General features: G+C 73.6%; 48 protein-coding genes. 6 read left to right on the top strand and 42 right to left on the bottom strand.

Annotation, left to right across the window (positions count from 1 at the left end; genetic code table 11):
• Positions 1–1,399: 1,399 nt before the first annotated feature.
• Entirely contained in the window at positions 1,400–1,828 is a 429-nt protein-coding gene (locus tag CK505_RS14685; protein ID WP_176475373.1) for a DUF4157 domain-containing protein, read from the top strand.
• Positions 1,829–1,912: 84 nt separating this feature from the next.
• Here the strand turns inward: CK505_RS14685 and CK505_RS14690 are convergent, their stop codons facing one another.
• The 6 genes from CK505_RS14690 to CK505_RS14715 all read right to left on the bottom strand — a co-directional run bounded on the left by CK505_RS14690 (position 1,913) and on the right by CK505_RS14715 (position 5,724).
• Entirely contained in the window at positions 1,913–2,365 is a 453-nt protein-coding gene (locus CK505_RS14690) for a (deoxy)nucleoside triphosphate pyrophosphohydrolase (protein ID WP_255250968.1), read from the bottom strand.
• Positions 2,366–2,369: 4 nt separating this feature from the next.
• The gene (locus CK505_RS14695; RefSeq protein WP_255250969.1) at positions 2,370–3,284 is read right to left on the bottom strand and encodes an RNA methyltransferase; all 915 of its coding nucleotides are present in this window, start codon (positions 3,282–3,284) and stop codon (positions 2,370–2,372) included.
• A gap of 14 nt (positions 3,285–3,298) precedes the next feature.
• Positions 3,299–3,688: a 50S ribosomal protein L20 gene (gene rplT / locus CK505_RS14700; protein WP_031282709.1), complete on the bottom strand. Its 390-nt coding sequence runs from the start codon at positions 3,686–3,688 to the stop codon at positions 3,299–3,301.
• Positions 3,689–3,782: 94 nt separating this feature from the next.
• Positions 3,783–3,977 carry a 50S ribosomal protein L35 gene (rpmI, locus tag CK505_RS14705; RefSeq protein ID WP_017832891.1) on the bottom strand — a complete coding sequence of 65 codons (195 nt, stop codon included), beginning with the start codon at positions 3,975–3,977 and terminating at the stop codon, positions 3,783–3,785.
• Positions 3,978–4,133: 156 nt separating this feature from the next.
• Positions 4,134–5,090: a translation initiation factor IF-3 gene (gene infC / locus CK505_RS14710; protein WP_095651560.1), complete on the bottom strand. Its 957-nt coding sequence runs from the start codon at positions 5,088–5,090 to the stop codon at positions 4,134–4,136.
• Between the two features lie 337 nt (positions 5,091–5,427).
• Positions 5,428–5,724 (bottom strand): DUF503 domain-containing protein, encoded by a 297-nt coding sequence (locus CK505_RS14715; RefSeq protein WP_095651561.1) that lies wholly within the window; start codon positions 5,722–5,724, stop codon positions 5,428–5,430.
• Between the two features lie 105 nt (positions 5,725–5,829).
• Here CK505_RS14715 and CK505_RS14720 point away from each other — a divergent pair, with 105 nt between their 5' ends.
• A complete protein-coding gene (locus CK505_RS14720) occupies positions 5,830–6,240 on the top strand; it encodes a DUF1844 domain-containing protein (RefSeq protein WP_095651562.1) in 411 nt (136 codons plus the stop codon).
• A gap of 45 nt (positions 6,241–6,285) precedes the next feature.
• Here CK505_RS14720 and CK505_RS14725 read toward each other — a convergent pair whose 3' ends face one another.
• The 7 genes from CK505_RS14725 to CK505_RS14750 all read right to left on the bottom strand — a co-directional run bounded on the left by CK505_RS14725 (position 6,286) and on the right by CK505_RS14750 (position 11,268).
• Complete coding sequence (locus tag CK505_RS14725) at positions 6,286–7,140, bottom strand: SseB family protein (protein WP_035929647.1); 855 nt, start codon at positions 7,138–7,140, stop codon at positions 6,286–6,288.
• Positions 7,137–7,889, bottom strand: coding sequence for a bifunctional 1-(5-phosphoribosyl)-5-((5-phosphoribosylamino)methylideneamino)imidazole-4-carboxamide isomerase/phosphoribosylanthranilate isomerase PriA (priA, locus tag CK505_RS14730; RefSeq protein ID WP_017832896.1), 753 nt, complete (start codon positions 7,887–7,889; stop codon positions 7,137–7,139). The genes CK505_RS14725 and priA overlap by 4 nt, the downstream gene beginning before the upstream one ends.
• 60 nt (positions 7,890–7,949) lie before the next feature.
• Positions 7,950–8,111 (bottom strand): hypothetical protein, encoded by a 162-nt coding sequence (locus CK505_RS18550; protein ID WP_017832897.1) that lies wholly within the window; start codon positions 8,109–8,111, stop codon positions 7,950–7,952.
• A complete protein-coding gene (gene hisH / locus CK505_RS14735) occupies positions 8,108–8,875 on the bottom strand; it encodes an imidazole glycerol phosphate synthase subunit HisH (protein WP_095651563.1) in 768 nt (255 codons plus the stop codon). Before hisH ends, CK505_RS18550 begins: the two co-directional genes overlap by 4 nt.
• The gene (gene hisB, locus CK505_RS14740) at positions 8,872–9,501 is read right to left on the bottom strand and encodes an imidazoleglycerol-phosphate dehydratase HisB (RefSeq protein ID WP_017832899.1); all 630 of its coding nucleotides are present in this window, start codon (positions 9,499–9,501) and stop codon (positions 8,872–8,874) included. The genes hisH and hisB overlap by 4 nt, the downstream gene beginning before the upstream one ends.
• A gap of 144 nt (positions 9,502–9,645) precedes the next feature.
• Positions 9,646–10,749: a histidinol-phosphate transaminase gene (locus CK505_RS14745; protein ID WP_095651564.1), complete on the bottom strand. Its 1,104-nt coding sequence runs from the start codon at positions 10,747–10,749 to the stop codon at positions 9,646–9,648.
• A gap of 90 nt (positions 10,750–10,839) precedes the next feature.
• Positions 10,840–11,268 (bottom strand): hypothetical protein, encoded by a 429-nt coding sequence (locus tag CK505_RS14750; protein ID WP_095651565.1) that lies wholly within the window; start codon positions 11,266–11,268, stop codon positions 10,840–10,842.
• Positions 11,269–11,612: 344 nt separating this feature from the next.
• Here CK505_RS14750 and lexA point away from each other — a divergent pair, with 344 nt between their 5' ends.
• The gene (gene lexA, locus CK505_RS14755) at positions 11,613–12,392 is read left to right on the top strand and encodes a transcriptional repressor LexA (protein WP_035929659.1); all 780 of its coding nucleotides are present in this window, start codon (positions 11,613–11,615) and stop codon (positions 12,390–12,392) included.
• 151 nt (positions 12,393–12,543) lie between these two features.
• Here the strand turns inward: lexA and CK505_RS14760 are convergent, their stop codons facing one another.
• Positions 12,544–14,622 carry an ATP-dependent DNA helicase gene (locus CK505_RS14760; RefSeq protein WP_303621208.1) on the bottom strand — a complete coding sequence of 693 codons (2,079 nt, stop codon included), beginning with the start codon at positions 14,620–14,622 and terminating at the stop codon, positions 12,544–12,546.
• A 4-nt stretch (positions 14,623–14,626) separates the two neighbouring features.
• Positions 14,627–16,255: a GTPase HflX gene (gene hflX, locus CK505_RS14765; RefSeq protein ID WP_017832904.1), complete on the bottom strand. Its 1,629-nt coding sequence runs from the start codon at positions 16,253–16,255 to the stop codon at positions 14,627–14,629.
• Positions 16,256–16,395: 140 nt separating this feature from the next.
• Here hflX and CK505_RS14770 point away from each other — a divergent pair, with 140 nt between their 5' ends.
• On the top strand, positions 16,396–17,058 hold the full coding sequence (locus CK505_RS14770; protein ID WP_176475374.1) for a class I SAM-dependent methyltransferase: 663 nt from the start codon (positions 16,396–16,398) through the stop codon (positions 17,056–17,058).
• A 58-nt stretch (positions 17,059–17,116) separates the two neighbouring features.
• Here the strand turns inward: CK505_RS14770 and dapF are convergent, their stop codons facing one another.
• From dapF to rpsO, 17 genes are all read right to left on the bottom strand, one after another.
• Positions 17,117–18,100 carry a diaminopimelate epimerase gene (gene dapF / locus CK505_RS14775; RefSeq protein ID WP_095651566.1) on the bottom strand — a complete coding sequence of 328 codons (984 nt, stop codon included), beginning with the start codon at positions 18,098–18,100 and terminating at the stop codon, positions 17,117–17,119.
• Between the two features lie 50 nt (positions 18,101–18,150).
• On the bottom strand, positions 18,151–19,071 hold the full coding sequence (miaA, locus tag CK505_RS14780) for a tRNA (adenosine(37)-N6)-dimethylallyltransferase MiaA (protein ID WP_017832907.1): 921 nt from the start codon (positions 19,069–19,071) through the stop codon (positions 18,151–18,153).
• Positions 19,068–20,597, bottom strand: coding sequence for a tRNA (N6-isopentenyl adenosine(37)-C2)-methylthiotransferase MiaB (miaB, locus tag CK505_RS14785; protein ID WP_095651578.1), 1,530 nt, complete (start codon positions 20,595–20,597; stop codon positions 19,068–19,070). Before miaB ends, miaA begins: the two co-directional genes overlap by 4 nt.
• A 29-nt stretch (positions 20,598–20,626) precedes the next feature.
• The gene (locus CK505_RS14790) at positions 20,627–21,142 is read right to left on the bottom strand and encodes a regulatory protein RecX (RefSeq protein WP_237740429.1); all 516 of its coding nucleotides are present in this window, start codon (positions 21,140–21,142) and stop codon (positions 20,627–20,629) included.
• Between the two features lie 125 nt (positions 21,143–21,267).
• Entirely contained in the window at positions 21,268–22,380 is a 1,113-nt protein-coding gene (gene recA / locus CK505_RS14795; protein WP_017832910.1) for a recombinase RecA, read from the bottom strand.
• Between the two features lie 234 nt (positions 22,381–22,614).
• On the bottom strand, positions 22,615–22,836 hold the full coding sequence (locus tag CK505_RS14800; protein ID WP_017832911.1) for a DUF3046 domain-containing protein: 222 nt from the start codon (positions 22,834–22,836) through the stop codon (positions 22,615–22,617).
• A 154-nt stretch (positions 22,837–22,990) separates the two neighbouring features.
• Complete coding sequence (locus CK505_RS14805; protein ID WP_017832912.1) at positions 22,991–23,422, bottom strand: helix-turn-helix domain-containing protein; 432 nt, start codon at positions 23,420–23,422, stop codon at positions 22,991–22,993.
• 163 nt (positions 23,423–23,585) lie between these two features.
• On the bottom strand, positions 23,586–24,080 hold the full coding sequence (locus CK505_RS14810; RefSeq protein ID WP_095651567.1) for a CinA family protein: 495 nt from the start codon (positions 24,078–24,080) through the stop codon (positions 23,586–23,588).
• Positions 24,077–24,682: a CDP-diacylglycerol--glycerol-3-phosphate 3-phosphatidyltransferase gene (gene pgsA / locus CK505_RS14815; protein WP_017832914.1), complete on the bottom strand. Its 606-nt coding sequence runs from the start codon at positions 24,680–24,682 to the stop codon at positions 24,077–24,079. The genes CK505_RS14810 and pgsA overlap by 4 nt, the downstream gene beginning before the upstream one ends.
• Before the next feature lie 37 nt (positions 24,683–24,719).
• Complete coding sequence (locus tag CK505_RS14820) at positions 24,720–27,719, bottom strand: DNA translocase FtsK (protein ID WP_095651568.1); 3,000 nt, start codon at positions 27,717–27,719, stop codon at positions 24,720–24,722.
• Positions 27,720–27,792: 73 nt separating this feature from the next.
• Positions 27,793–29,484: a ribonuclease J gene (locus tag CK505_RS14825; protein WP_017832917.1), complete on the bottom strand. Its 1,692-nt coding sequence runs from the start codon at positions 29,482–29,484 to the stop codon at positions 27,793–27,795.
• 13 nt (positions 29,485–29,497) lie between these two features.
• Positions 29,498–30,454: a 4-hydroxy-tetrahydrodipicolinate synthase gene (dapA, locus tag CK505_RS14830; RefSeq protein WP_017832918.1), complete on the bottom strand. Its 957-nt coding sequence runs from the start codon at positions 30,452–30,454 to the stop codon at positions 29,498–29,500.
• Positions 30,455–30,521: 67 nt separating this feature from the next.
• Positions 30,522–31,154: a hypothetical protein gene (locus CK505_RS14835; protein WP_176475375.1), complete on the bottom strand. Its 633-nt coding sequence runs from the start codon at positions 31,152–31,154 to the stop codon at positions 30,522–30,524.
• A 5-nt stretch (positions 31,155–31,159) separates the two neighbouring features.
• The gene (dapB, locus tag CK505_RS14840; protein ID WP_017832920.1) at positions 31,160–31,963 is read right to left on the bottom strand and encodes a 4-hydroxy-tetrahydrodipicolinate reductase; all 804 of its coding nucleotides are present in this window, start codon (positions 31,961–31,963) and stop codon (positions 31,160–31,162) included.
• A 62-nt stretch (positions 31,964–32,025) separates the two neighbouring features.
• Positions 32,026–33,450, bottom strand: coding sequence for a pitrilysin family protein (locus tag CK505_RS14845; RefSeq protein ID WP_017832921.1), 1,425 nt, complete (start codon positions 33,448–33,450; stop codon positions 32,026–32,028).
• Between the two features lie 54 nt (positions 33,451–33,504).
• Positions 33,505–35,769, bottom strand: a complete 2,265-nt coding sequence (locus tag CK505_RS14850; protein WP_017832922.1) for a polyribonucleotide nucleotidyltransferase — start codon at positions 35,767–35,769, stop codon at positions 33,505–33,507.
• A 262-nt stretch (positions 35,770–36,031) separates the two neighbouring features.
• Positions 36,032–36,301, bottom strand: a complete 270-nt coding sequence (gene rpsO, locus CK505_RS14855) for a 30S ribosomal protein S15 (protein ID WP_017832923.1) — start codon at positions 36,299–36,301, stop codon at positions 36,032–36,034.
• A gap of 298 nt (positions 36,302–36,599) precedes the next feature.
• On the opposite strand from rpsO, the gene CK505_RS14860 reads away from it, so the two are divergent.
• Positions 36,600–37,469, top strand: coding sequence for an aldo/keto reductase (locus tag CK505_RS14860; RefSeq protein ID WP_176475376.1), 870 nt, complete (start codon positions 36,600–36,602; stop codon positions 37,467–37,469).
• A gap of 22 nt (positions 37,470–37,491) precedes the next feature.
• Here CK505_RS14860 and CK505_RS14865 read toward each other — a convergent pair whose 3' ends face one another.
• The 10 genes from CK505_RS14865 to rimP all read right to left on the bottom strand — a co-directional run bounded on the left by CK505_RS14865 (position 37,492) and on the right by rimP (position 47,179).
• Positions 37,492–38,493 carry a bifunctional riboflavin kinase/FAD synthetase gene (locus CK505_RS14865; protein WP_017832925.1) on the bottom strand — a complete coding sequence of 334 codons (1,002 nt, stop codon included), beginning with the start codon at positions 38,491–38,493 and terminating at the stop codon, positions 37,492–37,494.
• A gap of 30 nt (positions 38,494–38,523) precedes the next feature.
• Entirely contained in the window at positions 38,524–39,183 is a 660-nt protein-coding gene (locus CK505_RS14870) for a GNAT family N-acetyltransferase (protein WP_095651569.1), read from the bottom strand.
• 100 nt (positions 39,184–39,283) lie between these two features.
• Positions 39,284–39,766 (bottom strand): hypothetical protein, encoded by a 483-nt coding sequence (locus CK505_RS14875; protein ID WP_081994572.1) that lies wholly within the window; start codon positions 39,764–39,766, stop codon positions 39,284–39,286.
• Positions 39,767–39,821: 55 nt separating this feature from the next.
• Positions 39,822–40,193, bottom strand: coding sequence for a hypothetical protein (locus tag CK505_RS14880; protein ID WP_017832928.1), 372 nt, complete (start codon positions 40,191–40,193; stop codon positions 39,822–39,824).
• Positions 40,193–41,245 (bottom strand): tRNA pseudouridine(55) synthase TruB, encoded by a 1,053-nt coding sequence (truB, locus tag CK505_RS14885; RefSeq protein WP_095651570.1) that lies wholly within the window; start codon positions 41,243–41,245, stop codon positions 40,193–40,195. Before truB ends, CK505_RS14880 begins: the two co-directional genes overlap by 1 nt.
• 20 nt (positions 41,246–41,265) lie before the next feature.
• Positions 41,266–41,715, bottom strand: a complete 450-nt coding sequence (gene rbfA / locus CK505_RS14890; RefSeq protein WP_017832930.1) for a 30S ribosome-binding factor RbfA — start codon at positions 41,713–41,715, stop codon at positions 41,266–41,268.
• A gap of 158 nt (positions 41,716–41,873) precedes the next feature.
• Positions 41,874–44,741 (bottom strand): translation initiation factor IF-2, encoded by a 2,868-nt coding sequence (infB, locus tag CK505_RS14895; protein WP_095651571.1) that lies wholly within the window; start codon positions 44,739–44,741, stop codon positions 41,874–41,876.
• A gap of 204 nt (positions 44,742–44,945) precedes the next feature.
• Positions 44,946–45,296 carry a YlxR family protein gene (locus CK505_RS14900; protein ID WP_255250970.1) on the bottom strand — a complete coding sequence of 117 codons (351 nt, stop codon included), beginning with the start codon at positions 45,294–45,296 and terminating at the stop codon, positions 44,946–44,948.
• Between the two features lie 195 nt (positions 45,297–45,491).
• A complete protein-coding gene (gene nusA / locus CK505_RS14905; RefSeq protein WP_017832933.1) occupies positions 45,492–46,472 on the bottom strand; it encodes a transcription termination factor NusA in 981 nt (326 codons plus the stop codon).
• 191 nt (positions 46,473–46,663) lie between these two features.
• A complete protein-coding gene (gene rimP / locus CK505_RS14910; protein WP_095651572.1) occupies positions 46,664–47,179 on the bottom strand; it encodes a ribosome maturation factor RimP in 516 nt (171 codons plus the stop codon).
• A gap of 100 nt (positions 47,180–47,279) precedes the next feature.
• Between rimP and CK505_RS14915 the strand changes: the two genes are divergently transcribed.
• Positions 47,280–47,673 (top strand): hypothetical protein (locus CK505_RS14915; RefSeq protein ID WP_217987560.1); only part of this gene is annotated, 394 nt, incomplete at its 3' end.

Consider the following 47,673-nt stretch of genomic DNA (forward strand, 5'->3'; position numbering starts at 1 on the left):
CCGCCGGCACTGTCTCCACGGCCAGGGTGAACGAGCGCGGACCACGCTCGACGGCGAGCACGTGGACATCGGACAGGTCGAAGAGCGCGCACGCGGGCGCGCAGATAGCATGAGACACGTCGAGGCCTTCATGGATCAGGTTGCTTGGTCGCTACCCATCCTGGAGGCCTCGACCTCTACCCAGCCCTCACAACACACCCCTCGAGAAGCCCGCGCGCCCCCGGCTACCCATGCTCATCTGTGAAGGGCCAGATTAGCCCCCTCAGCGATAAACGGTTGCACCACCAAGCTATTAGCGTGTCTACTCGCAACCGGCCCTCTCGTTGGGCTCTGGACTCAAGGGCCCGAGGTCAGTCTCGAGCCGGTGCCAGCCCGTCCATTTCTTCTCCTCCCCGCGGTCAGCCTCACAGGCGTCCAGCCGGGGATGAAGGTAGCCAAAGGACTCGCCCATCGGCTCGTGTCTCCTTAATGGGCCGGGACAGGAGTGTAGGAGCCGCGCATGTTTTACTCCCCGCCAGCCCTACCACGGCGGCGAACTCATCGGCGCCGGTTGTCAGCTGCTCTGTCTGGTCCACGACGTTGGCGACCTACTTGCGCATGACCCGACCGCTCGCACAGCCCCTGTTCGGCATCGGAGACGGTCGTACATCGTCGTTGGGCTGACTGTAAACGCCTGGTGGATGCCGTCGCCAACTACGCCGAGCTTGTAAGCGCTCCAGCAGAACCCTTCGGTGGTCGTAACCACGAAGTCCTGGCTCAGTACAGGCTAGATGTTCCCAATGTGGAAGACGATCCGTAGCCTACCCTCGGCGGCTCGGTAGAACCCTGCGACCTGCGGACCTACATTGGCCACGTTGACTCGGAGGTTGCTGGCGAGCACCGTGTCGGTGGAGACGGCATGCTCAGTGTCGGCGAACAATTGATGTACCGAGGAACGGGGGAAGCCTCGACATGAGCGGACCCCGGGGCATCGGGCCCCGCTTCCGTGGCGGAGGCGATGGGTAGTGAAAACCCATAGCACGGAGCACCTCGCCTTCTTCTCCAGAGGAATTTCGTGCCTTAGGTCTTCGTCTTCCTGGCTCGGTTGATCACCGCCGAGTGAATCGGCAACTCCCTCCTTATATGCCTAAAGGAGTTCAGTCAGCGGTGACCCACCGTGGTTACCCCAGGAATATACAACGTGTCATTTACGCGACTGACGCGGACGCTACGGACGATCCCTGTAGCTAGCATCTACGCTTTGTATCCGGGTTGGGGACGGAGGCAATCGTCGCAGTCCAAGCCGCGTTCCCCGTTATGCCACTGACGGCGACCTATTTGATCGGGTTGTGCCGGGTAATAGTCGGTGTCGTGGTTCTTTACTTGGGCAGGCTTCCTTGAACAGACCTACGCTGGACCCATGACCCTTAAACTGAGCCGCGCGGCGCGCTCACGGCGGCTCTGGAACATAACAAATTTGTCTACTCCACTGGGCTTGCTCGTCGCCACCGTCACGGGCACCCGCGTAGTCCGCGGGCCCGAGGGGCTGATTCTCGGGTTCGGCTACAGGCCCCGGCTGCCGCGGGCCGGGGCGTTCACCGTGGGCAACGTGGTCCTGTTCCGCGCCGGGATCGACGACGTCGCGGCCCGCCCCCGGCTCGTGGCCCACGAGTCCCGCCACGCGACCCAGTGGGCGCAGTGGCTGGGCCTGCCCTTCCTGCCGGCCTACCTCCTGGCCGCGGGGTGGTCGGTGCTGCGCTGCGGGCACCCGGCGCACCGCAACCCCTTCGAGGTCGGGGCCGGTCTCGCCGACGGCGGCTACGTCCCAGGGCCCCGGCACCACGGCTGACCGGCGCCCGCTGCTCCCTGACCCGCCACGGCCCGGTCGGCCGCCGGAGGACGTGGTCGTGCCGGTCGGCCGGCACGGACCGGGTCAGCCCCGCAGGTGGTCCAGCAGGGCGTGCACGATCGGCAGGTCGGCCGGGATCCAGGGGAGCTCGAGCGCGGCGGCGGGGTCGGCGAGCGGGAGCCACCGCACGGCCAGGTGGTCCTCCCCCACCACGGGCCGGGGGTCGCCGCCGGCGGCGACGGCCGTCCAGACCCGCATCGCCGCGGTGTCCTTGAGCGGCCAGCCCTGCGCGTGCGGTCCGCGCACCTCCGCGAGCAGCCGGACGTCCACGCCGAGCTCTTCGGCGCACTCCCGCACCAGGGCCTGCTCGCAGCTCTCGTCCGGCTCCTGCTTGCCGCCGGGGAACTCCCACAGGCCCCGCAGGGCCTCGGGGTAGGCCCGCTGCGCGGCGAGGAAGGCCATGGGGCGGCGGGCGTCGTCGAGGAGGGCGGCGCCGACCACCTGGGTGCGGTACGCGGCGGGCAGCGGTGCGGTCACGGGCTCAGTGCCCGTCCCCGGCGCCGGGGCGCCGCTGGGCCCGGGCCGAGGCGTAGAGGCACACGGTGGCGGCGGTGCCCACGTTGAGGGACTCGGCCCGGCCGTGCACCGGCACGGCGACGCGGTGGTCGGCCAGCGCCTTCTCCTCCTTGGACAGTCCCCGGGCCTCGTTGCCGAAGAGCCACACGGTGGGGCGGGCCAGGTCGTAGGGGGTGTCGACCCCGTCCGCGCCGGCGGCCCGGGCGGCGGAGGCGTCCTGGAGGCGGTCGAGGTCGACGTCCCCGTGGCCGTCGGCGGCCAGCACGCCGCACCCAGCGGCGCGGGCGGCCCCGAGCAGCGCGGGCAGGTCGGCGCCCACGACGACGGGGAGGTGGAAGAGGGAGCCGGCGGTCGAGCGCACGGTCTTGGGGTTGTAGACGTCCACGCTGCCGGCGGTGATCACCACCGCGTCCGCGCCGGCGGCGTCCGCCGCGCGCAGCACGGTGCCGGCGTTGCCGGGGTCCTGGACCCGGGCCAGCACGGCCACGAGCCGCGGCCGGGCGGCGAGCACGGCCCCGAGGTCCGCGTCGAGGGGGCGGCACACGACGACGACGCCCTGCGGGGTCACCGCGTCGCTCATCGCGGCGAGGACCTCCCGCGTCACGAGGCGCACGAACACGGAGCGGTCCTCGGCCACGCGCTCGAGGAGCGCGGCGATGTCCGGGTGGCGGCCCAGGGCGTCCTCGGTGACGTAGACGGCGTCCACGCACGGGGACTCCGGGTGCCGGGCGAGGGCCTCGCGGGCGTTCTGCGGGCCCTCGGCGAGGAACAGCCCGCGCTTGGAACGCGCGGAGCGCCCGGCCAGTCCCGCGACGTCCCTGACCCGATCGGCTCGGGGGTTGGACATCGGCTGGGCGGCCAGGCGCTCCGTGAGGTTCACTGCTCCGACTGTGCTCAGGCGGCGGCTTCGCGCGGCGCGGAGGTGTCCTCCGGCAGGGCGTTCTTCGCGATCTCGACCAGACCGGCGAACGCCTGCTGGTCGTTCACGGCCAGCTCGGCGAGCATCCGGCGGTCGACCTCCACCTCGGCGGCCTTGAGGCCCTGGATGAAGCGGTTGTAGGTCAGGCCGTTGGCGCGGGCCGCGGCGTTGATGCGCTGGATCCAAAGCCGGCGGAAGTCGCCCTTGCGCTTCCGGCGGTCGTTGTAGCTGTAGACGAACGAGTGGGTGACCTGCTCCTTCGCCTTGCGGTACAGGCGCGAGCGCTGGCCGCGGTAGCCGGAGGCCTGCTCGAGGATTTCCCGGCGCTTCTTGTGGGCGTTGACCGCCCGCTTCACACGTGCCACGTGTGTACTCCTTCACTTCGGTCCCGGCCGCTCGGCCGGGAGGTCAAATCTGTGCGGGGCGGGGAGTCGGACTCCCCGGGGGATGCGGTGGGGACTACTTGCCCAGCATCTTCTTGATGACCTTGGCGTCGCCGGGGGCCACGATCTGGTCGGAGGCCAGGCGGCGGGTCAGCCGCGAGGACTTGTGCTCCAGGTAGTGGCGGCGGTTGGCCTGCTGGCGCTTCACCTTGCCGGTACCGGTGAGCTTGAAGCGCTTCTTCGCCCCGCTGTGGGTCTTCATCTTCGGCATGTGGCCGCTCTCCTTGCGTTTCTTCCGGTGGTGGCCACCGGAGGGCACGGCGACGTCCGCCGCACCTCCACGGTGCCCCTGGGCGCAACCGGGACCGGCTGCGCGCCGCGGGGCGCTGTCAGTTCTGCTCCGCTCGCGCGGAAGGTCGTGCGCCGCTCAGGCCTGGGGCCCGGGCTTGGCGCCCGGCTTGGGGCCGGGCCGGGGGGCTTTCGGCGCCGCGGCCGGGGCCTTGGGCGCCGGGGCCTTCGGGGCCGGCGGCTTCGGGGCGGCCTTCGGCGCCGGGGCCTCGACGACCTCGGGCGCATCCGCGACCTCGGGCTCCGGGGTCTCGACGGCCTCGGGCTCGGGGGCGGCGGCCTGCGCCGTCTCCGGGACCTCGGGGGCCGGTGCCGGCTCCTGGACCTCGGGCTCCGGGGCCGGCTGCTGCACCGGCTCCTCGGCCTGCCCGGCCCGTTCGCGCAGCTCGGCCGGGAACGCGTCCCCGATCGACTGGGTCACGGGCGCCGCGGAGGACGTGTCGATCTTGTCCTTCGCCTTGCGCTCGTTCTCGGCCTTCGCCTCGTCGCGCTGCTTCTGGCGGCGCGCCTCGGCCTTGGCCTCGGCCTTGTTCTTCAGCGGGCCCACGACCATCACCATGTTGCGGCCGTCAACCCGGGGGCTCGACTCGACCGCGCCGACCTCCGCGACGTCGTTCGCGAAGCGCTCGAGCAGGCGGACGCCCATCTCGGGGCGCTGCTGCTCGCGGCCGCGGAACTGGATCATGGCCTTGACCTTGTCGCCAGCCCCGAGGAACCGCTTGGCGTGGCCGACCTTGGTCTCGTAGTCGTGGGTGTCGATCTTGAGCCGGAACCGGACCTCCTTGAGGACCGTGTTCGTCTGGTTCTTGCGCGACTCCCGGGCCTTGACCGCGGCCTCGTACTTGTACTTGCCGAAGTCCATGAGCTTGGCCACCGGCGGCTTGGCGTTGGGCGCCACCTCGACCAGATCGAGATCCGATTCGCGGGCCAGCCTCAGTGCGTCCTCGACGCGGACGATGCCGACCTGCTCGCCTGCGGGTCCGACGAGACGGACTTCGGGGACTCGGATTCTGTCATTGATACGTGGATCGCTAATGCCGTGCTCCTGATGTTCTGCGTGGTCGCCCGGAGGTTTCCGGGGACCTCATGGTTCGGTCCGGTCCGCAACGACAAAAAGCCCCCGCTGCGGTCGGCAAGCGGAGGCTCATCGGTGCGCCACCCGGGGGTGGCGCGCTGCGTGACGGAGCGGACGCGGGAACTCCCGGCCGTGCCGTCGTGCGGACGATGTCGTCGCGGACCCGGCGGCCGTGATCAGGTCGTCCGAGCGGATCGGGGACCGTGGCCGGCGCGGGTGGGAGTCTCCTCCACTTGCACACTGCCGACCAGTCTAGCCCATGGGCCGCCGGTTCGGGAAACGGCGGGCGTGCGCGCTGTCACTCGTCCTCGGTGCTGTGCAGGGCCCGGCGGGCCGAGAGCAGCTCCGTCTCCGGGCGGGCGGCGACGAAGCGCTCGACGTCGTCGAGGACCTCGACGAGGCGGGCGGCGTCGGCCGCGACCACGGCGGTGCCCACCAGGGCCCGGCGGTGGAGCTCCAGGTGGCCGACCTCGGCCGCGGTCACGGGGAACCTGCGGCGCAGCTCTGCGACGAGGGGCCGCACCACGGAGCGCTTGCCCTTGAGGGAGTGCACGTCCGCCAGGAGCACGTCGAACTCGATCCACCCGATCCACACGGCGTCCCCGCCTCCTCCCGGCCGTCCCCCGGCCTCCCCAGCAGGATAGTGCCGGCGGGGCCGGGACGGTCCGGGCGGCGGACAGCGGTGTGGCAGAGTTGGGACATGACTTCCGAGAACACCTTCCGCTTCGACGACGACGCCGCACGGTCCGGCCAGGAGATCCCGCAGGAGACGGTCAGCGCCGTCGACGAGCAGATGCGCGACATCGCGGAGGTCCCCGCCATCGAGGTCATCACGACCGCGGCCGTGCACCTCATGAGCGCCGCCGCCGTGAAGTGCGGTCTCGCCGCCGGCGAGGACGCGGAGGAGCTCAAGGACCTCGACGAGGCGCGCAAGCTCATCATCGCGCTGGCCGGCTTCGTCACCGCCGCGGCCCCGGAGATCGGCTCGCAGCACGCCGCTCCGCTGCGCGACGGCCTGCGCACCCTGCAGCTCGCGTTCCGGGAGGCCTCGCGCTACCCGGACGCCCCCGGCCAGGGACCCGGCGAGCGGTTCACGGGTCCCGTCACCTGAAGGACCGTCACCACGCGTGCCGCGGGCTGATCCGGGTTCCCCGGGTCAGCCCGCCGTCGTGAGACGCAGCTGCATCGAGTCCACGTCCTCCGCGAGGGCCGGCTCGACGCTCAGCCGGGCCTGGAAGCGGGCGACGACGTCGTCCAGCTGCGCCCGGTCGAGCCCGGCGCGCAGGGACAGCACCACGGCCAGCTCGGGGCCCGCCCCGCCGCCCCGGACGACCGCCCCGTCCGCGGCGCGCACGGCCACCCCGTCGCCGGGGGCCGTCCCCACGCCGAGCACCCCGGGCAGGTCCTCGGCGCAGCGCCGCACGGCCGCCCCGACCGCCGGGCTGCGGTAGGAGGGCGTCCAGGTCCTGCCCTGGGCCAGCGCCCAGAGGGCCGGGCGGCGCACGACGAACGGGAGCTCCGTGCCCGGGTCGAGCACGAGCAGCTGGGTGCCGTCCTTGACCGCGGCCACGGCCGCCCGGCGGACGTCCGTGGCCACCGGCCGCGCCCGGTCGTGCCAGTGCGCGAGCGCCGCGGTGGACGTGAAGACCGGCAGCACCTGCCGGCCGTCCGCCGCCCGCAGGGACACGAGGGCCATGTCGGCCTCCTTGTCGGCCACCAGACCGGCCTCGGTCACGGTCGAGGCCGAGACCTCGGCCACGACGGGCACGAACACCCGGGTCCCGGCCAGCGCGGCGACCACCGCGGACTCGTCCCCCCTCCCCGCGCGCAGGTCCTCGAGGGCCTGCAGCACGGCCGGGGCGGCGGCGCCGTCGTCGTCGGGGAAGCGGTGGGTGTGGCTGGTGCCCTCCCCCAGGTCGCGCCCGGCCCAGGCCTGGCCGCCGGTGTCCTCCGTGCCGCCCGCGCCCGCGAGCTGGGCGGCGATGTGCGCCGGCAGGGGCCGCTCGGTCACCGCGCTCCCGGCCGGCCCGCCACGTCGAGGGCCTCCTCGAGGGTGAAGCGGCCCGCGTAGAGGGCCTTGCCCACGATCGCGCCCTCGACGCCGGAGGGCACCAGGGTGCGCAGGGCGGCGAGGTCCTCGAGGGAGGAGATCCCCCCGGAGGCGACCACGGGCTTGTCGGTGCGGGTCGCGACCTCCTGCAGCAGCTCCAGGTTGGGGCCCTTGAGGGTGCCGTCCTTGGTGACGTCGGTGACCACGTAGCGGGCGCAGCCGTGCTCCTCGAGGCGGTCCAGGACCTCCCAGAGGTCCCCGCCCTCCTCGGTCCAGCCGCGGGCGGCGAGCACGGTGCCCCGCACGTCGAGGCCCACCGCGATGACGTCGCCGTGCTCGGCGATCACCTTCTGCGTCCACTCGGGGTTCTCGAGGGCCGCGGTGCCCAGGTTGATCCGCGCGGGGTCCAGGGACAGCGCCCGCTCCAGCGAGGCGTCGTCGCGGATGCCGCCGGACATCTCGACCTTCAGCTCCAGCTCGGCGGCCACGCGGCGGAGGACGTCGATGTTGTCGCCGCGGCCGAAGGCGGCGTCGAGGTCCACGAGATGGATCCACTCGGCGCCGGCCTCCTGCCACGCGAGGGCGGCCTCGAGCGGGTCGCCGTAGCCGGTCTCGGAGCCGGCCTCGCCCTGGACCAGGCGCACGGCCTGGCCGTCCGCGACGTCGACGGCGGGCAGCAGCTGGAGGCGGGGGGTCTCGCTCAGGGACATGGGTTCTCTTCTCTCGGTGCTCGGGTGCGGGTGTGCGGGCGTTCGGGGTGGGCCCGGGGCTCAGCGGCCCTGGAACCAGGCGTACCAGCCGTAGCCGACGAGGGCCGCCGCGACGGCGGCCAGGAGGACGACCGTCCACAGCGGCTTGCGCTGCTGGTGGAACGAGATGGCGCCGCCGGCGACGAACGCCCCGAGCACCATGACGACGACGGCCGCGCTCACGCGGCGCCGTCCTGGCTCTCCAGGGTCGGCCGGCCGGCCAGGGTGTCCCCGCCGAGGGGGTCGCCGGCCTTGAGGTGGTCGAGGCGTCCCGTGCGCGGCAGGGTGCCGAGCCAGTTGCGCAGCAGCTGGATGCCCGCCTCGGAGGACTTCTCGGGGTGGAACTGCGTGGCGCACAGGGCCCCGTTCTCCACAGCGGCGATGAAGCGCCCGCCGTGGTCGGACCAGGTGACCTGCGGCGGCCGCATCTTCTGGATGCTCTGCGGGAAGTCCCACTCCTGCACCCCGTAGGAGTGCACGAAATAGAAGCGCTGGTCCTCGATGCCCCGGAACAGGACGCTGCCCTCGGGCGGGTCGACCGTGTTCCAGCCCATGTGCGGGACGACGTCGGCCTTCAGCCGTTCGACGACGCCGGGCCACTCGCCCATGCCCTCGGTCTCCTGGCCGTGCTCCACCCCGGAGTCGAAGAGGACCTGCAGGCCCACGCAGATGCCCAGCACGGGCCGTCCGCCGGCGAGGCGGCGGCCGATCAGGCGCAGCGCGTCCACGGAGCGCAGACCGTCCATGACGGCGGCGAACGCGCCGACGCCGGGGACCACGAGGCCGTCGGCGTCGAGCACCGCCTCGGGGTCGGCGCTGAGCACCACGTCCGCGCCGGCGGCCTCGAGGGCGCGCACGGCCGAGCGCACGTTGCCGGCGCCGTAGTCGAGGACCGTGACGGTGGGCCGGCCGGTGCCGTCCGTCGCGGTGGTGCCGTCGGTGCTCACAGGGCCCCCTTCGTGGACGGGATGCCGCGGACCCGGGGATCGGGCTCCACGGCCTGGCGCAGCGCGCGGGCCAGGGCCTTGAACTGGGCCTCGGCGATGTGGTGCGGGTCCCGGCCGGCCAGCAGCGTGACGTGCAGGCAGATCCCGGCGTGGTGGGCCAGGGACTCGAAGACGTGCTGGACCATGGAGCCGGTGAAGTGCCCGCCGATGAGGTGGTACTGCTGGCCCTCCGGCTCGCCGGTGTGCACCGCGTAGGGCCGGCCGGAGATGTCGACCACGGCGTTGGCCAGGGCCTCGTCCAGCGGGACGGTGGCCTCGCCGAACCGGCGGATCCCGGCCTTCTCGCCCAGCGCCTGGCGCAGGGCGTCCCCGAGGACGATCGCGGTGTCCTCGACGGTGTGGTGGACGTCGATGTGGGTGTCCCCGGTCGCCCGGATCCGCATGTCGATCAGGGAGTGCTTCGACAGCGCGGTGAGCATGTGGTCGTAGAAGGGCACCGAGGTGTCGATGTCGTTCTCGCCGGTGCCGTCGAGGTCGATCTCGACGGACACCGTGGACTCGCTCGTGCGCCGCTCCAGGGCGGCGCGGCGGGGCGCACGGGTGCCGGTGGTGGTCTGGTCGCTCATTCGGTGGGAACTCCTCGCGGGCGCGGCACGGCCGTCGGTGGGCCGCGGATGGTCCGGGCCGGGACGCACGGCGGCGCCCCGGGCCCGGTGGTGGTGGTCTGCCTCCATGCTATCCGGGTCGGGAGGACCCGGCCCCGGGGCCCCTCAGCCGCCGGAGACGATCCGCTCCATGCTGGTCAGGAACGCGGTGGTCTCCTCCTCGGTGCCGGCGGTGACGCGCAGGTGGCCGGGGATCCCGACGTCCCGCACGAGCACCCCGTCCTCGAGCAGCTCCCCCCACACGGCCCGGGAGTCCTCCATGCCGCCGAAGAACACGAAGTTGGAGTCCGACTCGGCCGGCTCCAGCCCGATCCGCTTGAGCTCGTCGACGATCCGGTCGCGCTGGACCTTGATGTCCTCCACGTTGGCCAGCAGCGACTCCGAGTGGCGCAGGGCCGCCAGGGCCGTGGCCTGGGTGACGGCGGAGAGGTGGTACGGCAGCCGGACCAGGCGCACGGCGTCGGCGACCTCCGGCGCCGCCGCGAAGTAGCCGAGGCGGGCGCCGGCGAGCGCGAACGCCTTGCTCATGGTGCGGGAGACGATCAGCCGGGGCCGGCCCTCGAGCAGCGTGAGCGCGGTGGGGGTGCCGCCGTGGGAGAACTCCGCGTACGCCTCGTCGACCACCACGACGGTGCGGAACTCCTCCCCCGCCTCGTACACGGCGGTGACCACGTCCGAGCCCAGCGCGGTGCCGGTCGGGTTGTTGGGCGAGCAGAGGAAGACCACGTCGGGGCGGTGCCGGCGCACCTGCTCGGCCGCGGACTCCGCGGACAGGCCGAAGTCCGCCGCCCGCTCCCCGGCGACGAAGCCGGTGTGCGTGCCGGAGGCCAGCAGCGGGTACATCGAGTAGGTGGGGACGAAGCTGAGCAGGGTGCGGCCCGGGCCGCCGAAGGCCTGCAGGATCTGCTGCAGGATCTCGTTGGACCCGTTGGCCGCCCACAGGTTCCCGGGCCCGAGCCCGTGGCCGAGGTACGCGGCGAGCTCCTCGCGCAGGGCGGTGAACTCGCGGTCCGGGTACCGGTTGAGGGTCCAGGCCGCCTCGGTGACCTCCCGGACGATCGCCGCGTGCACGTCCGCCGGGACCGGATGAGTGTTCTCGTTGGTGTTGAGCGCCACGGCGACGTCGAGCTGCGGGGCGCCGTACGGCGTCTTGCCGCGCAGGTCGTCGCGGAGCGGGAGGGCGTTGAGTCGGTCCAGGTTCTGCGTCACCCGGACAGTTTAGTGCTCCGCCCGGGGCGTACAGATCGGGGTGTACAGAGCGGGGCGTACAGAGCGGGGCGTGCTGATCGGGCGGGCGGCTCAGGCGGCCGGGACCTCGAGGAGCTGGCCGGCCACGAGCACGGAGCTGTCCAGGTCGTTGAGCTCCACGATCTCGTCCATGACCTCCCGCGGGTCCCGGTCCGGATCGGCCGCCACGGCGAGCTCCCACAGGCTCTGCCCGGGGAACACGGTGGTCTGCTCGGTCCCGGAGCCCGGGACGGGTGCGCTCGTGGCCGTGGCCGTCGAGGGGACGAGGAAGATCACGGCGAGCACCACCAGGGCGGCGGAGCCGGCCAGGACGGGCAGCCCCAGGAACACCAGGCGGCCGCGGCGGGTCAGGGTCAGCGGGGTGCGGGACGCGGAGCGGGCGGGACGGGCCCGCCGGAGCGCACGGCCGAGCCCCCGGGCGGATCCTGCGGACTCGCGGCGGCGGGCGACGACGGCGGTAAGGGTGGCACTGGCACTCATGACATGAACTCCTTGACGTTCCCGCACGGAGCGGGCGATCTCGAACACCGGTCCGGTCGACGACCCTCGCGGGCCTCCATTCGATCGAACATACTTTCGAATACCGATGACCCATGTCTAGCACGTGTCTGCGAATGCTGTCGACAGCGGGTCGTACATATGTTTGAACACACACGGCGTGTCGCCTAGGCTGAGGACAGGTCCGGGCCCCCGGCCGGCGCGCGCTGCGGATCCCCTGCGCCTGCCGACCGGGACCCATCGAACCACCCGGGTCCGACATCGGAACCGGGACCGCGCAGACCGGCTGCGGCACCTGCAGCCGGACGGGAAAGGACGACGCTCCCATGGCCCAGCCCCCCACCCCCGAGGAGCCCCGCGCCCGGGGCGCCCGCCCCGGGGCACGCTCGCGCAGCCGCGGGCTCACCGTGCGCCAGCGCACCATCCTCGAGGCCATCCAGCGCTCCATCGCCGAGCACGGCTATCCGCCGTCCATGCGGGAGATCGGGGACCTCGTGGGCCTGGCCTCGCTCTCCAGCGTCACCCACCAGCTCGCCCAGCTCGAGAAGCTGGGCTACCTGCGCCGCGACCCCAAGCGCCCGCGGGCCATGGAGGTGCTCACTCCCCTGCAGCTGCGCGGGACCGCCGGGGCGGAGTCCGCCGAGCCGTCGCAGGAGGCCCCGGCGGCACCGGCGAGCCGGACCGCTCGTCCCGCCGCCCAGAACGCCGTGGCCGAGCTGTCCACCTCGGCGGACGTGACGATGGTCCCCCTGGTGGGCCACATCGCCGCCGGCGGGCCGATCACGGCCGAGCAGTCCGTGGAGGACGTCCTCGCGCTGCCCCGCCAGCTGGTCGGGCACGGCGAGCTGTTCATGCTGCGCGTCAAGGGCGACTCGATGATCGACGCCGCGATCTGCGACGGCGACTGGGTGGTGGTGCGCCGGCAGAGCGCCGCCGACAACGGTGACATCGTGGCCGCCCTGCTCGACGACGAGGCCACGGTCAAGACCTTCCGCCAGCGGGACGGCCACACCTGGCTGCTGCCGCAGAACACGCGCTACGAGCCGATCCTCGGCGACCACGCCACCGTGATGGGCAAGGTCGTCTCGGTGCTGCGCAGCCTCTGAGCCGCCGCACGCCCCGGCACCCGGGCCCTCCGCCGCCGGTGGGGGGGCCCGTTGCCGTCCGGGCCGGCCGCCGTCCGGACACCTCCTGCTGTCCGCACCCCGTGCGGGCCCGGCGCGGTCCGGGGAGACCCCGGGCGTCCGCCGGACGTGCTCAGCCCACGGAGAGCCGCTGCAGGGCGCCGAGCACCACCTGGCGGTCCGTGGTGGTCCACAGCGGCGGCAGGGACCCGCGGAGGAAGCCGCCGTAGCGGGCGGTCGCGATCCGGGAGTCCAGGATCGCCACGACGCCCCGGTCCCCGCCCGCGCGGATGAGCCGCCCGGCCCCCTGGGCGAGCCGCACGGCCGCGTGCGTCGCGGACACGGACATGAACCCGTTGCCGCCGGCCCGTTCCGCGGCGCGGCTGCGGGCGCTCGCCAGCGGGTCGTCCGGGCGCGGGAAGGGGATCCGGTCGATCATCACGAGCCGGCACGAGGCCCCCGGGACGTCGACGCCCTGCCACAGGCTCATCGTGCCGAACAGGCTCGTGGCCGGGTCGTCGGTGAACTCCTGGACGAGTCCCGCGAGCGAGGACTCCCCCTGGCACAGGATCGGCAGGTCGGTGCGCCCGCGGAGCGCCTCGGCCGCCTCCTCCGCCGCCCGGCGGGAGGAGAAGAGCCCGAGGGCCCCGCCCCTGGAGGCCTCCAGCAGGGCCAGCATCTCGTCCAGCTGGGCCTCCGTGAGCCGGCGGCCGGGCTTCTCCAGGTGCTTGGCGAGGTAGAGGATGCCCTGCTTCGGGTAGTCGAACGGGCTGCCGACGTCCACGCCCTCCCAGCGCGGGGCGCCCTCGCCCCGCAGGCCGAGGGCGCCGGCGGCGGAGTCGAAGGACGAGCCGACGGACAGGGTGGCGGAGGTGAGGACCACGGTGCGCCCGTCGAAGAGCCCCTCCCGCAGGGTGCCGGCCACGCTGAGCGGGGCCACGTGCAGGGTCGCCGGGTCGGTGTCCTCCGCGGGCACGTAGCCGCGGCCCGGCTCCCAGCCGCCCTGGCGCGAGATCCACAGCACCTCGCGGTGCTCCTCGGCGGCGAGGATCCGCTCGGCCAGGTCGAGGACGTCGCTCACCCGGGAGCGGGCCATCTGCCGGCCGGCGTCCCCGTCCTTCTCCCCGGGACCGGCCTTGGACTCGGTCATCACGGTGCGGGCGGCGTCCCGGATCTGGGCCACGGCCGCCGCCTGGGCGTCCCCGAGGCCGCGGTGCAGCAGCTCGGCGGGAGCGCCCATCAGGGCGGCCTCGAGGTTGGCGGCCCCGGCGGTGAGCGAGTCGGGGCTCGCGGAGGTGTGCTTGCGCGCGGACGCGGCGGCCGAGCGGACCATCGCCGCGGAGAGCTGTCCGGTGACGGCGCCCGTCACCCGGTCCTGGAGCTCGTGGGCCTCGTCGATGACCACGACGTCGTGCTCGGGCAGCACCGTGATGCCCTCGAACGCGTTGATCGCGAGCAGGGCGTGGTTGGTGATGACGATGTCGGCCTCACCGGCCCGCTGCTTGGCGAGCTCCGCGAAGCAGTCCTCGACCAGGGGACAGCTGCGGCCCAGGCACTCCTTGGCCGTGACCGACACCTGGCGCCAGGCGCGGTCGCTGACCCCGGGGAGCACCTCGTCCCGGTCGCCGGTCCCGGTCTCGCGGGCCCACTCGCGCAGGCGCTGGACCTCCTGCCCCAGCCGCCCGTGGTTCTCGGCGGCCTCGGGCTGCGGCGGGCCGGGGTGCGGGGCGGCGTCGGGCAGCGCGAAGAGCGCGCCGGGCTCGTCGTCGGACGGGTAGCCGCCCTCGATCTTGTGCAGGCACGCGTAGTTGCTGCGGCCCTTGAGCAGGGCCACGTCCACGTCCCGCTCGAGCTCGCCCTCGAGGGCGGCCAGCAGGCGCGGCACGTCCCGGCCGACGATCTGCGACTGCAGCGCGAGCGTCGCGGTGGCCACGACCACCGGCTTGTCCGCGCGCTGGGCGTGCTCCACGAGCGGGGCCAGGTACGCGAGGGACTTGCCGGTGCCGGTCCCCGCCTGGACCAGCAGGTGCCGGCCCCGGTCCAGGGCCTCGGCCACCTTGGCGGTCATCAGCCGCTGCCCGTCCCGGACCTGCCCGCCCATCGCGGTCACGGCGGTGTCCAGCAGGGCCAGGGAGTCCTTGGCCCCGGGCAGGGTCTCCGGGCGCACGCCCGAGACGTCGTGCCCGGACTCGTCCACGAATGCGGCGGCCACGCGCTCAGGCGCTCTCGGCGCCGAAGCCGGGAGCGCGCTCGGGGGCGAACTCCGCGAGCTCGGCCGCGAGGTCCTCGCGGACCTTCACGAGCAGGTGGGTGCCCTCGGGCAGGTGCTCGGTGCGCAGGATCTCCGCGTCCCAGTCGTGCAGCCGGCTGACCACGTCGCCGCGCTGGTAGGGGACGAGCAGGTCCAGCACCGTCTCGGGCCGCGGGATGGACTCGCTGATCCGCTGCCGGAGCTCCTCGATGCCCTCCCCGGTGCGGGCCGAGACCACCACCACGTTGCGCTCGCGCTGCTTGATCCGCTCGACCACGAACGGGTCGGCGGCGTCCACCTTGTTCAGGGCGATGATCTCGGGGATGTTCTGCGCGTCGATGTCCGTGAAGACCTGGCGCACGGCGCGGATCTGGCCCTCCGGGTCCGGGTGGGAGGCGTCCACCACGTGCAGGATGAGGTCGGAGTCGGCGACCTCCTCCAGGGTGGAGCGGAACGCCTCGACGAGCTGCGTGGGCAGCGACCGGACGAAGCCGACCGTGTCCGAGAGCGTGTAGCCGATGCCGTCCGGTGTCTGCGCGCGGCGGACCGTGGGGTCCAGGGTGGCGAACAGGGCGTTCTCCACGAGCACGCCCGCGTCCGTGAGCCGGTTCAGCAGCGAGGACTTGCCCGCGTTGGTGTAGCCGGCGATCGCCACCGAGGGCACGGAGTGGCGGCGGCGGTTGAGCCGCTTGGTCTCGCGCGCCGGCTTCATCGCGGCGATCTCACGCCGCAGCTTGGCCATGCGGGTGCGGATGCGCCGGCGGTCCAGCTCGATCTTGGTCTCACCGGGGCCGCGGGAGCCGATGCCCTCACCGGCGGCGGCGCGACCGCCGGCCTGGCGGGACAGGGACTCGCCCCAGCCGCGCAGGCGCGGGAGCAGGTACTCGAGCTGGGCGAGCTCGACCTGGGCCTTGCCCTCCTTGGACTTGGCGTGCTGGGCGAAGATGTCGAGGATCAGACCCGTGCGGTCGATGACCTTGACCTTCACGACGTCCTCCAGGCCGCGCCGCTGGGAGGGGGCGAGCTCGGAGTCGACGACGACGGTGTCCGCGCCGGTCGCGGCGACGATGTCCCGCAGCTCCTTGGCCTTGCCCGAGCCCAGGTACGTGGCCGGGTCCGGCTTGAGCCGGCGCTGGACGATGCCGTCCAGCACCTCGGAGCCCGCGGTCTCGGCGAGCGCGGCCAGTTCGCGCAGGGAGTTCTCGGCCTCCGCGAGCGTGCCCTCCGTCCACAGCCCGGCCAGCACCACGCGCTCCAGGCGCAGCTGGCGGTACTCGAGCTCGGTGACGTCCTCGAGCTCGGTGGACAGGCCCGCGACGCGGCGCAGCGCGCGGCGCTCCTCGAGGTCCTGCTGGTCGCCGTCGTGGACGGTGTGCCCGTCCTCGGCGTCGGCCAGCTCCCGGGCCCGGCCGGAGAACCGGCCCGGCGCGGTGGAGTCGTCCTCGGGGGCGGTGTCCTGCCCGGCGGCCTGCTCCCGGGCACGGGCCCGGGACAGCACGCGCTCGACGACGTCCTCCAGGTCCTGCCGGCTCAGGCCGTTCTCGGGCTCCGCGGCGTCGCGGGGCTCGGCAGGGGTTTCACGGGGGTGGGTCATGGTTCCTTTCGGACGGGATGCTGATCAGTACATTCTAGTGGCGGAGCCGGACATCCCGGCGTCGGAGCCGGGCGTCCCGGCGGGGTCCGCCCCGGTTCCCGGTGCGTGCGCGGCGGGCGCTGTCGGTAGCATGGGGCGCTATGGCACCGCCTCCCGACTCCCCCGATCCCGTGGCCGGCCCGGCGACCCCCAACCCGGGGACCGAGCACTACTTCTCCGAGGACCCCTCGGTCCCCGAGGTGCGGCGGTCCGTGGCCGTGCGGCTGCGGGGGCGGGAGGTCTCGCTGCAGACCTCCAACGGGGTGTTCAGTCCGCGGGGTCTCGACAAGGGAACGTCCGTGCTGCTGGAAAATGTTCCCGACCCCGCCGGGGCGGAGCTCCTGGACATCGGTTGCGGGTGGGGCCCGATCGCGCTGAGCCTGGCCGGGGCCGCCCCGGGGGCCCGGGTCACGGCCGTGGACGTCAACGAGCGCTCGCTCGGGCTCACCCGGGACAACGCGGCGGCCCTGGGCCTGACCGGCGTGGAGGCGATGCTGCCGGAGCAGGTGCCCGCGGAGCGGCGCTTCGACACCATCTGGTCCAATCCGCCCATCCGGATCGGCAAGCAGCAGCTGCACGAGCTGCTCCTCCAGTGGCTGCCGCGGCTGGCCGAGGGCGGCACGGCGTGGCTGGTGGTGCAGAAGAACCTCGGGGCGGACTCGCTGCAGAAGTGGCTCGGCACCGCGCTGGGCGCCGCCTTCCGGGTCTCCCGGCACACGACCGACAAGGGGTTCCGGGTCCTGCTCGTCGAACGGCGGGACTGAGCGACCGGCACCGGGCCGCCCCCACAAACCTCGGGCCTCAGGCCTCAGGCCTCAGGCCTCAGACGAAGGTGCCGTCGGCCACCAGCACGGCCGGTCCGGCCAGCACCACGTGCTCGGCGCCGTCGGGCGCCGGGACGAACGTCACGGAGACGATCCCGCCGGGCACCTGCACGAGCCACTGGTCGGGGGCCGTGGCGCCGCCCCAGAAGCGCGTCGCGGCCGCCGCGGCGCACGCGCCCGTCCCGCAGGACTGCGTCTCGCCCACGCCGCGCTCGTGCACGCGCATCCGCACCCGGCCCACGCCGTCGTCGTCGCCGTCGGCGGGGACCACGAACTCGACGTTGGTCCCGTCCACGGGCTCCGGGCGCACAACGGGAGCAGTGTGCAGCCCGAGCTGGTCGAGCTTCTCCCCCTCCGCGAGCGCCACGACGGTGTGCGGGTTGCCCATGCCGATCGACAGCGCGGGGCGGGGCACCTTCAGCCCCTCGGCGGTCACGACGGCGTCCGAGCCGCGGGACCGGGCCGCGTCCCCGTCGAGGAAGGTCCACGGCCCCATGTCCACGGCGTAGCCGGAGTCGGTGCGGGCCACGGTCTTCACCCCGGCGCGGGTGCCGATGCGCAGCACGTCCCCCTCGGGGACCGCGGCGAGACCCCGCTGGAGCAGGTAGTGGACGAAGACCCGCACCCCGTTGCCGCACATCTCGGCGACGGAGCCGTCGTTGTTGCGGTAGTCCATGAACCACTCGGCGTCCGGCGCCGCCTCGAGGACGGCCCGCCCCTCGGGGATCGCCTCGGAGCGCACGGCGCGGATCAGCCCGTCCCCCCCGATGCCGCGGTGGCGGTCGCACACCAGGGTCACCAGCTCGGCGTCCAGGGCCAGCTCCGCGTGCGGATCGGTCAGCAGCACGAAGTCGTTGCCCGTGCCGTGGCCCTTGGCGAAGTCGCGGCCCCGGAGCTCCCCCCAGGGGCCGGCGCCGGGGGTGGTGTCCGGGGCGGGGCGGGTGTCCTCGTGCTGGGCGGTGGGGCTCTGGGCGGAAGTCACCCGGCCATGATACGCGGACCCGGCCGCCGGTCCGCGGCCGGGTCCGCGGTTCAGCCCCCGGCCGCGACCCGTTCGACGACGTCCGCGGCGCGCTCCGCGAGGCCGGGCGCGGACGGGTCCAGCCAGTGCACCCGGGGGTCCGCACGGAACCAGGTCCGCTGGCGGCGGGCGAAGCGGCGGGTGGCCACCACGGTGGCCTCGACCGCCTCCGCCACGGTGGCGCGGCCGTCCACCACGTCCAGGAACTGGCCGTAGCCCAGGGCACGGGAGGCCGTGCGCCCCTCGCGCAGCCCGCGGGCCGCCAGGGCGCGCACCTCGGTCTCCAGGCCGGCCTCGACCATGGCCCCGACCCGGCGGGCGAGCCGGTCGTGCAGCGCGGCACGCTCGAGGTCCAGGCCGATCTGCACCGTGGGCTCCACGTGCTCGCGGCGGGGCATGAAGGACGTGAACGGGCGGCCGGTGAGCTCCCACACCTCCAGGGCGCGCACCAGCCGCCGCTCGTCCTGCAGCCGGGCGGCGGACGCCGGATCCACCTGGCGCAGCCGCTCCCGCAGGGCGCCGGGGCCCCGCGCCGCGAGCTCGTCCTCGATCCGGGCCCGCACCGCGGGGTCGGTGCCGGGCAGCTCGAGCACGTCCAGGGCCGCGCGCACGTAGAGTCCCGAGCCGCCCACCAGGACGGGGACCCGGCCGCGGACGCGGATTTCTGCGAATCGGGTCCGGGCGGCGCGCTGGAAGTCCGCGACCGAGGCCTCCTCGGTGACGTCGAGGACGTCGAGGAGGTGGTGGGGCACCCCGCGCCGCTCCTCCGCGGTCGCCTTGGCGGTGCCGATGTCCATCCCGCGGTAGAACTGCATGGAGTCGGCGTTGACGACCTCCCCGCCCAGCCGCAGGGCGAGCTCGACGCCCAGGGCGGTCTTGCCGGTGCCCGTGGGCCCGACGACGGCGACGACCGGCAGCTCCGAGCGGGTCACCGGACGGGGAGGCCCGGCATGCCCAGGCTCACGGGCCCGGGGCCGGCGGCGCCCGGGGCGGCGGGGACCCCGCAGGACTCGGCCTGGCGGCGGTCCCAGGCGTCCCCGGCCCGCGAGCGCCGCAGCGCGTAGTCCTGCGGGGACCGGGGGTCGGCGACGAGGTGGTAGGCGGCGGCGCCGGTGACGACGACCGTCACGAAGTCGCCGGGCCGCGGGACCTCGGCGCCCTCCGGGACGGAGAAGTGGACGAGCCGCTGGTCCCGCGCGCGGCCCGAGAGCCGGTGGGTCTGCTCGGACTTCTTGCCGGCCTCCGCGGTGACGAGCAGCTCGACCTGCCGGCCGACCACCGCCCGGTTCTCCTCCGCGGCGATCCGGTCCTGCAGCGCCACGAGCCGCTCGAAGCGCTCCTGCACCACGGCCTTCGGCACCTGGTCCGCCATCTCCCCCGCGGGGGTGCCGGGCCGGACGGAGTACTGGAACGTGTACGCCGAGGAGAAGCGGGAGGCCGCCACGACGTCGAGGGTGGCCTGGAAGTCCTCCTCGGTCTCCCCCGGGAAGCCCACGATGATGTCCGTGGTGATCGCGGCCTCCGGGATGCGCTCGCGGACCGTGTCCAGGATCCCGAGGAACCGCTTCGAGCGGTAGGAGCGGCGCATCTCCTTGAGGATCCGGTCGGAGCCGGACTGCAGGGGCATGTGCAGCTGCGGCATGACGTTGGGGGTCTCCGCCATGGCGTCGATGACGTCGTCGGTGAACGCGGCCGGGTGCGGGCTGGTGAAGCGCACGCGCTCCAGGCCCTCGATCTGCCCGCACGCCCGCAGCAGCTTGGCGAACGCCCCGCGGTCCCCGAACTCCACGCCGTAGGAGTTCACGTTCTGCCCCAGGAGCGTGACCTCGACCGCCCCGTCGTCCACGAGGGCCTGCACCTCGGCGAGGACCTCCCCGGGCCGCCGGTCCTTCTCCTTGCCGCGCAGGGACGGGACGATGCAGAACGTGCAGGTGTTGTTGCAGCCCACGGAGATCGAGACCCACCCCGAGTAGGCGCTGTCCCGCTTGGTGGGCAGCGTCGAGGGGAACACCTCGAGGGCGTCGAGGATCTCCAGCTGCGCCTCGGCGTTGTGCCGCGAGCGCTCCAGCAGGGCGGGGAGGGAGCCGATGTTGTGGGTGCCGAAGACGACGTCCACCCACGGCGCCCGCTCGAGGATGGTGTCCTGGTCCTTCTGCGCGAGGCAGCCGCCGACGGCGATCTGCAGGTCCTTGTTGCGCTTCTTGGCGGGCACGAGCTGGCCGAGGTTGCCGTAGAGCCTGTTGTCGGCGTTCTCGCGCACGGCGCACGTGTTGAACACCACGAGGTCCGGCTCGCCGCCGGCGGCGGGGACGTAGCCGGCGGCCTCGAGCAGACCCGTGATCCGCTCGGAGTCGTGGACGTTCATCTGGCACCCGAACGTGCGCACCTCGTAGGAGCGCGGGGCGGGCGCGCCGGAGGACGCGGTCGGGTCCGGGGAAAGGGCTGCGGGGGTCGACATCACCGGACAATTGTACGGGGCGGTCCCGGTCACGGGGTCTCCGGGTGTTCCTCGCCCGTCTCGTCGTCCCGGACCGCGGCACCGGAGCGCGCCTCGAGCTCCTCCTTCACCACGGCGAAGGCCAGCCCGGGCGGGTAGCCCTTGCGCCCGAGCATCCCGACCAGCCGCCGCACGGCCTTGTCCCGCTCGGCGCGGTCGGTGAGCTCGGCCCCGGCGGGGAGCTTGCGGCGCACCAGCTCGGCGGCGTCCGCCCGCTCGTCCTCGTCGGTGCGCTGCTCGAGCGCCGACTCGGCGATCTCCCCCGTGACGCCGCGGGTGGCCAGCTCCCGCCGGATCGCGGACCGGGAGAGCTTGCGGGAGCCGGCCCGGGAGCGGACGTAGAGCTCCGCGAACTGGGCGTCGTCGACGAGGTCGACCTCCTCGAACCGGTCCAGCACCTCCCGGGCGACGTCCTCGGGGACGTTGCGGTCGGCGAGCTTGTCCTCGAGCTGCTTGCGGCTCTTCGCCGAGGCGGTGAGCTGGCGCAGGACGATCGCCCGGGCCACCTCCCGGGCGTCCGGCTCGGGGTCCTGGGCCGGGGACGACGACGCCGCCGGGCCCTCCGGCCCGCGGTGGCGGGCGGAGGACCGGCGGCGCCGGCGGTCGTACGGGCTCTCGGTCACGGACCCGCTCAGAAGGCCGGGCCGGCGACCTCGGTGGGCAGCCCGGTCACGGGCTGCTCCTCCGCGGTCTCCTCGGCGGTCTCCGGCTCCTCGACGACCCCGAGCTTCACCAGGATCCGGCGCTCGATCTCCTCGGCCAGCTCCGGGTTGTCCTTGAGGAACCGGCGCGAGTTCTCCTTGCCCTGCCCCAGCTGGTCGCCCTCGTAGGTGAACCACGCCCCGGACTTCTTGACGATGCCGTGCTCCACGCCCATGTCGATGAGCCCGCCCTCGGTGGAGATGCCCTCCCCGTAGAGGATGTCGAACTCGGCCTGCTTGAAGGGCGGCGCCATCTTGTTCTTGACGATCTTGGCGCGGGTCCGGTTGCCCACCGGGTTGGCCCCGTCCTTGAGGGTCTCGATGCGGCGCACGTCCACGCGGACCGAGGCGTAGAACTTCAGCGCCTTGCCACCGGTGGTGGTCTCGGGGCTGCCGAAGAACACCCCGATCTTCTCGCGCAGCTGGTTGATGAAGATCGCGGTGGTGTTCGAGTGGGAGAGCCGGCCGGTGATCTTGCGCAGCGCCTGGCTCATCAGGCGGGCCTGCAGGCCCACGTGGCTGTCGCCCATCTCGCCCTCGATCTCGGCCTTGGGCACCAGGGCCGCCACCGAGTCGATGACGATGATGTCGATGGATCCGGAGCCGACGAGCATGTCCATGATCTCCAGGGCCTGCTCACCGGTGTCCGGCTGCGAGACCAGCAGGCTGTCGGTGTCCACGCCGAGCTTCTCGGCGTAGGAGGGGTCGAGGGCGTGCTCGGCGTCGATGAAGGCGGCGATCCCGCCGGCCTTCTGGACGTTGGCGACCGCGTGCAGGGCCACGGTCGTCTTGCCGGAGGACTCCGGGCCGTAGATCTCCACGACGCGCCCGCGCGGGAACCCGCCGATGCCCAGCGCGACGTCCATCGCGATGGACCCGGTGGGGATGGTCTCGATCTTGGTCGCCGGACGGTCGCCCAGGCGCATGACCGAGCCCTTGCCGTAGTTCTTGTCGATCTGCGCGAGAACGGTCTCGAGAGCCTTCTCGCGGTCGCTGCCGAACTGCTGGTCGGCGCTCTGCTTGTTGCTGCCCTTGGCTGCCATGGTCCACCTCGTGTTCGGGGGGTTCCGCCGGTGCGGCCGGAACCGTTGCTGCTGGTCTTTTCGTGTTCCACGGTATCGCCGTGGTCGGACACCGTAAGGCTTCGCGCGGGGTCTGGGGAGGAGCGGGAACCACTGTCCCGGGACGGACCGGGCTGTGCAGTCCGCGACCCGCTGCTTCGAATATACCTTCGAAGCGGTCGCGGGTCCACGGGCGCGCCGGGAGCCCGGCGGGTGTCAGTCCCGGGGCGGGCGGTCCACGCCCCACCAGCGGGACTCGGGGACGTCCTGGGCCCGGCAGAGGGCGAACCACACGGTCCGCGGGTCGACGCCGGCCTCGATGGCCTCGGCGGCCGTGCGGTGCTCGAGCTCCCCGAGCACCAGGTCCCGGGCCAGGACCCTGCTGTAGCCCGCGCCGAACTCGTCGGCCATGAGCTGCCAGAAGCTGCTCAGCCTCATCCGCGTCCTCCTTCGTCGTGCTGCCGGTCGGGGGTCGTGCCCGTCCATCCTGCCATCCGGGCGGCGGGGCCGGCACAGGCCGGAGGGCCCGGCGGTCCTGGGACCGACGAGCCCTCCGGGACGTCGTGGGCGGGCGGCGGGTCGCCCGGGCGGATCAGCGGGCGCCGGCCGCGGCGGCCTCGCCGCCGTTGACGCGGCCGAACTCCCGCGAGTACTGCTCGGTGAGGTCGCTGGGCACGGTGTCCGGGACCAGGAGGCCCTCGGCGTAGGCCAGGCGGTCCGCGACCTCGCGCAGCATCTGGGACATCGGGATGTCGAGCGCGGCGCAGATCGACGCGAGCAGCTCGGAGGAGGCCTCCTTCTGTCCGCGCTCCACCTCGCTGAGGTAGCCGAGGGAGACGCGGGCGCTGTGCGAGACCTCTCGGAGGGTGCGTCCCTGGCGCTGGCGGACGCTGCGCAGGACCTCACCGATCTCCTGGCGGAGTACACCCATCTTCATGTCCTTCGTCTCGGTGCTGTCGTCCTCGTCGAGGCCCACGTCCTTCCAACGGACGACGCCATTGACGGACACGGGTTGCTTGGTCATGTGAATCGCTCGTCTCCTCGTGTGTGCGGCAGCTTCACCGCCTGCTGCGGGCGGTGCCTCGGCGCCGGCCGGTCGACATCTTGACTTCGATCGGCTCAACTCGAGCCTGCGATCATTGCTAACCCCGCTGACGGTTCCATTCTTCCCCGCAGGAGGCGGTTTTTCACTGTGAGTTGGCTGGGAGCACCAGGGCCGCCGTGAGCCGCTCGAGGGCGGCGCGCACGGCGGCCGCCCGGATCTCCGCCCGGCCCCCCGCCGCGGCCAGCTCGTGGACGGTGGACCCGCCCGGTCCGGCGACGCCCAGGTAGACCGTGCCCACCGGCTTGCCGTCGTGCGGCTCGGGGCCGGCGGCGCCCGTGGTGGAGACGGCCCAGTCCGTGCCGAGGCGGCGGCGGGCGCCCTCGGCCATGGCGACCGCGACGTCGGGGTCGACGGAGCCCCGCTCGGCGAGCAGCCGGGCCGGCACACCGAGGACCTCGGTCTTGACCCGGTTGGAGTAGGAGACGACCGCGCCCTCGAAGCAGGCCGAGGCCCCGGGGACGTCGACGACGGCGGCGGCCAGCGCTCCCCCCGTGAGGGACTCCGCGGTCGCGACCGTCAGCGCCCGGCGGACGGCCTCCTCGACGAGCGCCCGGGCGGCCGGCTGCGGCTCCGTCACGCCGCGTTCCGCCCGGCCAGCGCCCGGCGGCGCAGCTGGACCGCCTTGACCACGTAGTCCACGCCGGTCACGACCGTGACCACGAGGGCCGCCCCCATCGCGATCCAGCCCAGCCACGGCCACCACGCGCCCACCAGGGGCACCAGCGGGAGCAGCAGGAGCAGGAGCGCCACGGTCTGCAGGACGGTCTTGAGCTTGCCGCCCTTCGAGGCGGCCATGACGCCGTAGCGGATGACGACGAAGCGCAGGAGCGTGATCCCCCACTCGCGGACGAGGATCACCACGGTCACCCACCACCACAGCTCGCCGAGCATCGAGAGCACCACGAACGCGGCGCCGGTCAGCAGCTTGTCGGCGATGGGGTCGGCGATCTTGCCGAAGCTGGTGATCAGCCCGCGGGCCCGGGCGATGTCGCCGTCGAGCTTGTCCGTGTACATGGCGACCGCGAAGACCGCCAGGGCGGCCCACCGCATGCCCAGGGAGTCCTCCCCCTGGGTGCCTCCCACCCACAGGAACCACACGAAGAAGGGCACGAGCACGATGCGCAGGGCGGTCAGCGCGTTCGGCAGGTTGAGGTTGGACGCCGGGTCCGCGGGGCTCATCTGGTGCTCGCTTCCTGGTGGGTGGGACGGGGTCGGCTCAGCGGCCGGTCAGCTGCCAGGCGTCCTCGGACTCCTCGGGGTCCTCGGCGCCGTCGCCGTGGTCGGTCGCGGTCCGGGCCAGCGAGGCCTCGACCGGGTCCTCGCCGTAGTCGACCGACCCGCCGGCGCCGGCCTGCGGCGCGGGCGGCTCCTCGCCCCGGAGCACGGCGAGGGTCGCGGCGAGGTCGTCGGGCTTGACGAGCACGTCCCGCGCCTTGGACCCCTCGGAGGGCCCGACGACGCCGCGGGACTCCAGCAGGTCCATGAGCCGGCCGGCCTTGGCGAAGCCGACGCGCAGCTTGCGCTGGAGCATGGAGGTGGACCCGAACTGCGTGGTCACCACGAGCTCGGTGGCCTGCAGGAGGACGTCGAGGTCGTCCCCGATGTCCTCGTCGATGGTCTTCTTGGGGGCCTCCTGCACCACGTCCTGGCGGTAGTGCGCCTTCATCTGGCCCTTGACGTGGTCGACGACCTCGTGGATCTCCGACTCGGTGACCCACGCGCCCTGCACGCGCATCGGCTTGGAGGCGCCCATGGGCAGGAACAGGGCGTCGCCCTGGCCGATGAGCTTCTCGGCGCCCGGCTGGTCCAGGACCACGCGGGAGTCGGTGACCGAGGACGTCGCGAACGCCATCCGGGAGGGCACGTTGGCCTTGATCAGACCGGTGACCACGTCCACGGAGGGCCGCTGGGTGGCGAGCACCAGGTGGATGCCGGCGGCACGGGCGAGCTGGGTGATCCGCACGATCGCGTCCTCGACGTCGCGCGGGGCGACCATCATCAGGTCCGCGAGCTCGTCGACGATCACGAGGAGGTACGGGTACGGCCGGATCACGCGCTTCGAGCCGGGCTCGGGCTGGACCTTGCCGTTGCGCACGGCCTTGTTGAAGTCGTCGACGTGCTTGTACCCGTAGTGCGAGAGGTCGTCGTAGCGGGCGTCCATCTCCCGCACGACCCACTGCAGCGCCTCGGCGGCCTTCTTGGGGTTGGTGATGATGGGGGTGATCAGGTGGGGCACGCCCTCGTAGGCGGTCAGCTCGACCCGCTTCGGGTCGACCATGACCATCCGCACCTCGTCCGGGGTGGCGCGCATCAGGAGCGAGACGATCATCGAGTTCACGAAGCTCGACTTGCCCGCGCCGGTGGCGCCGGCGACGAGCAGGTGCGGCATCTTCGCGAGGTTGGCCACGACGTAGCCGCCCTCGACGTCCTTGCCCACGCCCATGACCATGGGGTGCTCCGTCTTGCGGGCGTTGTGCGAGCGCAGGACGTCGCCCAGGGACACGGTCTCGCGGTCGGTGTTCGGGATCTCGATGCCGATCGCGGACCGGCCGGGGATCGGCGAGAGGATGCGCACGTCCGCGGAGGCCACGGCGTAGGCGATGTTCTTGGACAGCGCCGTGACGCGCTCGACCTTGGTGCCGGAGCCCAGCTCGATCTCGTACCGGGTGACGGTGGGCCCGCGGGAGAAGCCGGTGACCACGGCGTCCACGTTGAACTGCTCCAGCACGCTCGTCAGGGAGGCGACCACGGCGTCGTTGGCCTCGGAGCGCTCCTTGGGCGGCGGTCCCTGCACGAGCGCGCCGGCCGCGGGCAGGGAGTAGGCGATGTCGCCCTCGAGCTTGAGCTGCTCCGCGCGGGCGGGGATGGGCGACTCGGGGGTGTGGGTGCGGGCGGTGACGGACGTGGAGCCGGTGGGCTCGGCGGCCACGTCCTCCAGCGCCGGGGAGCCGGAGCCCGCGGCGGTGTCCGCGGCCGGCTCGAGGCCCTGCTCCCGGCGAAGCCGGCGGGCGGCGAGCTGCTCCTGGGTGGGCCGCTTCTGCCCCGGCCGGGGGACGTCGCCCCCCTGCTCCGCGGCGGCGGTCGGCTCGGCGGATCCCGCCGCCCCCGCCGTTCCCGCCGTTCCCGCCGTTCCCGCCGCGGCGGCCCGCTGCCGGGCGGCGCGCGCGGAGTCGACGTCGAAGACGCGGGTGGGCGCCTGGCCGTCGGCGGCCTCCTCGGCGACGACGGCGCGCTCGAAGGCCTCGTCCCCGCGGTAGCCGTCGAGGGCGCGGCGCTCGGCCTCGGCCGCCTTGCGCTCGCGGCGCTTCTCGCGGCGGGTCTTGGCCGCCTCGGCGCGCGCGGCGTGCTCGTCGAGGTAGGAGCGGTCGTGCCGGGCGGCGGACACGTCGGTCGCGGAGACGGGCCCGTCCTGGCCCATGAGCCGCCAGTAGCCCTGCCGCAGTCGCGGCAGGATGAGGTTGACGGGCGTCGCGGTGACCACGAGCACGGACAGGAACAGGGCCGCGACGAAGATCGCGCCGGCGCCGACCGGGGTGATGAGGGCGCTCAGCGGGTCGGCGGCGAGGAATCCCACGTAGCCGCCGGCGCTCCGGAGCGCCTCTTGGCCCTGGCTCGGGGACGGCTGCCCCAGGAGCACGTGCGCGAGGCCGGAGCCGGCGACGACGGCGGCGCCCAGCCCGATCGCGATGCGGTTGTTGGCCGAGGTGTCCTCGGGGTGGCGGAAGCGGCGCAGGGCGAAGCCCACGAGGGGCAGCGGCAGCACCAGGGCCGTCCAGCCGAAGGTCCCCGCGAGGACCTCGTGCACCGCCACGGCGGGGACCGCCAGCCACGGCGCGGACGCGCCGGGCAGGTTCCACCACTCGACGGCCGCGGCGAGCAGGCCCAGCAGCAGCAGGAAGAGGGCGCCGCCGTCGCGCAGCGACTCCGCGGGCACGTCCGTGCGCAGGGTGCCCATGCGGCGCACGGCGCCGCCGACCACGTGGGCGAGGGCCGTCCAGACGCCTCCGACGGCGCGGGCGCACCAGGCCAGGGCGGCGCCCGTGCCGTGCAGCACCCGCGGGGAGCTCGCGGCGGGCGCCGCGGAGCCCCGTCCGGCGGTCGACGGACGGCGGGTGGAGGTGGACCGGCTGGATCCCGACGACCGCGCAGAAGACGTGCTGTTCTTGCCACGCGACGTCGAGGCGCCCTTGCGGGCGGGGGAAGTACGAGTCGCCATGCTCCCAGGGTAGACCACGGCCTCCCCCCGTCAGCGGTGCCGCACGGGGGGGGGGGGGGGGGGGACCGGGGGCTCAGGCCTCGATGACGACCGGGACGATCATGGGCTTGCGGCGCAGCCGGCGGCTGACCCAGGAGCCGATGGTGCGGCGCACCACCTGCTGGAGCTGCTGGGTGGTGTGGTTCTTGCCCGAGTGGTTGATGGCGTCCTCGAGCGCGGCGGTGATCCTCGGCTTGATCTCGTCGAACACGCTGTCGTCCTCGGCCACGCCGCGGGCGTGCACGTCCGGGCCGGTGACGACCTTGCCGGTGTCCCGGTTCACCACGGTGATGACGGAGATGAAGCCCTCCTCGGCCAGCACGAGCCGGTCCTTGAGGTCGGCGTCGGTGATGGTGCCCACGGAGGAGCCGTCCACGTAGACGTAGCCGCACTCGACCTGGCCGGTGATCCGCGCCTCGCCGTCGGCCATGTCCACCACGGTGCCGCCCTCGGCCAGGAGCACGTGGTCGGTGGGCACGCCGGTCTCCTCGGCGAGCTTGCCGTTGGCGATGAGGTGGCGGACCTCGCCGTGCACCGGCATGACGTAGCCGGGCTCCACGATGTTGTAGCAGTACAGCAGCTCGCCCGCTGCGGCGTGCCCGGAGACGTGCACCCTGGCGGTGCCCTTGTGGACCACGGTGGCGCCCAGCCGCATGAGCCCATTGATGATCCGGAAGACCGAGTTCTCGTTGCCGGGGATGAGCGAGGACGCGAGGATCACGGTGTCGCCCTCGGTGAGCTGGACCTTGTGGTCGCCGTTGGCCATCCGGGACAGCGCGGCCATCGGCTCCCCCTGCGACCCGGTGCACATGATGACCAGCTCCGAGTCCGCGTGCTCGTCGATCCGCTTCTGGTCGATCAGGGTGTTCGGCGGGACCTCCAGGTAGCCCAGCTTCTCGGCGATGGTCATGTTGCGCACCATGGACCGGCCCATGAACGCGACCTTGCGCCCGTGCTCGGCGGCGGCGTCCAGCACCTGCTGCACGCGGTGGACGTGCGAGGAGAAGGACGCCACGACCACGCGCTTCGGGGCGCGCCCGATCACGTCCGCGAGGACGGGGCCGATGTGCTTCTCCGTGGGGGTGAACCCGGGGACCTCGGCGTTGGTGGAGTCGGTGAGGAACAGGTCCACGCCCTCCTCCCCCAGCCGGGCGAAGTGGCGCAGGTCGGTGATCCGGCCGTCGAGCGGCAGCTGGTCCATCTTGAAGTCGCCCGTGTGCAGGACGGTGCCGGCCTTCGTGCGCAGGAACACCGCGAGGGCGTCCGGGATCGAGTGGTTGACGGCCACGAACTCGCACTCGAACTCGCCGAGCCGCTCGACCTGCCCCTCCCGCACCGCCATGGTGTAGGGCTTGATCCGGTGCTCCTGGAGCTTCGCCTCGATGAGCGCGAGCGTCAGCCGGGAGCCGATCACGGGGATGTCGGGGCGGCGCTTCAGCAGGTACGGGACGGCGCCGATGTGGTCCTCGTGGCCGTGGGTCAGCACCACGGCCACGACGTCGTCGAGCCGGTCGACGATGTGGTTGAGGTCCGGGAGGATGAGGTCCACGCCCGGCTGGGTCTCCTCGGGGAAGAGCACGCCGCAGTCGACCACGAGCAGCTGCCCGTTGATCTCGAACACCGTCATGTTCCGTCCGACCTCGCCCAGCCCGCCCAGCGGGACGACGCGCAGGACGTCCTTGCCGAGGGCGGGGGGAGCCGCCAGGTCGGTGTGCCACTGGGTCATGGGACCCCTTTCGTCAGTCGATGGTCTCGAGGAGGGTGTCGGCGACGACCGAGCCCCGCAGGTCCGCGCGGATCAGGGCGGCCTCGGCCTCCGTGGGCGGGACGTGCGGGAGCCGCACGGTGTTGTGCGGCAGCCGGCCCTGCCACATGAGGATCGTCTTCGCCGCGACGGCGCCGGGGGCGCGGGTCATCGTGGCGCGGACGACGGGCTCGAGCTCGGCGTTGATCCGCCGGGCCGCGGCGAGGTCCTGGGCACGGACCGCGTCGACGAGCTCGCGGTACCGGGCGGTGGCCACGTGGGTGGTGACGCCGATGAGCCCGGCGGCGCCGATGGCCATCCAGGGCAGGGTCAGGCCGTCGTCGCCCGAGTAGTAGAGCAGGTCGGTCTCGGCCAGCACCCGGGTCGCGGCGACCAGGTCCGCCTTGGCGTCCTTGACGGCCACGATGTTGGGGTGCCCGGCCAGGGAGATGAGGGTCTCGGTCGCGATCGGGATGCCGGCGCGGCCGGGGATGTCGTAGAGCATGATCGGCAGGTCCACGGAGTCCGCGAGGCTGCGGAAGTGGGCCTCGACACCGGCCTGGGAGGGCTTGTTGTAGTACGGGGTGACGATGAGCAGCCCGTCCATGCCGAGCTTCTCGGCCGCGCGGGAGAGGTAGCGGGAGTGCTCGGTGTCGTTGGAGCCGGTGCCCGCGAGCAGCGGCACGCGGGAGCCGACGGCCTCCTTGACCGCGCGGAACACGGAGAGGTTCTCCTCGTCGGTCATGGTGGAGTACTCCCCCGTGGTGCCGCACACCACGAGGCCGTCGCAGCCGTCGTCGACGAGCTGGACGGCCATGGCCGCGGTGGCGTCCAGGTCCACGGACCCGTCCGCGGCGAAGACGGTGATCATCGCGGTGAGCAGCGTCCCGAACAGGGGCTCGGACCGGGTCGCGGGGAGGTCGGCGGAGGAGGGCGAGGCGTTGGCAGTCATGGGTGCCAGGTTACCGCCTCCGCGGCGGGGGCACCGGCGGGCGGGCGGCGGGGGCTCGCCACCACGGTCAGGCCCGGCCCTCGCCCGGGGGGTCGGCGGGCTCCACGTTGTGGGGGGTGCGCCCGCGGGAGAGGGCCACGGCGTCGCGCATCGCGGAGCGGGCGCGGGTCCGGTCCCCGGCGGCCGCGTAGGCCAGGGAGAGCCGGTACCAGTTGCGCCAGTCGCCCGGGTCCGCCTCGGTCTGCGCCCGGACGGCCCCGAAGCGCTCGTCGGCGGCCTCGCGCACGATGCGCCCGCCGGGGGTGCGCGGGAGGTCGTCGGGCGGCAGCCCGCCCTCCTCGTGCAGCGTCCGGCCGAGCTGCTCGGTCCGGACCCCGAACAGGATCTCGCGCACGAGCGCCCACACGCCCACGGCCGGGAGCACCAGCATGGCGACGCCGAAGGCCTTGGCGATCCAGCCGTCCGTGCCCAGCAGCAGCACCGCGCGGTGCAGGCTCAGGCCCAGGTAGACGACGAGCAGCGTCACCATGGCCGCGGCGAGCATCTTCGCCTTGCTCGTGGACTCCAGGAGCGTGAAGACGCCCGCGAAGACGAGCACGGCGAGGATCCACAGCTTCGAGCCGCCGGGGACGGGCAGCAGCCACAGGGTCAGCAGGGCCGCCGCGAGCAGGCCCCAGATCCAGGCCCGGATGGAGTCCATCGGCGCTACAGCCCCAGGTCGAGGTAGCCCTCGAGCCCGTGCGTGAGCCCCTGGTGGGAGCCCACCTCCCGGACGCCGAGCACCACGCCGGTCATGAAGGAGATCCGGTCGAAGGAGTCGTGCCGGATGGTGAGCTGCTCGCCGACGCCGCCCAGCAGCGTCTCCTGGTGGGCGACGAGCCCGCGCAGGCGCACGGAGTGCACCCGGACGTCCTCCACGAGCGCGCCGCGGGCCCCGCCCGGGTCCTGCTCCGTGGCGTCCGGCGACGGCGCGACCCCCGCGGCCCGCCGTGCCTGCCCGACGAGGGCGGCGGTGCGGGCTGCGGTGCCCGAGGGGGCGTCCACCTTGTCCGGGTGGTGCAGCTCGACGATCTCGACGGACTCGAAGAACCGGGCGGCCTGCGCGGAGAAGCGCATGGCCAGCACCGCGCCCACCGAGAAGTTGGGGGCGACGAGCACTCCCACCCCGGGGTGCTCGGCCAGCAGCGCCTCGAGCCGGTCCAGCCGCTCGGCGTCCCAGCCGGTGGTGCCCACGACGCAGTGCATGCCGTGCTGCACGGCGAAGCGGACGTTGGCCTCCGTGGCGGAGGGGACCGTGAGGTCGACCACGACCTCCGCGCCGGCGGCGACCAGGGCCTGGAGGGAGTCCTCCCGGCCGAGCTCGGCGACGAGCTGGAGGCCCTCGGTGCGGCGCACCGCCTGCACGGCCTCGCTGCCCATCCGCCCGCGCGCGCCGAGCACGGCGACGCGCAGCTCGGCGGGGGCGGACGGCGGGGCGTCGGTGGTCACGGGGGCGGTGCGCTCGGTCATGGCTCCAACTCTAGGTCACGGGAGGGGCGGCGCCGCCGCCGGCTCCCGGCGGCGGCGTGCGGTCAGCGGCGGGTGGGCGCCACGATGGTGGTCACGACCGGGCCCTCGGCGAGCCACCCCGCGAGCTCCCGGACCTGCTCCGGGGTCACGGAGCGGACCCGGTCCAGGGACTCGTCGATGTCGAGGAACTCCCCGGACTTCAGCTCCGCGGAGCCCAGCCGGGACATCCGGGACCCGGTGTCCTCGAGGGCGAGCACGGTGCCCCCGCCCAGCTGGCCCACGACCTTGCGCAGCTCGTCCGCCCCGATGCCGTCCCGGGCGAGCGTCTCCAGCTCGCCGGCCATGAGCGCCAGGACCTCGTCGGTGCGCGCGGGCAGGCACCCGGCGTACATCCCGAAGTAGCCGGCGTCCGAGTAGGCGCCCGAGAAGGAGAACGTGCTGTAGGCCAGGCCGCGCTTCTCGCGGATCTCCTGGAACAGGCGGGAGGACATCCCGCCGCCCAGGGCCGCGTTGAGCACGGTCATCGCGAAGCGGCGGTCGTCCCCGGCCACGAGCCCGGGCCGGCCGACGACCACGTTGGTCTGCTCCACGGGCCGCTCCAGGAAGTGCTCGCCCCAGTCCGGCTCCAGGGGCGCGGGGGTGCGCTCGCGCCGCGGGAGGGGGGCCGCCGGGGCGGCCGGGTCCCAGCCCGCGCGCTCGAGGGCCTCGGCGACGAGGGCGACGACGACGTCGTGCTCGAGGCCGCCGGCGGCCGTGACCACGAGGCCCTCGGGCCGGTAGTGGCGGCGGTAGTGCTCGACCACCGCGTCACGGGGCACCGCGAGGATCTCCTCGGGGGTCCCGCCGATGGGCCGGCCGAGGGGGTGGGCCCCCAGCACCCGCTGGGTGAACTCCTCGAAGGCGACGTCCTCGGGGTCGTCCTTGTCCATCGCGAGCTCCTCGAGGATGACCCCCCGCTCCCGCTCGAGCTCGTCCGGGTCCAGGGCGGCCGACGTCACCATGTCGGTGATGACGTCGATCGACATCGGCAGGTCCTCGGCCAGGACCCGCGCGTAGTAGCACGTGTGCTCCTTGGCCGTGGCGGCGTTGGACTCCCCGCCCACCTCGTCGAACGCCTCCGCGATCTGCAGCGCCGAGCGTCGCTCGGTGCCCTTGAACAGCAGGTGCTCGAGGAAGTGCGTGGAGCCCAGGCGGCCGGGCTGCTCGTCGCGGGAGCCGACGCCGACCCAGAAGCCGACCGTCACGGCCCGCTGGGCGGGCATCCGCTCGGTGACCACCCGGGTGCCGCACGGCAGGACCGTGCGACGGACCACGTTGCCGCCGGCGCCCTCGTGGAGGGTGTGGCTGAACCCCGCGGCGGCCGTGGTCAGGGCCGCGGCCGCGGCGGAGGGGGAACTGCGGGGAACCGCCGAGAGGCGGGCGTCCGGGCCGGGGGTGCTCCCCGGGCCGCGGTCGCCCGCCTCCAGCGGCAGATCGACTGCCGTCATCCAGCTGTGCTGCTTTCTGTGCTCGTGCGGTGCTGTGCGCGGGACGGGCCCGGCTCAGGCCTCGGTGGCGTCGTCGTCCTCGGTGGGTACGTTGGGCTCCTCGGCGACCACGGGGGCCAGGGACAGCTTGCCGCGGTCGTCGACCTTCGTGATCTCCACCTGGACCTTCTGGCCCACGCCGAGGACGTCCTCGACGTCGGTGACGCGCTTGCCCTCGTTGAGCTTGCGCAGCTCCGAGATGTGCAGCAGGCCGTCCTTGCCCGGGGTGAGGGAGACGAAGGCGCCGAAGGTCGTGGTCTTGACCACGGTGCCCAGGTAGCGCTCGCCGACCTCCGGGACCTGCGGGTTGGCGATCGCGTTGATCGCCGCGCGGGCCGCCTCGGCCGAGGGGCCGTCGGTGGCGCCGATGTAGACGGTGCCGTCGTCCTCGATCGAGATGTCGGTGCCGGTGTCCTCCTGGATCTGGTTGATCATCTTGCCCTTGGGGCCGATGACCTCGCCGATCTTGGAGACGGGGACGGTCACGGAGATCACGCGGGGGGCGAACTCGCTCATCTCGTCCGGCTGGTCGATGGCCGCGTTCAGCACGCCGAGGATGTGCAGCCGGGCCTCGCGGGCCTGGGTCAGCGCGGCGTCCAGCACCGAGGAGGGGATCCCGTCGAGCTTGGTGTCGAGCTGGATCGCGGTCACGAACTCGGAGGTGCCCGCCACCTTGAAGTCCATGTCGCCCAGCGCGTCCTCGGCGCCCAGGATGTCGGTCAGCGCGGCGTAGCGGGTCTCCCCGTCCACCTCGTCCGAGACCAGGCCCATGGCGATGCCGGCCACCGGCGCGCGCAGGGGCACGCCGGCGTTGAGCAGCGACAGGGTGGAGGCGCAGACGGAGCCCATCGACGTGGAGCCGTTGGAGCCCAGCGCCTCGGAGACCTGGCGGATGGCGTAGGGGAACTCCTCGCGGGAGGGCAGCACCGGGGTGATGGCCCGCTCGGCCAGTGCCCCGTGGCCGATCTCGCGGCGCTTCGGGGAGCCCACGCGGCCGGTCTCGCCGGTGGAGTACGGCGGGAAGTTGTAGTGGTGCACGTAGCGCTTGTGCTTGACGGGGGACAGCGAGTCGATCTGCTGCTCCATCTTGAGCATGTTCAGCGTGGTCACGCCCATGATCTGGGTCTCGCCGCGCTCGAAGATCGCGGAGCCGTGCACGCGGGGCAGGACCTCGACCTCGGCGGTGAGCTGGCGGATGTCCGTCAGGCCGCGGCCGTCGATGCGGACCTGCTCGGTGAGGATGCGCTGGCGCACGGTCTGCTTGGTGAGCGCCTGGTAGGCGCCGTTGACCTCGTCCTTGCGGTCGGCGAAGGGCCCGTCCTCGCCGGCGAGCTCGGCCAGGGTCGCCTGGTGCAGCGCGTCGGTCGCGGTCTCGCGCTCCTGCTTGTCGGCGATCGAGTACACCTCGGCGAGCCGGGTGCCGACGGAGGCCGCGACGGCCTCCTTGACGTCGTCGCCGAAGCCGCCGAAGCGGGGCAGGTCCATGTCGGGCTTGCCGGCGCGGGCCTTGAGGTCGGCCTGGGCGTCGCACAGGGCCTTGATGGCGGGCTTGGCGGCCTCGAGGCCCTGGGCCACGAGCTCCTCGGTGGGGGCCACGGCGCCGTTGTTCTTGATCAGGTTCCAGGAGTTGTCGGTGGCCTCGGCCTCGACCATCATGATCGCGACGTCCTCGGAGCCGTCCTTGCCGGTCACGACGCGGCCGGCCACGGCCATGTCGAACACGGCGTTCTCGAGCTGCGAGTGCTTCGGGAAGGCCACCCACTGGTGCTGGCCGTTCTCGCCGGCCATGAGCGCCACGCGCACGCCGCCCACGGGACCCTGGAAGGGCATCCCGGACAGGGTCGTGGCCATGGACGCGGCGTTGATCGCGACGGTGTTGTAGATCTCGTCCGGGTTCATGGACAGGATCGTGACGACGACCTGCACCTCGTTGCGGATGCCCTTGCCGAAGGCGGGGCGCAGCGGGCGGTCGATGAGCCGGCAGGTGAGGATCGCGTCCGTGGAGGGGCGGCCCTCGCGGCGGAAGAACGAGCCCGGGATGCGCCCGGCCGCGTACATCCGCTCCTCGACGTCGACCGTCAGGGGGAAGAAGTCGAAGCCCTGGCGGGGGGACTTGCCCACCGTGGTGGCGGCGAGCATGGTGGTGTCCTCGTCGATGGAGACGAGGGTGGAGCCGGCGGCCTGCTTGGCGAGGCGGCCGGTCTCGAAGCGCACGACGCGCTTTCCGTAGGAGCCGTTGTCGATGACGGCTTCGGCGTACTGGATTTCGGGACCCTCCAAGGGTCACCTCCGTTTCGTGTCGGCGGGACCGTCCGCGCGTCACCCGGTCTTCGATCGAGATCCACGGAAGGTCCGGGGCCGCGGGGGCCGTCCGGTGTCCGGAGATCACTACCGAGGACCGCGAATGATCGGCGCGGTGGCCCCGTCTGGTGTTCGATGGTGCTGTCTCTGGTGGTGCGGGGGTCCGCCCGGCTGCTGTGCCGTGCGGGCCCGGTGCTCGGCGGCGTCCTCCCGTTGCCGGGCGGACGCCGCCGGGTGCCGACTAGCGGCGCAGGCCGAGCCGCTCGATGAGCGTGCGGTAGCGCGTGATGTCGGTGTCGCGCAGGTAGGTCAGCATGCGGCGACGGCGACCGACCAGGGCCATCAGGCCGCGGCGGGTGTGGTGGTCGTGCTTGTGCTGCTTCAGGTGCTCCGTCAGATCGGCGATCCGGCGGGTCAGGACCGCGATCTGCACCTCGGGCGAACCGGTGTCGCCCTCGTGGGTGGCGAAGTCCTTGATGATCTCCTGCTTGATGGCGGCGTCGAGTGCCACGTGTAACTCCGTTCGAGTCAGTACCGTGCGGCCCGGACGACGGGCTCGTCGCCGGGTCCCGGGACTCCCCGGGGGTCCGACAACCACGGACTGCAGTCGGACCGCCGTCCAGTCTAGCGGACCCGGGCGCGCCGCCCCACCCCCGGGCGGCGCGGCGCGCTGCGCTGGGCCTCCCCCGGCCGGTGGGCCAAGATGGGAGGGACACGACGGCGGGGTCCCGGCGCACGGCCCGTCCGGGCCGGCCAGGACCGGGCCGGCAGCACGTGGACGAGCAGGACGAGACGAGCAGGAGCAGCGCGTGAGCAAGGACGAGAAGGACGGGCGGGGCCCGGCGGTCGCCGACCGCACGCACACGATGCGGGACGGCCGGCGCATTCCCGCGATCGGGCTGGGCACCTACCCGATGGACGACGCCGGGGCCGAGGCCGACGTCGCCGAGGCCCTCATGCTGGGCTACCGGATGGTCGACACCGCGGTGAACTACGGCAACGAGACGGGCGTGGGGCGCGCGATCGCGGCGGCCGGCGTGCCGCGCGACGAGCTGTTCCTCACCACCAAGCTGCCGGGCCGGGACCACGGCACGGACTCCGTGCGCCGCTCGCTCGAGGGCTCCCTGCGGCGGCTGGGCACCGACCACGTGGACCTGTACCTCATCCACTGGCCGAACCCGTCGGTCGGCCGGTACGTCGAGACGTGGCGGACGATGCTGGAGCTGCGGCAGGAGGGGCTCGTCCGCTCGGTGGGGGTGTCCAACTTCACGCCCGCCCACATCCGGCGCCTGGTCGAGGAGACCGGCGAGACGCCGGCCGTCAACCAGGTGGAGCTGCACCCGCAGTACCAGCAGGAGCGGCTGCGGGAGTTCCACGCGGAGCACCGCATCATCACCCAGGCCTGGTCCCCGCTGGGCCGCAAGACCGATCTGCTCCAGCACGAGTGGGTCGCGCGGATCGCCCGGCGGACCGGCCGCACCCCGGCCCAGGTCGTCCTCCGCTGGCACCTGCAGTCGCACACCGTGCCGATCCCGAAGAGCTCCGACCCCCGGCGCATGGCCGAGAACCTCGACGTCTTCGACTGGGAGCTGGACGAGGAGCAGATGCACCGGATGCAGATGCTGCACACGGGGATCAGCGGGTCGGGGTTCGACCCGAACGAGCACGAGGAGATGTAGGGGCCCGGCCGGCCGCCGGGGCTCAGGCCTCGGCGGCCAGGATGCCGCGGGTGCGCTCGACGTCGTCGTCCATCTGGGCCACGAGCTTGTCGACGCCCTCGTAGGCGACCATCCCGCGCAACCGGGCGACGAACTCCACGACCACCTCCTGGCCGTAGAGGTCGAAGTCCTCGACCCGCTCCTCGGGGCGGTCGATGACGTGCGCCTCGACCTGCCGGGGCACGTTCTCGAACGTCGGGTTGGACCCCACGGAGATCGCGGTGGGCCAGCGGGTGCCGTGGGCGTCGAGCAGCCACCCGGCGTACACCCCGTCCGCGGGGACGAACCCGGCCGCGTCCGGGGACAGGTTGGCCGTGGGATAGCCGAGCTCCCGCCCGCGGGCGGCCCCGTGCACCACCTCCCCGCGCATCCGGTGGTGGCGCCCGAGCAGCCGGGCGGCCGCGCGCACGTCCCCCGCCTGCAGGCAGGCGCGGATCCACGTGGAGGAGCAGCGCCGCTCCCCCGCCGCGGTCACGGCCGGGGCGTGCTCCGGGTGCTGCTCGTGCAGGGGGTCGAGCAGGTCGTCGACCACGCGGACCTCGAACCCGTGGCGCTGCCCCAGCTCCCGGAGCGTGTCGATGTTGCCGGTGTTGTCCTTGCCCAGGCGGGTGTCCTCGCCCACCACGAGGCAGCGCGCGCCGAGCGGGCCCACCAGGGTGCCCAGCACGAACTGCTCGGTGGACTGGGCGGCGAACTCCAGGCTGTACTCCAGCACGAGGGCGGCGTCCGCGCCGGTTCGCTCGAGGGCGTCCAGCTTGTCCTCGGTGCCCATGATCAGTCCCGGGTGGCTGCCGGGGCGGTGCACCTGCGCGGGGTGCGGGTCGAACGTCACGACCACCGAGGCCCAGCCCAGCTCGCGGGCGGAGTCGACGAGCTGGGACAGCACCCGCTGGTGGCCCCGGTGGACACCGTCGAAATTGCCGATGGTGACGACCGACGGGCCGAAGCCCGGGGGGACGTCAGAGAGATCTCGCCAGCGGAACACGCTTCTCCTCGCAGGAACGGAACAGGCAGGTCAGGGTCGGGGCGGCACGGGCCGGTGCGGGCCGCCGGGCTCCTCCGCGGGGGCGGCGGCCGGGGACGGCGGGCCGTCCCACGGGGCCTGCGGGGAGCGGGGGTCCTCCGCGCCGAGGGTCAGGATCCAGGCGTCCACCGAGGCGCCGCGCTGCTCCATGAACCCGTCGATCCGCACCGGGGAGCGGAAGCCCAGCCTCCAGGCGAGCTTGCGGCTGGCCCAGTTGGGGACCTTCGCCATCCAGTAAGCATAGGTGAGGCCCAGGGGCCCGAAGGCGTGCTCGAGCAGCAGCCGGCAGGCGGCCTCGGCGGCGCCGGTGCCGCGGGCGTGGGGGCCGAAGTTGAGCCCGATGTCCGCCGTGGTCCCGCGCAGGGCGTTGAGCCCCACGGTCCCGTGCAGCCGGTCGGTCCGGGCGTCGGCGACCGCCCAGTTGTACTCGCGGCCGGCGCGCCAGGCGGCGGGGACGAACTCCTCGACGTACCAGCGCGCATCGGCCTCCGTGTAGCCCAGGGGCACGGTGGTGAACTCCGCGGCCGCGGGGTCCGCGCAGTTGCGGGCCAGCTGCGGGACGTCGCGCTCCTCGAGCCGGCGCAGCACCACGGTGCCGTCGGTGAGGACGGGGACGTCGTAGTCCTCGGCGCCGTCGGGGCGTACGGGCATCGGCGGGGGTCCTTTCGGGAGGCGTGCGGCACGGGGCGCTCCGGCCCGCGACCGAGCCTACCCGGTGCGTGCCGGTGCGCCGCGCGGGACGGACGGGCGCTCAGGCGGGTGCCCGCCCGCCCCGGGGCCGGGACCGGCGGAGCCAGGCGAGGCCGACCACCGGCAGCACGAGCGGGACGTAGCCGTAGTCCTGCCCGAAGTGGGACCACACGCTGGCCTCGGGGAACAGTTCCGGGACGAGCACCGAGAGCAGGCCCACGCCGAGCACGCCCAGCAGCTCCACGGCCACGGCGGCCGTGGCCAGCCGGTGCCAGCGGGGGCCGGGCCGGGCGAGGGCCACGGTGGCCACCACGTAGACGGCCGCGGCGAACGCGGAGAGCAGGTACGGCAGCGGCGCGGCCTGGAAGTCCGTCGCGATCTGGTAGAGCGAGCGGACACCGGCGGAGAGGGAGAAGACCGCGTAGACCACGACGACCAGCCGGCCGAAGCCCGAGGACTTGCGGTCGCCGCGCGCCGGGGCGGCGCGGGGCCCGAAGCGCCGCTGCAGCCGGGTGGGGCCGTCCTGCGGGCGGTCGTGCGTCATCGGGGCCTCTTCTGCGGGGTCGTGATGGGCCGGGAACCGGTCCGGGGTCCGGGGCTCACTGGTAATACCAGATGTAGTTCATGCGGTAGACCATGATGGCCACCACCGGCCCCGCGGCCGCGAGCACCCAGTTGGACCAGCTCGAGCGCTCCACGAGGGACCACACGAAGGTTCCGGCCGGGATGAGCAGGGCGGTCAGCAGGTAGCCCCAGTACTCGAGGGCCGATCCGGTGGGCCCGGGCCCCCGCACGTGCATGACGACCGTGCCCACGGCGTAGACGAGCAGGAACGCCTCGAGCAGCAGCACGGAGCCCTGGGTCCAGTCGTCGGGCCGCCGCCCGCGTGCGGCCTGCACGGCGCACACCAGGAAGGAGAGGGCGCCCAGCAGGACCGCGGCCCAGAACCAGCCGTCGTAGCCCCACAGCATCAGCGCTCCTCCTGGGTGGTCCCGGGCGGCCCGGGGAACCGCTCCCCGGGCAGGAAGACGAGCACGGGCTTGGCGGTGCGCTCGCCGCGGTGGCCGCGGTCGGACAGCAGGGCCACGAGACGCCCGTCGGGGGCGAAGCCGGCGGTCACGGCGTCCTGGTCCGGCAGGGTCCCGCCGTGGCCAGGGCCGCTGTCGGCGGCGCTGGGACCGATCCGGCGGCCGTGGGCGACGTCCTGGGCCTCGGCCGCGGTCAGCCGGCGGACGGGGAACAGACCGGCGGCGGCCTCCTCCAGGCTCGTCACGGGCAGCGGGCGGCCGGCGGCCACCTCCGCGGCGAGCTCCTCCAGGGTGGACGCGTCCTCGAGGGTCCACGCGCCCACCCGGGTGCGGCGCAGCGCGGTCAGGTGACCGCCCACCCCGAGGCCGGCGCCGAGGTCCCGGGCCAGGGCCCGGACGTAGGTGCCCGAGCTGCAGGTCACGGTGACGTCGACGTCGAGGACCTCCCGCCCGGCGTCGTCGGCGGTCCGCACGAGCCGGTGCACGGCGAACTCGGAGACGGTGACGGGGCGCGCGGCGAGCTCCACGTCCTGCCCGGCGCGGACCTGGGCGTAGGCGCGGCGGCCCTCGACCTTGATCGCGCTGACCTTCGCGGGGACCTGCTGGATGTCCCCGGTGAGCCGGGCGACGCCGGCCGCCACCGCGTCCTCGTCCACCGCCGCCACGGCCCCGGGGGCGGCGACGTCGACGACCTCCCCCTCGGCGTCGTCGGTCACGGTGGCCAGGCCGAGCCGGATCGTCGCGGCGTACGTCTTGTCCCGGCCCACCACCCAGGTCAGGAGGCGGGTGGCCCGGTCGACGCCGAGCACCAGCACGCCCGTGGCCATGGGGTCCAGGGTGCCGGCGTGGCCCACCTTGCGAGTGCCCGCGAGGCGGCGGGCGCGGGCGACGACGTCGTGGCTGGTCCAGCCGGCGGGCTTGTCCACGACCACGAGCCCGGACGGCGTCGGCAGGGACGGGTCCGGACTCGGGACGTCAGGCTTCGTGCGGGTCACTTCCCCGGTGCCCCGCCTGCTCAGCGGTCCCGGGAGGACTCGTCGTCCTCCTCGGCCGGCTTCCGGTAGGGGTCCTCGCCGGCGGCCCAGCTGGCCCCGGCGGCCTGGGCGGCAACCTCGGCGTCCTTCTCCTTGGCCGCGCGCAGCACCTCCTCGAGGTGGGAGGCGTTGACCGGGATCTCGTCCGGGACGAAGGTCAGGGTGGGCGTCAGGCGGGCCGTGATGTTCCGTCCCACCTCGCTGCGCAGGACGCCCTTGGCGGACTCGAGGGCCGCCCGGGTGTTCTGCTGCTCCTCCGCGGTGCCGAACACCGTGTAGTACAGGGTGGCGTGCTGGAGGTCGTTGGTGACGCGGGCGTCCGTGATGGTCACGAAGCCCAGCCGGGGGTCCTTGACCCGGCGCTCGAGCGCCTGGGCCACGACGACCTTGATCCGGTCGGCGAGTCGGGCGGCGCGTGCTGCGTCAGCCATGGTGGATGCTCCTCGGGTCGGGGCGGTGCGGTGCTCGGCGCGGTGCTGGCGACGAGGCGGGGAACGGTGCTGGAACAGGGGCGGCGGCACGGGCGGGCGCTGGGCCCGCCCGTGCCGCCGCGGGTGTCCCGCGCGCGGGGCGCGGGACTCGGGACGGGTCAGGCGCGCGGCTTCTCGCGCATCTCCCACGTCTCGATGAGGTCGCCCTCGTGGATGTCGTTGAAGGAGCCGAGCCCGATACCGCACTCGTAGCCCTCGCGGACCTCGGTCGCGTCGTCCTTGAACCGGCGCAGCGAGTCGATGGTGAGGTTGTCCGCCACGACGCTGCCGTCCCGGACGAGCCGGGCCTTGGAGTTGCGTCGGATGGTGCCCTTGGTGATGTAGGCACCGGCGATGTTGCCCCACTTGGAGGAGCGGTACACCTCGCGGATCTCGGCGGTGCCGAGCTCCACCTCCTCGTACTCCGGCTTGAGCATGCCCTTGAGCGCGCTCTCGACCTCGTCGATGGCGTTGTAGATCACCGAGTAGAACTTCATCTCGACGCCCTCGCGGTCGGCCAGCTCCGTCACGCGCTCGGCGGGACGGACGTTGAAGCCGATGATGATCGCGTTGTCCACGGTCGCCAGGTTGACGTCGTTCTGGGTGATCGCGCCGACGCCGCGGTGGATGACCCGCAGCTGGACCTCCTCGCCCACGTCGATCTTGAGCAGCGAGTCCTCGAGCGCCTCCACGGCACCGGACACGTCGCCCTTGATGATGAGGTTGAGCGTGTCGATCTTGCCGGCGGCCACGGCCTCGTCGAAGGACTCGAGCGTGATCCGCTTGCGGCGCTTGGCGAGCAGGGCGTTGCGGTCCGCCGCCTGGCGCTTCTCGGCGATCTGGCGTGCGGTGCGCTCCTCCGGGGTGGAGAGGAACGTGTCGCCCGCCCGGGGCACCGAGTCGAGGCCCAGCACCTGCACGGGACGCGAGGGACCCGCCTCCTCGACGGACTGCCCGTTCTCGTCGAACATGGCGCGCACCCGGCCGTACGCGGCACCGGCGACGATCGCGTCGCCGACGTGCAGCGTGCCGGACTGGACGAGCACGGTCGAGACCGCACCGCGGCCCTTGTCCAGGTTCGCCTCGATGGCCACGCCGCGGGCGTCCTTGTTCGGGTTCGCCGAGAGCTCGAGCGCGCCGTCCGCGGTCAGCACGATCGCGTCCAGCAGGTCGTCGATGTTGAGGTTCTGGCGCGCGGAGACGTCGACGAACATGGTGTCGCCGCCGTACTCCTCGGGGACCAGGCCGTACTCGGTGAGCTGGCCGCGGATCTTCTCCGGGTTCGCGTCGGGCTTGTCGATCTTGTTCACCGCGACCACGATCGGCACGCCGGCGGCCTGGGCGTGGTTGAGCGCCTCGACCGTCTGCGGCATGACGCCGTCGTCCGCGGCGACCACGAGCACGGCGATGTCCGTCACCTGGGCACCACGGGCACGCATGGCGGTGAACGCCTCGTGGCCCGGGGTGTCGATGAACGTGATCTGCCGCTCCTGGCCGTCGACCTCGGTGTCGATCTGGTAGGCGCCGATGTGCTGGGTGATGCCACCGGCCTCCCCCTCGATCACCTTCGTGTTGCGGATCGCGTCGAGCAGGCGGGTCTTGCCGTGGTCGACGTGGCCCATGACGGTGACGACCGGCGGGCGCGCCTCCAGGACGTCCTCGCCCTCGGCCGCGGCCTCGGCCTCCAGGTCGATGTCGAAGGACTCGAAGAGCTCGCGCTCCTCGTCCTCCGGGGAGACGACCTGGATCCGGTACCCGAGCTCCGCGCCCAGCAGCTGGAAGGTCTCCTCGTCGAGGGACTGCGTCTGCGTGGCCATCTCGCCGAGGTGGATGAGCACCGTGACGAGGGAGGCCGGGTTCGCGTTGATCTTCTCGGCGAAGTCCGTGAGGGACGCGCCGCGCCGCAGGCGGACGACCGTGGTGCCGTCGCCGTGGGGCACGGAGACGCCGCCGACGGACGGGGCCTTCATCTGCTCGAGCTCCTGGCGCTTCGCCCGCTTCGACTTGCGCTGCTTGCCGCGGGCACCGCCGCGCCCGAAGGCGCCCTGGGTGCCACCGCGGCCGCCGCGGCCGGGGCCGCCGCCGGGACGGGAGAACCCGCCCCCGCCGCCGCCGGGACCGCCGCGGCGGGGACCTGCGCCGCCGCCGGCCGGCCGGGAGCCGATCGGGGCCACGCCGGTGGTGTGCCCGGGCATCATGTTCGGGCTGGGGCGTGCGCCGCCGGGGCGGGGACCGCCCTGGGGACGCGGGCCGCCCTGGCCCTGCGGACGGGGACCGCCCTGACCCTGGCCCTGCGGGCGGGGACCGCCCTGGCCCTGGCCCTGGGGACGCGGTCCGCCCTGGCGCTCGGGACGGCCCGAGCGCATGCCCTGCTGGGCGGCGAACGGGTTGTTGCCCGGACGCGGACCCGCCGGGCGGGGAGCACCGGGGCGCGGCGCGGCCGAGCCCGGACGGGGCGCGGTGCCACCGGGACGCGGCGCGGCGGAGCCCGGACGGGGCGCTCCGCTGCGGCCCATGCCCTGCTGGCTGGCGAACGGGTTGTTGCCCGGGCGCGGGCCCGGGGCGGGGGTCCTGGCGCCCGGGGCCGCCGGGCGCTGCGGCGCGGACCGCTCCGGGGTCGAGGACGGCTCGGCGGAGCGCTGCTCGGGCGGCTGCTCGGCCGGCCGCTGCTCGGCGGCCTTCTCGGGCGCGCGCTCCGGCGCCTTCTCGGCGGGCTTGGCGGCCGCCGGGCCCGGGGCGGGCGCGGAGGTACCGGGCCGGGACGAGGCGCCGGGCTTGGACGCGGGCTTGCCGGCGGGCGCCGGGGCCGCCGGGGCGGACTTCTCCGCCCGGCCGGCGAGGGCGGAGCGCAGCTTCTTGGCGACGGGCGGCTCGACGGTCGAGGACGCGCCTCGGACGAACTCACCCAGGGTCTGAAGCGTGGAAATCGCTTCCTTGGACGTTATTCCGAGCTCTTTCGCGAGCTCGTGAACGCGGGGCTTGGCCACTTCTCTCCTGTCTCGGTCCGCACCGAAACAGGCACGAACCACTTATTTTCCGTTGAGGCTCCCGGAGTATCGGCCGTCGAGGACGGCGCGGGGTCGCGGGAGGCCGTTGGCAGAGCACAACGAAGCACTCATCGCTGGGCACTCATCGGTTTTCCATCGGTTCTCTGACTCGCTTTCCAGTTCTTCACCCGCGTACGGACGTGGTCACCGGCCCGGTCGGACCGCGCGGGCTGCCGTCCGGGGACGGCTGTGGTCGGCACTCGTGCGTCCGGTCGCCGGGGCTGCCCCTGTGGACAGCAGAGCGTCCAGTGCGGGGGCGACCGCCTCCGTGTCCACGACCGCCCGGAACGCGCGCCGGAAGGCGCGCCGGCGCAGGGCCGAGTCCAGGCACTCGTGGGAGGGGTGGAGCCAGGCTCCGCGACCGCCGAGGCGGCCGTCCCGGTCGACCACGGCCCGGAGGCCGCTGTCGGTCGGTTCGGTCACCACACGTACGAGCTGGTCAGGGTGTTCGGTGGTCCGGCATCCGATGCACGTGCGACGGGAGTCTGCACTCACTCGCTCGGTACTCCTCGTCTCGCGCCGGGACGTCGGGGACGTCCCGTGCGGGCCGGGAGCGGGCGCCGGACAGGGACCACCAACGATCTGACCGCTGTCCAGTCTATCCCGGGGACCGCCCTGGGCCGAAACCGGGGGCGCGCGGGATCCCGGGACCGCCCCGGGGCGGGGGCGCCGGTCCCGCCGCGGCGCGGCTCAGCGGCGCTCGGCGGCCTTCGACTCGGGCACGATGTCGATCTTCCAGCCCGTGAGCTTGGCGGCCAGGCGGGCGTTCTGGCCCTCCTTGCCGATGGCCAGGGACAGCTGGGTGTCGGGGACCACGGCGCGGGACGAGCGGGCCCGCTCGTCGAGCACGCTCACCCGGGACACCTTGGCCGGGGACAGGGCGTTGGCGATGCAGCGGGCGGGGTCGTCCGACCAGTCGACGATGTCGATCTTCTCGTCGTGCAGCTCGTTCATCACGGCGCGCACGCGGGAGCCCATCTCCCCGATGCAGGCGCCCTTGGCGTTGATCCCGGACTGGGTGGCGCGCACGGCGATCTTGGTGCGGTGGCCGGCCTCGCGGGCGATCGCCATGATCTCCACGGAGCCGTCGGCGATCTCCGGCACCTCCATCTCGAACAGGCGGCGCACCAGGTCCGGGTGGGACCGGGACAGCGTGATGGACGGGCCCTTCATGCCGCGCTTGACCTCCACGACGAAGGCGCGGATGCGCGCGCCGTGCGGGTACTTCTCGCCGGGGGCCTGCTCGTGCGGGGGCAGCACGCCCTCCACGGTGCCGAGGTCGACCTGGACCATGTGGGGGTTGTGCCCCTGCTGGATCTGCCCGGAGACGATCTCTCCCTCCCGGCCCTTGAAGTGGCCCAGGACGGCGTCGTCCTCGACGTCGCGCAGCCGCTGGAGGATGACCTGGCGGGCCGTGGAGGCGGCGATCCGCCCGAAGCCGGCCGGGGTGTCGTCGAACTCCCCGACCGCCTCGCCGTCCTCGTCCAGCTCGGGCGCCCAGATGGTGACGTGGCCGGTCCGGCGCTCGATCTCGGCGCGCGCTCCCGGCAGCGCGCCGGCGGTCTTGTGGTACGCCAGCAGGAGGGCCTGCTCGATGGTGGGGATGAGCAGGTCCACGGGGATGTCGCGCTCACGCTCCAGCAGTCGGAGGGTGCTCATATCGATGTCCATGTCCGGCCTTCCTCACCTGACGGCCCCGGGGACGGCGCAGCGCACCGTCGGGGATGACGGGGCGCCGCCACGGGTCGTGCTCGCGCACTCGTCGTCGCACTCGGTTGTCGTCGCACTGCGGACCGCGGCGCCGGTGGGCGCCGCGGCGTCAACGGCACATCTTACACTCGTGCCGAGTGTGGCCGGGTCCGTCAGTCCGTGAACTCGACCTCCACCCTGGCCCGGCGCACGGCCTCGAAGGCCCAGCGCTCCGGGTCGAGCAGCCGGGCCGGCATCCCCTTCTTCACCTGGTGGCTGCGCTGCAGGACCACGCCGTCCTGGCCGACCTCGAGCAGGCGGGCCGTGAACTTCTCGCCCTCCACCGGGGTGACCCGCACCAGCCGGCCGATCGAGCGGCGCCAGTGCCGCGGGGCCGCGAGCTCCCTCGTGGCCCCCGGGGAGGACACCTCCAGCTCGTAGGCCGAGCCCGGCACGGGGTCCGTGCGGTCGAGGAGCTCGGACACCGCCCGGGAGACCGCGGCGATCCGGTCGATGTCCACGCTGTCGGTGCTGTCCTCCGGCAGGTCCACGAGCACCTGCAGCACGAGCCCGGTGCCGGCGGGCTTCAGGGCGACGTGCTCCAGGACGAGCCCCGACTCCTCCACCGCGGGGCCGATCAGCTCGGCCAGCCGCTGGTCGTCGGGTCCGGGGGTGCTCTGCTCGCTCACGGGGTCTCCTCGTGCTGTCGGGACGTCGGGGTCGGTCCTGGAGATCCTATGATGAACGCGGCCCTCCGCCGTCCCCCGCAGCGTCCCCCAGGAGCCCCCGGTGACCGATCCCCGCACGCCCGTCCCCCGGGTGCTCCCGCTGGTGCTGGGGGTCCTGCTCGCCACCGGGGCGTCCGGGGCGTGGTGGCTGGACTCCGCCCGGCCGGTGCCCCCGGACGAGGTCGCGCGCGCCGAGGCGTGGCGGGGAACCGAGGCGCTGCTCGCGGCGCCCGCCCCGGCGCCCGCCGCCGCGTGGGCGGACGTGCGCGCCGACCTGGCCCGGCAGCTCGAGGCCCTCGGTCCCGCGCCCGACGACCGCACGAGCGCCGCCGCCCGGGCCGGGCGTCCCTCCCCCGCCGGCGGCACCGGCGGCGTCAGCCCCGGAGACGCCGGGGACGCCGGGGACGCCGCGGAACCGGGCGCCACGGCGTCCGCCGTGCTGCGGACGACGGCGA

The sequence above is a fragment of the Kocuria sp. WN036 genome, from assembly GCF_002287015.1.
GTDB classification, from domain to species: domain Bacteria; phylum Actinomycetota; class Actinomycetes; order Actinomycetales; family Micrococcaceae; genus Kocuria; species Kocuria rosea.

Bases quoted from the DNA above. Each gene is read 5' to 3' on its own strand.
- CK505_RS14835 (WP_176475375.1), bottom strand. From the start codon at position 31,154: ATGGACTCCATCCGGGCCTGGATCTGGGGCCTGCTCGCGGCGGCCCTG.
- rpmI (WP_017832891.1), bottom strand. From the start codon at position 3,977: ATGCCGAAGATGAAGACCCACAGCGGGGCGAAGAAGCGCTTCAAGCTC.
- rbfA (WP_017832930.1), bottom strand. From the start codon at position 41,715: ATGGCTGACGCAGCACGCGCCGCCCGACTCGCCGACCGGATCAAGGTC.
- CK505_RS14685 (WP_176475373.1), top strand. From the start codon at position 1,400: ATGACCCTTAAACTGAGCCGCGCGGCGCGCTCACGGCGGCTCTGGAAC.
- dapA (WP_017832918.1), bottom strand. From the start codon at position 30,454: ATGACTGCCAACGCCTCGCCCTCCTCCGCCGACCTCCCCGCGACCCGG.
- lexA (WP_035929659.1), top strand. From the start codon at position 11,613: ATGGCCCAGCCCCCCACCCCCGAGGAGCCCCGCGCCCGGGGCGCCCGC.
- priA (WP_017832896.1), bottom strand. From the start codon at position 7,889: ATGTCCCTGAGCGAGACCCCCCGCCTCCAGCTGCTGCCCGCCGTCGAC.
- nusA (WP_017832933.1), bottom strand. From the start codon at position 46,472: ATGGACATCGATATGAGCACCCTCCGACTGCTGGAGCGTGAGCGCGAC.
- dapB (WP_017832920.1), bottom strand. From the start codon at position 31,963: ATGACCGAGCGCACCGCCCCCGTGACCACCGACGCCCCGCCGTCCGCC.
- hisB (WP_017832899.1), bottom strand. From the start codon at position 9,501: ATGAGCGACCAGACCACCACCGGCACCCGTGCGCCCCGCCGCGCCGCC.
- CK505_RS14825 (WP_017832917.1), bottom strand. From the start codon at position 29,484: ATGACCCAGTGGCACACCGACCTGGCGGCTCCCCCCGCCCTCGGCAAG.
- CK505_RS14720 (WP_095651562.1), top strand. From the start codon at position 5,830: ATGACTTCCGAGAACACCTTCCGCTTCGACGACGACGCCGCACGGTCC.
- pgsA (WP_017832914.1), bottom strand. From the start codon at position 24,682: ATGAGCCCCGCGGACCCGGCGTCCAACCTCAACCTGCCGAACGCGCTG.
- recA (WP_017832910.1), bottom strand. From the start codon at position 22,380: ATGGCAGCCAAGGGCAGCAACAAGCAGAGCGCCGACCAGCAGTTCGGC.
- CK505_RS14750 (WP_095651565.1), bottom strand. From the start codon at position 11,268: ATGAGTGCCAGTGCCACCCTTACCGCCGTCGTCGCCCGCCGCCGCGAG.
- CK505_RS14770 (WP_176475374.1), top strand. From the start codon at position 16,396: ATGGCACCGCCTCCCGACTCCCCCGATCCCGTGGCCGGCCCGGCGACC.
- CK505_RS14845 (WP_017832921.1), bottom strand. From the start codon at position 33,450: ATGACGGCAGTCGATCTGCCGCTGGAGGCGGGCGACCGCGGCCCGGGG.
- CK505_RS14880 (WP_017832928.1), bottom strand. From the start codon at position 40,193: ATGCTGTGGGGCTACGACGGCTGGTTCTGGGCCGCGGTCCTGCTGGGC.
- CK505_RS14870 (WP_095651569.1), bottom strand. From the start codon at position 39,183: ATGCCCGTACGCCCCGACGGCGCCGAGGACTACGACGTCCCCGTCCTC.
- hflX (WP_017832904.1), bottom strand. From the start codon at position 16,255: ATGACCCACCCCCGTGAAACCCCTGCCGAGCCCCGCGACGCCGCGGAG.
- CK505_RS14800 (WP_017832911.1), bottom strand. From the start codon at position 22,836: ATGAGGCTGAGCAGCTTCTGGCAGCTCATGGCCGACGAGTTCGGCGCG.
- CK505_RS14820 (WP_095651568.1), bottom strand. From the start codon at position 27,719: ATGGCGACTCGTACTTCCCCCGCCCGCAAGGGCGCCTCGACGTCGCGT.
- CK505_RS14805 (WP_017832912.1), bottom strand. From the start codon at position 23,422: ATGACCAAGCAACCCGTGTCCGTCAATGGCGTCGTCCGTTGGAAGGAC.
- CK505_RS14875 (WP_081994572.1), bottom strand. From the start codon at position 39,766: ATGACGCACGACCGCCCGCAGGACGGCCCCACCCGGCTGCAGCGGCGC.
- miaB (WP_095651578.1), bottom strand. From the start codon at position 20,597: ATGTCGACCCCCGCAGCCCTTTCCCCGGACCCGACCGCGTCCTCCGGC.